The sequence below is a fragment of the Streptomyces sp. NPDC090083 genome (assembly GCF_044747445.1).
Taxonomy (GTDB): Bacteria; Actinomycetota; Actinomycetes; order Streptomycetales; family Streptomycetaceae; genus Streptomyces.
Genome location: NZ_JBIVED010000002.1, coordinates 505,750 through 562,437 on the forward strand (window position 1 = coordinate 505,750; position 56,688 = coordinate 562,437).

At 71.7% G+C, this 56,688-nt stretch carries 50 protein-coding genes, 1 tRNA gene and 1 riboswitch (2 of these 52 cut by a window edge); of the genes, 31 read left to right on the forward strand and 20 right to left on the reverse strand.

The genetic code is table 11. From position 1 onward, the window contains the following. A protein-coding gene (locus tag ACIPTO_RS08075; RefSeq protein WP_401190186.1) for a hypothetical protein crosses the window boundary here: on the reverse strand, positions 1 to 550 show its 5' portion. It extends 200 nt beyond the left edge of the window; 550 of the gene's 750 nt are visible here — the first part of the coding sequence; its start codon is at positions 548 to 550; the stop codon falls past the left edge of the window. Between the two features lie 274 nt (positions 551 to 824). Next, entirely contained in the window at positions 825 to 1,586 is a 762-nt protein-coding gene (locus ACIPTO_RS08080) for a hypothetical protein (RefSeq protein ID WP_401190187.1), read from the reverse strand. Positions 1,587 to 1,862: 276 nt separating this feature from the next. Here ACIPTO_RS08080 and ACIPTO_RS08085 point away from each other — a divergent pair, with 276 nt between their 5' ends. From ACIPTO_RS08085 to ACIPTO_RS08150, 14 genes are all read left to right on the forward strand, one after another. Then, on the forward strand, positions 1,863 to 4,190 hold the full coding sequence (locus ACIPTO_RS08085; RefSeq protein ID WP_401190188.1) for an N-6 DNA methylase: 2,328 nt from the start codon (positions 1,863 to 1,865) through the stop codon (positions 4,188 to 4,190). Between the two features lie 336 nt (positions 4,191 to 4,526). After that, positions 4,527 to 5,162, forward strand: coding sequence for a hypothetical protein (locus tag ACIPTO_RS08090; RefSeq protein ID WP_366316595.1), 636 nt, complete (start codon positions 4,527 to 4,529; stop codon positions 5,160 to 5,162). Then, positions 5,159 to 6,688 carry a protein kinase gene (locus ACIPTO_RS08095; protein ID WP_401190189.1) on the forward strand — a complete coding sequence of 510 codons (1,530 nt, stop codon included), beginning with the start codon at positions 5,159 to 5,161 and terminating at the stop codon, positions 6,686 to 6,688. Before ACIPTO_RS08090 ends, ACIPTO_RS08095 begins: the two co-directional genes overlap by 4 nt. A gap of 175 nt (positions 6,689 to 6,863) precedes the next feature. Continuing rightward, a complete protein-coding gene (locus tag ACIPTO_RS08100) occupies positions 6,864 to 7,691 on the forward strand; it encodes a glycoside hydrolase domain-containing protein (protein ID WP_366316591.1) in 828 nt (275 codons plus the stop codon). A 155-nt stretch (positions 7,692 to 7,846) separates the two neighbouring features. After that, positions 7,847 to 8,494, forward strand: a complete 648-nt coding sequence (locus ACIPTO_RS08105; protein ID WP_366316589.1) for a SurA N-terminal domain-containing protein — start codon at positions 7,847 to 7,849, stop codon at positions 8,492 to 8,494. 161 nt (positions 8,495 to 8,655) lie between these two features. Next, positions 8,656 to 9,657, forward strand: coding sequence for a nucleoside triphosphate pyrophosphohydrolase (locus ACIPTO_RS08110; RefSeq protein WP_401190190.1), 1,002 nt, complete (start codon positions 8,656 to 8,658; stop codon positions 9,655 to 9,657). 45 nt (positions 9,658 to 9,702) lie between these two features. Further along, positions 9,703 to 12,114: a hypothetical protein gene (locus ACIPTO_RS08115; RefSeq protein WP_401190191.1), complete on the forward strand. Its 2,412-nt coding sequence runs from the start codon at positions 9,703 to 9,705 to the stop codon at positions 12,112 to 12,114. Beyond that, a complete protein-coding gene (locus ACIPTO_RS08120) occupies positions 12,111 to 13,418 on the forward strand; it encodes a cytochrome P450 (protein WP_401190192.1) in 1,308 nt (435 codons plus the stop codon). The genes ACIPTO_RS08115 and ACIPTO_RS08120 overlap by 4 nt, the downstream gene beginning before the upstream one ends. A gap of 234 nt (positions 13,419 to 13,652) precedes the next feature. Beyond that, complete coding sequence (locus tag ACIPTO_RS08125; protein ID WP_401190837.1) at positions 13,653 to 14,639, forward strand: transglycosylase family protein; 987 nt, start codon at positions 13,653 to 13,655, stop codon at positions 14,637 to 14,639. Positions 14,640 to 14,832: 193 nt separating this feature from the next. After that, a riboswitch (cyclic di-AMP (ydaO/yuaA leader) is annotated at positions 14,833 to 15,001 on the forward strand. A gap of 4 nt (positions 15,002 to 15,005) precedes the next feature. Beyond that, positions 15,006 to 15,707, forward strand: a complete 702-nt coding sequence (locus ACIPTO_RS08130) for a transglycosylase family protein (RefSeq protein ID WP_401190193.1) — start codon at positions 15,006 to 15,008, stop codon at positions 15,705 to 15,707. A 332-nt stretch (positions 15,708 to 16,039) separates the two neighbouring features. Next, positions 16,040 to 17,326: a phosphopyruvate hydratase gene (eno, locus tag ACIPTO_RS08135; RefSeq protein WP_366316579.1), complete on the forward strand. Its 1,287-nt coding sequence runs from the start codon at positions 16,040 to 16,042 to the stop codon at positions 17,324 to 17,326. Positions 17,327 to 17,425: 99 nt separating this feature from the next. Next, positions 17,426 to 17,902 carry a septum formation initiator family protein gene (locus ACIPTO_RS08140; RefSeq protein ID WP_366316577.1) on the forward strand — a complete coding sequence of 159 codons (477 nt, stop codon included), beginning with the start codon at positions 17,426 to 17,428 and terminating at the stop codon, positions 17,900 to 17,902. An 87-nt stretch (positions 17,903 to 17,989) separates the two neighbouring features. Next, complete coding sequence (locus ACIPTO_RS08145) at positions 17,990 to 18,544, forward strand: DUF501 domain-containing protein (protein WP_401190194.1); 555 nt, start codon at positions 17,990 to 17,992, stop codon at positions 18,542 to 18,544. After that, on the forward strand, positions 18,541 to 19,515 hold the full coding sequence (locus ACIPTO_RS08150; RefSeq protein ID WP_401190195.1) for an exopolyphosphatase: 975 nt from the start codon (positions 18,541 to 18,543) through the stop codon (positions 19,513 to 19,515). The genes ACIPTO_RS08145 and ACIPTO_RS08150 overlap by 4 nt, the downstream gene beginning before the upstream one ends. A 101-nt stretch (positions 19,516 to 19,616) precedes the next feature. Here ACIPTO_RS08150 and ACIPTO_RS08155 read toward each other — a convergent pair whose 3' ends face one another. Beyond that, the gene (locus ACIPTO_RS08155; protein WP_401190196.1) at positions 19,617 to 20,666 is read right to left on the reverse strand and encodes a zinc-binding dehydrogenase; all 1,050 of its coding nucleotides are present in this window, start codon (positions 20,664 to 20,666) and stop codon (positions 19,617 to 19,619) included. 684 nt (positions 20,667 to 21,350) lie between these two features. On the opposite strand from ACIPTO_RS08155, the gene ACIPTO_RS08160 reads away from it, so the two are divergent. Beyond that, a complete protein-coding gene (locus ACIPTO_RS08160; protein WP_366316569.1) occupies positions 21,351 to 22,736 on the forward strand; it encodes an NAD(P)/FAD-dependent oxidoreductase in 1,386 nt (461 codons plus the stop codon). Between the two features lie 282 nt (positions 22,737 to 23,018). Then, complete coding sequence (locus ACIPTO_RS08165) at positions 23,019 to 24,311, forward strand: cyclopropane-fatty-acyl-phospholipid synthase family protein (RefSeq protein ID WP_366316567.1); 1,293 nt, start codon at positions 23,019 to 23,021, stop codon at positions 24,309 to 24,311. A 66-nt stretch (positions 24,312 to 24,377) separates the two neighbouring features. Here the strand turns inward: ACIPTO_RS08165 and ACIPTO_RS08170 are convergent, their stop codons facing one another. Next, complete coding sequence (locus ACIPTO_RS08170; protein WP_401190197.1) at positions 24,378 to 26,906, reverse strand: ABC transporter permease; 2,529 nt, start codon at positions 26,904 to 26,906, stop codon at positions 24,378 to 24,380. A gap of 121 nt (positions 26,907 to 27,027) precedes the next feature. Continuing rightward, positions 27,028 to 27,798: an ABC transporter ATP-binding protein gene (locus ACIPTO_RS08175; RefSeq protein WP_366316563.1), complete on the reverse strand. Its 771-nt coding sequence runs from the start codon at positions 27,796 to 27,798 to the stop codon at positions 27,028 to 27,030. 403 nt (positions 27,799 to 28,201) lie between these two features. On the opposite strand from ACIPTO_RS08175, the gene ACIPTO_RS08180 reads away from it, so the two are divergent. From ACIPTO_RS08180 to ACIPTO_RS08190, 3 genes are all read left to right on the forward strand, one after another. Beyond that, a tRNA-Leu gene (locus tag ACIPTO_RS08180) sits at positions 28,202 to 28,285 on the forward strand. A 199-nt stretch (positions 28,286 to 28,484) separates the two neighbouring features. Continuing rightward, positions 28,485 to 29,669 carry a 4-hydroxybenzoate 3-monooxygenase gene (locus ACIPTO_RS08185; RefSeq protein WP_401190198.1) on the forward strand — a complete coding sequence of 395 codons (1,185 nt, stop codon included), beginning with the start codon at positions 28,485 to 28,487 and terminating at the stop codon, positions 29,667 to 29,669. 171 nt (positions 29,670 to 29,840) lie between these two features. Continuing rightward, positions 29,841 to 30,728, forward strand: coding sequence for a Bax inhibitor-1/YccA family protein (locus tag ACIPTO_RS08190; RefSeq protein WP_366316559.1), 888 nt, complete (start codon positions 29,841 to 29,843; stop codon positions 30,726 to 30,728). A gap of 84 nt (positions 30,729 to 30,812) precedes the next feature. Here the strand turns inward: ACIPTO_RS08190 and ACIPTO_RS08195 are convergent, their stop codons facing one another. After that, the gene (locus tag ACIPTO_RS08195) at positions 30,813 to 31,043 is read right to left on the reverse strand and encodes a DUF4287 domain-containing protein (RefSeq protein WP_366316557.1); all 231 of its coding nucleotides are present in this window, start codon (positions 31,041 to 31,043) and stop codon (positions 30,813 to 30,815) included. 102 nt (positions 31,044 to 31,145) lie between these two features. Here ACIPTO_RS08195 and ACIPTO_RS08200 point away from each other — a divergent pair, with 102 nt between their 5' ends. Then, entirely contained in the window at positions 31,146 to 31,457 is a 312-nt protein-coding gene (locus tag ACIPTO_RS08200; protein ID WP_401190199.1) for a hypothetical protein, read from the forward strand. Positions 31,458 to 31,556: 99 nt separating this feature from the next. Here the strand turns inward: ACIPTO_RS08200 and ACIPTO_RS08205 are convergent, their stop codons facing one another. The 3 genes from ACIPTO_RS08205 to ACIPTO_RS08215 all read right to left on the reverse strand — a co-directional run bounded on the left by ACIPTO_RS08205 (position 31,557) and on the right by ACIPTO_RS08215 (position 35,073). Further along, complete coding sequence (locus ACIPTO_RS08205) at positions 31,557 to 32,360, reverse strand: hypothetical protein (RefSeq protein ID WP_366316553.1); 804 nt, start codon at positions 32,358 to 32,360, stop codon at positions 31,557 to 31,559. A gap of 274 nt (positions 32,361 to 32,634) precedes the next feature. Continuing rightward, positions 32,635 to 33,855 carry an acetyl-CoA C-acetyltransferase gene (locus ACIPTO_RS08210; RefSeq protein ID WP_401190200.1) on the reverse strand — a complete coding sequence of 407 codons (1,221 nt, stop codon included), beginning with the start codon at positions 33,853 to 33,855 and terminating at the stop codon, positions 32,635 to 32,637. A 180-nt stretch (positions 33,856 to 34,035) separates the two neighbouring features. Beyond that, positions 34,036 to 35,073, reverse strand: a complete 1,038-nt coding sequence (locus tag ACIPTO_RS08215; RefSeq protein ID WP_366316549.1) for an SGNH/GDSL hydrolase family protein — start codon at positions 35,071 to 35,073, stop codon at positions 34,036 to 34,038. Between the two features lie 230 nt (positions 35,074 to 35,303). Between ACIPTO_RS08215 and ACIPTO_RS08220 the strand changes: the two genes are divergently transcribed. Next, positions 35,304 to 36,695 (forward strand): cystathionine beta-synthase, encoded by a 1,392-nt coding sequence (locus ACIPTO_RS08220; protein WP_366316547.1) that lies wholly within the window; start codon positions 35,304 to 35,306, stop codon positions 36,693 to 36,695. Between the two features lie 364 nt (positions 36,696 to 37,059). On the opposite strand, the gene ACIPTO_RS08225 is transcribed toward ACIPTO_RS08220, so the two are convergent. From ACIPTO_RS08225 to ACIPTO_RS08250, 6 genes are all read right to left on the reverse strand, one after another. Then, entirely contained in the window at positions 37,060 to 37,488 is a 429-nt protein-coding gene (locus ACIPTO_RS08225) for a hypothetical protein (protein WP_366317114.1), read from the reverse strand. A gap of 14 nt (positions 37,489 to 37,502) precedes the next feature. Continuing rightward, positions 37,503 to 38,246, reverse strand: a complete 744-nt coding sequence (locus ACIPTO_RS08230; RefSeq protein ID WP_401190201.1) for a carbonic anhydrase — start codon at positions 38,244 to 38,246, stop codon at positions 37,503 to 37,505. A 109-nt stretch (positions 38,247 to 38,355) separates the two neighbouring features. Further along, positions 38,356 to 39,291 carry an ABC transporter substrate-binding protein gene (locus ACIPTO_RS08235; RefSeq protein ID WP_366316543.1) on the reverse strand — a complete coding sequence of 312 codons (936 nt, stop codon included), beginning with the start codon at positions 39,289 to 39,291 and terminating at the stop codon, positions 38,356 to 38,358. A gap of 134 nt (positions 39,292 to 39,425) precedes the next feature. Then, entirely contained in the window at positions 39,426 to 40,097 is a 672-nt protein-coding gene (locus ACIPTO_RS08240) for an ABC transporter permease (protein WP_366316541.1), read from the reverse strand. Next, the gene (locus tag ACIPTO_RS08245) at positions 40,097 to 40,738 is read right to left on the reverse strand and encodes an ABC transporter permease (protein WP_366316539.1); all 642 of its coding nucleotides are present in this window, start codon (positions 40,736 to 40,738) and stop codon (positions 40,097 to 40,099) included. The genes ACIPTO_RS08240 and ACIPTO_RS08245 overlap by 1 nt, the downstream gene beginning before the upstream one ends. After that, positions 40,735 to 41,769 (reverse strand): ATP-binding cassette domain-containing protein, encoded by a 1,035-nt coding sequence (locus ACIPTO_RS08250; protein WP_366316537.1) that lies wholly within the window; start codon positions 41,767 to 41,769, stop codon positions 40,735 to 40,737. Before ACIPTO_RS08250 ends, ACIPTO_RS08245 begins: the two co-directional genes overlap by 4 nt. A gap of 142 nt (positions 41,770 to 41,911) precedes the next feature. On the opposite strand from ACIPTO_RS08250, the gene ACIPTO_RS08255 reads away from it, so the two are divergent. From ACIPTO_RS08255 to ACIPTO_RS08265, 3 genes are all read left to right on the forward strand, one after another. Beyond that, positions 41,912 to 43,456 carry an aromatic amino acid ammonia-lyase gene (locus ACIPTO_RS08255; RefSeq protein WP_366316535.1) on the forward strand — a complete coding sequence of 515 codons (1,545 nt, stop codon included), beginning with the start codon at positions 41,912 to 41,914 and terminating at the stop codon, positions 43,454 to 43,456. Then, positions 43,453 to 44,361 carry a MurR/RpiR family transcriptional regulator gene (locus tag ACIPTO_RS08260; protein WP_366316533.1) on the forward strand — a complete coding sequence of 303 codons (909 nt, stop codon included), beginning with the start codon at positions 43,453 to 43,455 and terminating at the stop codon, positions 44,359 to 44,361. Before ACIPTO_RS08255 ends, ACIPTO_RS08260 begins: the two co-directional genes overlap by 4 nt. A gap of 144 nt (positions 44,362 to 44,505) precedes the next feature. Next, on the forward strand, positions 44,506 to 45,099 hold the full coding sequence (locus ACIPTO_RS08265) for a hypothetical protein (RefSeq protein ID WP_401190202.1): 594 nt from the start codon (positions 44,506 to 44,508) through the stop codon (positions 45,097 to 45,099). A 5-nt stretch (positions 45,100 to 45,104) separates the two neighbouring features. Here ACIPTO_RS08265 and ACIPTO_RS08270 read toward each other — a convergent pair whose 3' ends face one another. The 5 genes from ACIPTO_RS08270 to ACIPTO_RS08290 all read right to left on the reverse strand — a co-directional run bounded on the left by ACIPTO_RS08270 (position 45,105) and on the right by ACIPTO_RS08290 (position 48,861). After that, on the reverse strand, positions 45,105 to 45,479 hold the full coding sequence (locus ACIPTO_RS08270; protein ID WP_366316529.1) for a hypothetical protein: 375 nt from the start codon (positions 45,477 to 45,479) through the stop codon (positions 45,105 to 45,107). Positions 45,480 to 45,501: 22 nt separating this feature from the next. Beyond that, positions 45,502 to 46,002, reverse strand: coding sequence for a roadblock/LC7 domain-containing protein (locus ACIPTO_RS08275; protein WP_366316527.1), 501 nt, complete (start codon positions 46,000 to 46,002; stop codon positions 45,502 to 45,504). A gap of 34 nt (positions 46,003 to 46,036) precedes the next feature. Further along, a complete protein-coding gene (locus ACIPTO_RS08280) occupies positions 46,037 to 46,891 on the reverse strand; it encodes a transcriptional regulator (RefSeq protein WP_401190203.1) in 855 nt (284 codons plus the stop codon). Continuing rightward, complete coding sequence (locus tag ACIPTO_RS08285; protein WP_366316523.1) at positions 46,888 to 47,286, reverse strand: hypothetical protein; 399 nt, start codon at positions 47,284 to 47,286, stop codon at positions 46,888 to 46,890. The genes ACIPTO_RS08280 and ACIPTO_RS08285 overlap by 4 nt, the downstream gene beginning before the upstream one ends. A 183-nt stretch (positions 47,287 to 47,469) precedes the next feature. Continuing rightward, positions 47,470 to 48,861, reverse strand: coding sequence for a diaminopimelate decarboxylase (locus tag ACIPTO_RS08290; protein ID WP_366316521.1), 1,392 nt, complete (start codon positions 48,859 to 48,861; stop codon positions 47,470 to 47,472). A gap of 177 nt (positions 48,862 to 49,038) precedes the next feature. Between ACIPTO_RS08290 and hutU the strand changes: the two genes are divergently transcribed. The 7 genes from hutU to ACIPTO_RS08325 form a co-directional block, all read left to right on the forward strand. Beyond that, on the forward strand, positions 49,039 to 50,703 hold the full coding sequence (gene hutU / locus ACIPTO_RS08295) for a urocanate hydratase (protein WP_401190204.1): 1,665 nt from the start codon (positions 49,039 to 49,041) through the stop codon (positions 50,701 to 50,703). Positions 50,704 to 50,789: 86 nt separating this feature from the next. Next, positions 50,790 to 51,992 (forward strand): allantoate amidohydrolase, encoded by a 1,203-nt coding sequence (locus ACIPTO_RS08300; protein ID WP_401190839.1) that lies wholly within the window; start codon positions 50,790 to 50,792, stop codon positions 51,990 to 51,992. After that, the gene (locus tag ACIPTO_RS08305; RefSeq protein ID WP_366316517.1) at positions 51,989 to 53,347 is read left to right on the forward strand and encodes a formimidoylglutamate deiminase; all 1,359 of its coding nucleotides are present in this window, start codon (positions 51,989 to 51,991) and stop codon (positions 53,345 to 53,347) included. The genes ACIPTO_RS08300 and ACIPTO_RS08305 overlap by 4 nt, the downstream gene beginning before the upstream one ends. 29 nt (positions 53,348 to 53,376) lie before the next feature. After that, complete coding sequence (gene hutI / locus ACIPTO_RS08310; protein ID WP_401190205.1) at positions 53,377 to 54,582, forward strand: imidazolonepropionase; 1,206 nt, start codon at positions 53,377 to 53,379, stop codon at positions 54,580 to 54,582. A gap of 106 nt (positions 54,583 to 54,688) precedes the next feature. Beyond that, complete coding sequence (locus ACIPTO_RS08315) at positions 54,689 to 55,096, forward strand: hypothetical protein (RefSeq protein WP_401190206.1); 408 nt, start codon at positions 54,689 to 54,691, stop codon at positions 55,094 to 55,096. A 31-nt stretch (positions 55,097 to 55,127) separates the two neighbouring features. After that, positions 55,128 to 55,499, forward strand: coding sequence for a holo-ACP synthase (locus ACIPTO_RS08320; RefSeq protein ID WP_366316512.1), 372 nt, complete (start codon positions 55,128 to 55,130; stop codon positions 55,497 to 55,499). 61 nt (positions 55,500 to 55,560) lie between these two features. Next, positions 55,561 to 56,688, forward strand: partial view of an NAD(P)H-hydrate dehydratase gene (locus ACIPTO_RS08325; RefSeq protein ID WP_401190207.1) — the 5' portion only. It continues 312 nt past the right edge of the window; the window shows 1,128 of its 1,440 coding nt (coding positions 1-1,128); it begins with the start codon at positions 55,561 to 55,563; its stop codon lies off the right edge, out of view.

Sequence of the window (56,688 nt, forward strand, 5' to 3'; positions counted from 1 at the left end):
GGACACCGTCGACGGTGGTCGTCCTGCCGCGCGTGGCACCGGAGTTGTCGTCCTTGGCGCTGCCGAGCATCGAGTTCAGATCGCAGAAGCTCGCGATGTCCTTGGCGTCCTTGCCCTTCGCGGACATCTTGGTCCACTTCCCGGCCATCATGGCGACGACCGCGTCGGTGTCCGCCTTCGACTCGCCGTCGCTCTGCGCCCGCAGGAACGCCTCGTCGTACTTCATGTAGATGGTGTCGCCGCTCTTGATCATGTCGGCCTTGCCCTTGCCGCCCATGCCCATCGTGCCGGCGCAATCGCCCTTCTTGTTCAGGGCCATGTCGATCATGATCGTGCCGCCGCTCTCGTCGTCGGGCACGTTGCCCTTCAACCGCAGCGACGAGGCGCCGGTGGTGGCGGTCATGGACCGGTCGGCGATCTCGCTGCCGGTCAGCCCGGCGAACGGGCCCTTCGGCTTGCTGTCCGCCTTGTCCTCGCCGGGCAGACACCCGGAGAGTCCCGCGGCGGCCACGGTGGTGAGACAGAGAGCGGCAAGTGCGGTACGGCGCATGACGGTTCCTTGGTGATGAGGTGAGAGGTGAGAGGTACGAGCAGGTGAGGTGCGAGGTCTGAACGCGGTGGCGCGAGGCGCCGTCGGGCAGGCGGACGGAGCGCCGGTCCTGCCGACGTGGCGGTGGCGGTGGCGGTGGCGGTGCTGAGAGGCGGGCGGGCGGCGGTGGGCCGGTGGGGGAGCGGTGGCGAGGGTCGCCGGGGGTGCGGCGGGCGTGGCTTGGCGGGGCGGTTTGCGGCGGGGTGGTTCGTGACGGGTCGCGGTGACCCGAAGATCAGGCCGTCTTCGTCCAGTCCTGGCAGCCGGCCGTCGTGAAGTAGGCGTCCCGGGTGCTGATCGTGACGACGGCCGTGCCGGTCACGTCGGCGGCGGCGAGGACCGAGTGCGGCCCGTGTTCGGCGTCCCTCGCGCGCTCCCAGTGGCAGCCGTCGTCCGTGTTGCCAGTGGACGTGTAGGTGCCGGGGGCGATGTCGACGCCGACCTTGTACATGCCGCCGTCGCCGCTCATCCGGGTGGGGGTGGCGGGGGTGGCCGGGGCGGCTGGGGAGCCCTGGGCCTTCGCGTCGACGGCCTCCCAGGCCTTGCAGCCGCTGGACGTGAAGACCCTGTCGGTGGCCTCGACGGTGACGTAACCCGTGCCGCGCACATGGTCGTCGGCCCGCGGTGAGTCGGTGTCGCCCGAGGCGTTCTCGGCCCGCGCCCAGTGACACAGACCGTCGGTGTTGCCGCGGGAGCGGTAGGTACCGGGCTCGATGTCCCTGCCGACCCGGAAGTCGCCGTCCCCGTCGAGCGAGACCTTCTTCTGCGGGTGGCCCTGGGGCGGGCCTGGATCATTCGCGTCGAGGTCATTCATGCCGGGGTTCTTCGTGCCAGGGTCATGCGTGCCGGTGGCCTTGCGTCCGGCGGAGGCGGAAGCCGAAGAGCCCTCGGTGCCGCCGGCCGAACTGGCGCCCCGGGCATTGGTGTTGGCGTTCGCCGACACGACCCCGATGACGACGACCCCCACGACGGCGCTCAGCGTGAGCCTGCCTGCCATCCCCATGGTTGTCCCCTCCCCGATGCGGCGACCGCCTCCCCCGACGGCCGACGGTCGTTTGTTCGACGGGTCAATAAGACCAGAGGCTGTGAACCGAGTCAACACAATTAACGGAACTGAGTGTGTACACGGCCGTGAAGGGGTAGATCTTGTTCGCGTCGGTATGCTCGGCGTCGCAGGCGGACGGCAGGTGCGCTCGGGTGCGCTCGGGTGCGAAGAAAGCCGGCGCGAAGAAGTCGGCGCGATGAGGTCGGTACGGCGAGGGGAGTGGGGCGGGTGCAGGACAACGCGACAGAGGTGACCGCCGCCGGTATCGCGCGGCTCGCGGGCGTCGGCCGTGCCGCCGTCAGCAACTGGCGCCGCCGCCACGCCGACTTCCCCAAGCCGGTCGGCGGCACCGAGACCAGCCCCTCCTTCGCCCTCGCGGATGTCGAGTCCTGGCTGCGTGAACAGGGGAAACTCGCCGAAGTCCCGCTGCGGGAACGGGTCTTGCAGCAGCTCGTCGGCCACCCCGAGGGCCCGGTCACCGCGCTGGTGTACGCCGGCTGCGCCCTCCTGCTCATCCAGGAACGGCCCACCGTCTGGCTGGACGCGAGCGCCGGTTCCGACGAGCGGATGGCGGCGGTGCTGCCGGGCGCGTTGGAGGGGGTGATCGTGCCGCGCTTCGGTGCGGCGCGTGGGCGTGGGCGCGGTGTTCACGGCGGGCGGGAGGTCGACGCGGCTGGGGCTGTGAACTCACCGGATTCGGCGTCCGGCTCTGTGAACACTCCGGCCGACCCGACGGCACCGACACCCTCGGTAACGCCGACAGCCTCGGATCCTGTGAACACCGCACCCGCTGTGAACACGCCCCCGGCCGCGCACAGCACCGCCACCGTTCACACGCCCCCCCTCACTCCCGGCGCCCCCCTCGCTCCGCCCGTCCCCCTCACTCCGCTCACTCCTCCCCATCCCACCGTCTCCACCCCCGCCGTCCCCACCCCCACCGGCCCGCAACTCCTCCCCACCGTCCCGCTCCTCCGCGGTGTCGCCGGTCTCGCCGCCGAGCTGGGCGCACGGGAGACGTTCGAGTTCCTGCTCGGGCGGCATCTCGACGCGAACCCGCGGCAGTACACGCTCACCCCGCCCGAACTCGCCGGTCTCATGGCCGAGTTGGGGGGCCCGGCCCGTACCGTGCTCGACCCGGCGTGCGGCACCGGAACCCTGTTGGGTGCCGTCGCCCCCGGCCCCGACCAGCAGCTGTACGCCCAGGACAGCGCCCCCGACCTCGCCGCGCTCACCGCGCTCCGGCTCGCCCTGCACGCGCAGGCCGCCGTGCGCGGTACGGCAGGGGACACGCTGCGCGCCGACGCGTACCCGGAGCTGCGGGCCGACGTCGTCCTGTGCCATCCGCCGTTCAACGAGCGGAACTGGGGGCACGACGAACTCGCCTACGACCCCCGCTGGGAGTACGGCTTCCCGGCGCGCAACGAATCCGAACTGGCCTGGGTGCAGCACGCGTTGGCCCGGCTGGCGGACAGCGGCACCGCCGTGCTGCTGATGCCGCCGGCCGCGGCGTCCCGGCGTTCCGGCCGGCGGATCCGGGCCGACCTGTTGCGGCGCGGGGCGCTGAAGGCGGTCGTGGCGCTGCCGATCGGGGCCGCGCCGCCGTACAACATCCCGCTGCACCTGTGGGTGCTGCGGCGGCCGGAGCGGGTGCTCGGGCAGCCGGAGGTGCTGTTGGTGGACACCGGGCGGTTCGCCACCGAGGGGCGGGGCGGGCCGGACTGGCAGGCGGTGCGGGGCGCGGTGCTGGACGCCTGGCGGGCGTTCGACCGGGCGGGGCGGCTGGACGACGAGCCGGGGCTCGCGCGTTCCGTGCCGGTCATCGAACTCCTCGACGACGACGTCGACCTGGCACCGGCCCGCCACCTCCCGCCCGCCACCGCGGCCGACGGCGCCGACGAGCTGACGGCCGTGCGGGAGCGGCTCGGTGAGACGCTCCGGCTGACCGCCGACCTCACCCCACCGCCCGTGGACCATGTCACCGGTCCCGCACGGCCCACACGCTGGCCGCTCACCACGATCGGGGAACTCGCGCGCGGGGGCGCCCTGGTGATGCGTACCGGCGGAAACGGCGGCCACGCGCGTGTGCCCGTTCTCACCGACCACGACGTCCTCGCCGGAACGGCTCCTTCCGGCCTCCTCCCCGAGAGCGACGAGGAAGCCGTCCTCACGGAGCCGGGCGATGTCGTCGTCCCGGTGCTCGGCGGCGGTTCCATGGCGCGCGTGATCGACGACACGACCGCGGGCGCCGTCCTGGGGCGCAGCCTGGTGCTGCTGCGGCCCGATCCGGCGGCACTGGACCCGTGGTTCCTCGCCGGCTTCCTGCGCGGCACGGCCAACAACCGCCAGGCCAGCAGCTACGCCTCGACGGCGACCCGCCTCGACGTCCGCAGGCTCCAGCTGCCGCGGCTCCCCCTGGACGAACAGCGGCGCTACGGCGCCCGGTTCCGGGCCCTGGAGGACTTCGAGCGGGCGCTGCGGCAGACGGGCCGGCTCGGCGAGCAGCTCGTGCGCGGGATGTTCGACGGCCTGACGGACGGCACGGTCACCCCCGACTGAAACGAGCCCCAGGGACACCGCCCGCCCCAGGGAGACCGCCTGCCCCAAGGAGACCGCCCGCCCCGGAGGGACCGCCCGCCCCGCTTGCCCGCCTCGTCCCGGAAGGCCCCGCTCCGCGCCCGCCCGAGCGCACCCGACCGCACCTGCGATGTCGTACGAAGTGATCAGCACGACAACGGTTCGGTACAACCCGGGACCGGTTGTCCGTGTCGGCCTATACGCTCGAAGCGACAGTCGCACGACCGCTGTTGCCCGCGCGCCGGACGCACGCCGAACCGCGCCCGGGCCGACGGCGGTCGCGGCACCGTACGCCCTCCGAAGGCACCAGGAGCAGCCATGCAAGGCCACGGCCACCCGCAGCCGGCGCAGCCGCCGCCGCCCACCGGGGCGCTGGTCCTCGTGCGCGTGCTGCTCGTGGGGCTCTCGGTGTTCTCCATCGGGTTCCTGGCCTGGACGATGCTCCTGCGGCTGGCCATCGTGACCCGCAAGTCCCTGGACTGGGGACTGCTCGTGGCGGCGCTCGCGGCGGACGTGCTCAGCATCGTGCTGCTCGGCTCCGAGCCCGGCGACGACGTCCACACCGGGGGCGGCTATCTGGGCCTCACCCTGCTCCTGGGCACCCTGGTGGCGTCGATCGTGTACTACCTGGCGGCGGAGATACGCCACTACCAGCAGCTCAGGCAGGACGGCTACGGCGGGCGCCCGCCGGCGGCGTACGGCTACCCGCAGCCCGGGCGGCCTCCGGCGCCGTACATGGGGACGACGGTTCCGCAGCACACCCCGCCGCCGATGCCGCACACGCCCGTGCCGCAGCCGCACACCCCGCCCCCGATGCCCCACACGCCCGTGCCGCAGCCGCCGCACACCCCGCCGCCGGGGCAGCGCCCCACGCCCGCCCGGATCGACCAGGTGCGGGCCGAGCTCGACGAGCTGAGTGACTACCTCCGCAAGCACGACGAGGGCGGCAGGTGACCGTGACGGCAGGGCGTGTCGTCGCCGACCGGTACGAACTCTCCACGCTCATCGGGCAGGGCGGCATGGGCCAGGTCTGGACGGCCTACGACCGGCGGCTGGACCGGCGCGTGGCGGTGAAGCTGCTGCGCCCCGACAAGGTGGCGGGCCAGGAGGCCGACGAGCTGCGCCGCCGCTTCGTGCGCGAGTGCCGGGTGACCGCCCAGGTCGACCACCCCGGGCTGGTCACGGTGCACGACGCGGGCAGCGAGGGCGAGGAGCTGTTCCTCGTCATGCAGTACATCGACGGCGCCGACCTCTCCGACCACCTCGCCGAGCAGGACCCGTACCCGTGGCAGTGGGCGGTCGCGGTCGCGGCCCAGCTGTGCGCCGTGCTGAGCGCCGTGCACGCCGTGCCGATCGTCCACCGCGACCTGAAGCCGCGCAACGTGATGGTGAAGCAGGACGGCACGGTCACCGTCCTCGACCTGGGCGTCGCCTCCGTCATGGACGCCGACACCACCCGCCTCACGCACACCGGCACCCCCATCGGATCGCCCGCCTACATGGCGCCCGAACAGGCGATGGGCGGCGCGGTCGGCCCGTACACCGACCTGTACGCGCTCGGTGTGCTGCTGCACGAACTCCTCAGCGGTGAAGTGCCGTTCGCGGGCTCCACGGCGCTCGGCGTCCTGCACCGGCACCTGTACGAGCCGCCGGTCCCCGTCCGCCGTGTCCGCCCCGAGGTCCCCGAGCCGCTCGAGGCGCTCGTCCTGCGCCTGCTCGCCAAGGACGCGCAGCACCGGCCCGCCTCCGCGCAGGAGGTCTACGAGGACCTCGCACTGCTGCTGCCCGCGCGCGGGATGCCCACCGGGGCGCCGCTCGACCCCACCCGCCCGTTCCTGCGCCCGCACGCCCCCTGGCCGGACCGCGCCCGCACCCCCGCGCCGCAGCCCGCCCCGCCGGCCCCGCCCGCCGCCGAGAAGCGCGATGTCGCCGCCGCCGTCGACGAGGTCAAGCGGCTGCTCGGGGAGGGCCGGATCACGCAGGCCGTCGACATCCTGGGCGCGATCCTGCCCGCCGCCGCGGAGCAGCACGGCGCGCGCTCCCCGGTCGTCCGCACCCTGCGCAAGCAGTACGCGGCGACGCTCATGGACGACGGCCAGTACCGGCGCGCGCTGCCCGAACTGCGCCGGCTCGCCGACGAACGCGCCGCCGAGGCGGGCCCGTCCGACCCGCAGTCCCTGCGCTACCGCTACGAGGTCGCCCAGTGCCTGGAATCGCTCGGCGACCCGGCGGCGGCCCTCACGGAGTACCGCGCGCTGCTGCCGTACTACGAGAACCAGTACGTCGCCGGCGACCCCGAACTCGCCCATGAGGTCCGCCGCCGCGTGGGCCACCTGCTGCTCGCCCTCGGCGACCGCGGCGCGGCCCACGAGACCCTCGCCCGCCTCCTGATCGACGTCGAACGCAGGCAGGGCCCCGGGCACCCGCTCGCGGCGGACATCCGGCGGACGCTGCAGTGGCTGGGGCAGGTGCGGGGCTAGCCGGTCCGGCGGATCCTGTCGCGGACGCGTGGCCTGGGCACGCGCATCTGCCGCGTCGATGTCCCGCGACCTGATCCGCCGGACAGGCCCTGGTGGACACGTCAGCTAGATTTGCCCGGCACGCGCGCGTAGCGGGCGATTTCGAGCACATACACACCAGGGGTGGGGTTTTTCCATGTCCAGCCATCGGCAGTCCAGGAAGCGCAGATACATCACCTGGGGCGTCACCGGTGCCGCCGTCGTCGCGGGTGGCGGCATCGCCGCGCAGACCTCGATGGCCGCCACCGCCTGGCCCGCCCAGAAGACCTACACCGGCCGCGCCTTCGACACCTGCGCCGCACCCTCCCTCGCCGCGATGAAGGCCTGGCACACCGACGGCGCCTACGGTGCCGCCGCCGTCTACATCGGCGGCAGGAACCGCGGCTGCGCCCAGCCCAACCTCACCGCCTCCTGGGTCACCTCCCTCACCACGGTCGGCTGGAAGTTCATCCCGCTCTACGTCGGCTCGCAGCCGTCCTGCGGCTCCGGCGGCGCGGTGAAGATCAGCGCCTCCACCGCCGCGGCCGTCGGCAAGTCCGAGGCGGACGACGCGGTGACCAAGGCCAAGGCGCTCGGGATCAAGGCCGGCAGTCCGATCTACCTGGACATGGAGCCGTACGACATCACGAACAAGGCCTGCAACAACGCCGTGCTGACGTACGTGCGCGCCTTCGACAAGGAGCTGCGCGCCAAGATCTACCGCACCGGTTACTACGGCTTCAGCAGCTCCAGCGCCAAGGCCATCGCGACCGCGACCGACAAGACGGACCTGCCGGGCAACCTCTGGTACGCGCTGTGGGACAAGACGTACACCACCACCTCGGACTGGCCGTGGGGCTCCACCCAGTTCACCAACCACAGCCGCGCGCACCAGTACATGGTCAACAGCAAGGAGACGCGCGGCGGTTACACGATCACCGTGGACCGCGACGCCTGGGACGCCCCGGTCGCCATCACCGGCTGACCGCGGAGCGGCCCGCGGAGCCCGCGAGGGCGCGGCGGTGCCCGAAGTCCTGGTGAATCGTTGGTCGAATGGGTTGGCCACAGCCGACCCACTGCCTACCATCGATCACCGCAAGACTTTGTGCACCGTCGCACAATCTCCAACGGGAGGTTCCCTTGCCCCGCCGCCGTCGCACCGCGCTCGTCCTCACCGCCGTGATCGCCGCCGCGGCCCCCGCCCTGACCGCCTGCGGAAACGATGCGCACCCAGGTGCCGCGGCCGTCGTGGGCGGCCAGCGCATCACCGTCGCGCAGCTGCAGAACCGGGTCAACGAGGTGCGCACGGCCCAGCGGGCGTCCGTCCAGAACGAGGCGCAGTACGAGCGGGCCGTCGCCACCACCGGCGGCCTCACCCGCGAGACGCTCTACGGCATGGTCTTCGACCAGGTCGTCCACCGCGCCGCGCAGGACGCCGGGGTCGTCGTCACCCGCAAGGACATCCAGGACATGCGGGCCGGCCTCGCCCAGCAGGCGGGCGGCTCCAAGGCCCTGGAGGCGACCTGGCTCGCCCAGTACGGCGTCCCTCCGCAGCGCCTCGACGAGAACCTCCGCCTCCAGGTCGAGGGCCGCAAGCTCGCCGCGAAACTCGGCACCGACACCACCCAGCCCGCCTTCTGGAAGGCTCTCTCCACCGCCTCCAAGGAACTCCACGTCGACCTCAACCCGCGCTACGGCACGTGGGACGTGGAGAAGAGCAGCCGGGTGGACGCCAAGACACCGTGGGTACGCGAGGTCACGGCGAAGCAGACGCAGCAGTCGGCGTAACGGTACGGCGGCTCCCGGGCGCTGGGGCTCCGGGGCCTTGGGGCTCCGCGGTCCGGTGGGCGGCCGGGGTCGCGGGCCGGCCTGTGGACAACAGTGGGCCGGCGCACGGCGGGCCTGTGGACAACTCCGGGGCTGTCGGCGGCGTGGGTTACGTTCGGTGGGTGAACGCAACCAGCCCCGCCCCCGAGGGCACCCCGGTCCCCACCCCCGGCCGCATCGTCCTGCTCACCACCAGCCACCGCGTCGCCCCCGGCCTGCTGTCCTGGCCCGCGTGGCAGGCGCTGCGCGACGCGGACCAGGTGCTGTGCGCGGACGGCGCGCACCCGCACCTGCCGTATCTGGTCGAGGCCGGGATAACCGTCGTCGAGGCGTCCCCGACCGCCGAGGAACTGGTCGCGGCCTGCGCGGACGGCGCCACGGTGGTGGTCGTCGCCACGGGCGAGGGCGAGCCCGCCCTCACCGACGGCCTGGCCCGCCTCGCCGGTTCGGGCCGCGTCCAGATGCCGGAGCTGGAACTGCTCCCCGCCTCCTACGACCTTCCCGGCGCCCGCCTCCTCGACCTCGTCCAGGTCATGGACCGCATCCGCGCCGAGTGCCCCTGGTCGTCGCAGCAGACGCACAAGGGCCTGGCGAAGTACGGCATCGAGGAGGCGTACGAACTCGTCGAGGCGATCGAGGAGGGCGACCGCGACGAACTGCGCGAGGAGCTGGGCGACGTCCTCCTCCAGGTCGTCTTCCACGCCCGCATCGCCGAGGAGGACCCCGACACCCCCTTCTCCGTCGACGACGTGGCCGCCGGCATCGTCACCAAGCTCATCCACCGCCACCCGCACGTCTTCGGCGACGAGACGGCGTCGACCCCCGAGGAGGTGAAGGCCCATTGGCTGCGGACCAAGGCGGAGGAGAAGCGGCGCACCTCCGTCACCGAAGGCATCCCCATGGGCCAGCCCGGCCTGGCCCTCGCGTCGAAGCTGGCATCACGCGTGCGTACGGCGGGACTTGACGTGCCGCTGCCCGCGGGGGACGGCATCGGGTACGAGTTGCTGGCGCTGGCCGTACGGGCCGAGGCGGCCGGAGTCGATCCGGAGGCGGCGTTGCGGGCGGCGGGGCGGGCCTATCGGGACGCGATCCGGGGGGTGGAAGGGCGCGGCTCCGGGCTGTGACGGGAGCGTCGGCTCAGTACCGTTGGGACAGGGACGGTTTCGGGGGTGGGGGAGCGCGTGGACGACCGGGAGTTGGAGCGGCTGGCCGGTGCGGCGGCCGAGCTGTTGGTGGGGTTGCCGGGCACTCCCGACGGGGTCCGAGGGCGGGACGAGTTCGTGCGCTGGTTCGAACGGCACGGGCTGGACGGCTTCGCCGTGGAACTCGCGGCCGCGGACCCCGCGACCGAGGACAACGCGTGGAGAACGGAGCTCTGGCGCGATCGTCTGCGCGAGGCAATCCTCGCGGCGCCCGGTCCGCTCGGTCCCCTCGGTCGAACCGGTTCGCCCGGCCCGCCCGGCGCTCAGGCGGCCGATGAACTGCGCGCCATCGTCGACGAGTTGGACCGGCCGGACCCGACTCCGCTGCGCGCACCCGAGTCCGGAGACCTGCTGGACTTCCGCGAGGGCACCTTCCACGGGCAGGTCATCGGCGTCCAGACCGTGCACAACTCCTACGCAGCCCCGGCACCGGACAGCGCTCAACCGCCCGCGCTGGACTGGCTGTTGGCGAAGGACGTCGAGCCGCTCACACACGGAGTCCGGCCGACCCGGCGGGTGAGGGGACTGCCGGTGCTGCCGCCGTACGTGCGGCGGGACCAGGACGGTGCGGTCAACTCGGCCGTGGAGCAGGCCCGTTCGGAGAGCGGCCTGGTCGTGGTGCTCGGGCAGGCGTACGTCGGGAAGTCGCGTGCCGCGCTCGCCGCGATGGCCCAAGTGCTCCCGGACCACCGGGTGTTCGCTCCCGCGCGGGACGAGGACCTGCGCGAGCTGCCCGCGCTGCTGCGCGGCCGGGCGGAGCGGTGTGTCGTCTGGCTCGACGACCTCGACGGACATCTCGGGGGGCGTGGCCTGGAACCACGGCTGCTGGCCCAGCTGAGCGCGTTGGAGGCCGTCGTACTCGCGACGATGCGGGACGAGGCCTACGACAAATGCGTCGGGACGTCCGCGCAGGGGCGCCTGCTGGACCTGGCCCAGCTCGTCGAACTTCCCCGGACCTGGTCACCCGCCGAACTGGAGCGTGCCGAGCGGACAGGGGACCCCCGGCTCACCGAGGCGGTCCGCGAGAGCGGCACGGTGGGAGTCGCCACGTACCTCGCCATCGGCCACCGCCTCTGGAACGACTGGCGGCGCGCCCGGAACCCCCAGCGGCACCCGCGCGCCCACGCGCTGGTGCGGGCGGCGGTGGACCTGGCCCGGTGCGGACTGACGGGACCGCTGCCGCGCGACCTGCTGGTGACGGTCCACGACGGGTACGGCATCGCGGGTCTCGAACGGGAGTCCCTGGACGATGCCTGGGAGTGGGCGGGGCGCAGACGGTACGGGTCGCTGCGCATGCTGCGGTGCAGCGACAGGGAGCCGAGACCCTTCGAGGACGTGCTGCCGTACGCCGTGCGCGCGGCGGAGCGGAGCGACCGGGAGGCGGGCCCCTTCGGGAACGTGCTGCCGTACTTCGTGCACACCGCCGAGCAGGACGACGGGTTTCCGGCCGTCGCCGGGTGGGTGTGGGGTCAGGCGGTGGAGGCGGCGCGGGCGGACCCGTCGGCGTACGACGTGGAGAGTGTCGTCGCCGGGGCGCGGGCCGCGTATGCGAAGGAGGCCGAGGCGGGGGACGGGTCGGCCATGCACGCCCTGGGCCTGCTCGACGAGAGTCTGGGAGAAGGGGAGAAGGCCGAGTCCTGGTTCCGGCGGGCGGCGGAGGCGGGATGGACCGAGTCCGCGGGGCGCCTTGGGCGGTTGCTCGTGGAGCGGGGGGAGAGCCGGGAGGCGGAATCGTTCCTGGAGTCGGCTGCGGAAGCCGGAGACCACGAGGCGGCCACCCTGCTGGGCAAGCTGCTCCGGGACCGGGCGGCCGTGTGGTTCGAAGCGGCGAAGAAGTCGGGGAACCCGGAGGCTGCTCATTGCCTGGGGGATCTCCTTCTGGCTGACGGTGACGCCGACGGGGCGGACGACTGCTATCTGACGGCTGAGCAACAGGGGTACGCCGGGGCCGCCAGAAGCGCGGGGGTGTACCACCTGCTGGCCAACGCGCCTGAGATCGCTCGTGTTTGGCTGGAGCGGGCGGCGGCAGCAGGCGACGATGCGGCCGCAGGGCTGCTGCTCGACATGGAGGGTGAGACAGAGGGTTTGGCCAGTGCCGAAGGCTATTTCTCGGTCTCTGACACCTACCCGTTGGACAACACCCACCATGGCGTCGTGCTGGAAAAGCTGGGACGTCTGGACGAAGCTCGCAAGGACTACGAAAAGGGCTACGCGGCCGACGACCCCTACGCCGCCTACCGCCTCGCCGTCCTCCTCGAAGAACAGGGTGACGGCGAAGAGGCCGGTGTCTGGTACCGCAAGGCCGCCGTCATGGGACACCCCGCCGCCCGGAAGGCCGTGGCCGGGCGCCCCGGTGCCCCGGATACCGTCAAGGAGTGACAGACCAGCCGCACCCCCACCACCCCGCCCCCGAACTCTTCACCTGGGAGTTCGCCACCGACCCTTACCCCGCCTACGCCTGGCTCCGTGAGCACGAGCCGGTGCACAGGACGCGGCTGCCCAGCGGGGTGGAGGCCTGGCTGGTCACCCGTTACGCCGATGCCAGGCAGGCGCTCGCCGACCCCCGGCTCTCCAAGAACCCCGCGCACCACGACGAACCGGCGCACGCCAAGGGCAAGACCGGTATCCCCGGGGAGCGCAAGGCCGAGCTGATGACGCATCTGCTCAACATCGACCCGCCGGACCACACACGGCTGCGACGGCTGGTCAGCAAGGCGTTCACGCCCCGCCGGGTGGCCGAATTCGCGCCCAGGGTGCAGGAGTTGACGGACGACCTGATCGACCGGTTCGCCGCGGACGGCTCCGCCGATCTCATCCACGACTTCGCGTTCCCGCTTCCCATTTACGCCATCTGCGATCTCCTCGGCGTGCCCCGCGAGGACCAGGACGACTTCCGTGACTGGGCGGGCATGATGATCCGTCACGGCGGTGGCCCGCGCGGCGGAGTGGCCCGGTCCGTCAAGAAGATGCGCGCCTACCTCGCCGACCTCATCCACCGCAAGCGCGAGGACCTCGCCGACTTCCCCGACTCCGACTCCGCCCCCTCCGAAGACCTCCTCTCCGGTCTCATCCGTGCCTCCGACCAGGGCGAGCACCTCACCGAGAACGAGGCCGCGGCGATGGCCTTCATCCTGTTGTTCGCCGGGTTCGAGACGACGGTCAACCTCATCGGCAACGGCACCTACGCACTCCTCACCCACCCCGAGCAGCGCGCTCTCCTGGAGAAGTCCCTGGCGGCGGGGGAGCGGGGCCTCCTGGAGACCGGTGTGGAGGAACTCCTGCGCTACGACGGCCCGGTGGAGCTGGCCACCTGGCGGTTCGCCACCCGGCCGCTCACCCTCGGCGGGAAGGACATCGCGGCCGGCGACCCGGTGCTGGTCGTGCTCGCCGCCGCGGACCGCGATCCCGAGCGGTTCGCCGACCCGGACGTCCTCGATCTCGGACGGCGTGACAATCAACACCTCGGCTACGGCCACGGCATCCACTACTGCCTCGGCGCCCCGCTCGCCCGCCTGGAGGGGCAGACCGCGTTGGCCACCCTCCTCACCCGCCTCCCGGACCTCCAACTCGCGGGAGATCCAGCCGACTTGCGCTGGCGCGGCGGCCTCATCATGCGCGGACTGCGCACGCTGCCGGTGGAGTTCACCCCGGAGCGCTCCCGAACGGCCGGCCGGACCGCGTGACCCCCTCTCGGACCCGGCCCGCCGCCCCGTCGTCCGGCCCCCTCAACCCCCTGATCCCGCCCGCTAAACCCGAAAGTGACACTTCTTCAACTCTGTGATCTTCACGTGATCTCCGTGGCATTAACTTGTGACAAGTGATCGACTGTGGATACGTTCACCTACCAGCGCGGCGACCTGTTCGAGCTCGACCCCCTCCGCCGCGCGGTCCCCCGCTGTCACGCGAAAGGTCTCCGCATGCTCTCCGGGAACGGTCGTCACCGTCGCCCCCGCCAGGCTCCGGCTCTCCTCGTCGCGGCCGGGGTGACCGGCTCCGCCATCGCGATCCCGCTGCTCGGCGCCGCCTCCGCGAACGCGGCCGACGGCACCACCTGGGACAAGGTGGCCAACTGCGAGAGCGGCGGCTCCTGGAGCGAGAACAGTGGCAACGCCTACTACGGCGGCCTGCAGATGTCCCTGGACGACTGGGACAAGTACGGCGGCCTCGCGTACGCCCCGAGCCCCGACCTGGCCAGCCGCTCCCAGCAGATAGCCGTCGCCGAGAAGATCCTCGACGCCGAGGGCACCACCCCCTGGCTCACCTGTGCGCTGCTCTCCGGTCTCACCGCGGACTCGGGTTCGACGGACGTCGACACGGGTGTCGCGAGCGACTCCCCGTCGGCCGGTGCGACGGACTCCGGCGGCGACTCCGACTCCTCCGATTCCTCGGGCACTTCCGCTTCGTCCGGGTTGTCCGACTCGGGCACCACGGATTCGTCGGCCGCGGGTTCTTCGGGTTCCTCGGGTTCGTCCGACTCCTCGGCGAGCCCCTCGCCCACCGCGACGGACAAGTCGAACAACCCCGCCAAGTCCGACAAGTCCGCCAGCCCTTCGAAGAGTGGCGACCCGGTCGAGGCCTCTCCAAAACTCGACGAATCGGACAACTCGGCCCAGGCGGCGAGCAAGTCGAGCCTCGTCGACACCGGCGCGCTCGACGGCACGGGCAACGCGGCCGAGCAGCAGACCGTCGGGAAGCACCGCGGGGCGAGCGCCGAGGAGAGCGTGACGCCGCAGACGTACACCGTCCGCGCCGGCGACTCCCTCGCGTCCATCGCCGACTCCCTTGGCCTCGACGGCGGATGGCGTGCGCTGTACGCCGAGAACAGGAAGCTGATCGGCGCCGACCCGACCCGGATCGCCGCCGGTCAGACGCTGGACGTCGGGGCGGAAACGGGCGGAAAGTAGCAGGAAAACAGCGGGAGTTCACGTCACGCTTCGCGGCGAATGTCCGGTTTGGTGAAAGTGTGGGATGAGTCTCAGAAGCCCTGATCGTCTTTGAAATCCCGCGGATTCTCTGTCTACGGTCAAGGCCGCTCGTCACCACGAGCCCCGGCTGCCGCACACGCCGAGTCCTGCCAGCGGCCTCCGGGAACAGTCGTCGCGTCAAGCGCCGTAGGCAGGAGCGGGGGACCCAAGGTAAGTGCCGGGCCCGGCAGTTGATGCCGGGTGCGGCTTGGGGTGAAGTCGTGCGCCGGGAGGCGCGCGGCCGGGCAACTCACACGGCCCGAACCCGACAGCTCACCTCGCAGGCGTCGGTGAGGGGATCTCCGCATGCTGTTTTCCAGCAAGGGCAAGCACCGTCGTCCTTCCAAGGCCACCCGTGTCGCCACGCTCGCCGGTGTCACCGGTGTCGCCATCGCCGCCCCGCTGATGGCGAGCGGCAGCGCCTCCGCCGCCACCGCCTCCGAGTGGGACGCGGTCGCCCAGTGCGAGTCCGGCGGCAACTGGTCCATCAACACCGGCAACGGCTACTACGGCGGTATCCAGTTCTCCGCCTCGACGTGGGCCGCGTACGGCGGCACCGCCTACGCCTCCACCGCGAACCTGGCCACCAAGGCCCAGCAGATAGCCATCGGCGAGAAGGTCCTCGCGGCCCAGGGCAAGGGCGCCTGGCCCACCTGCGGCACCGGCCTGTCGAGCGCCACCTACTCGGGCGGCAGCTCCTCCGGCTCCAGCAGCTCGAACAGCGGCAGCTCGTCGAGCGGCAGCTCCACCAGCGAGCGCTCCAGCAGTGACACGACCGCCTCCCGCTCCGCCGAGCGCCCGGCGGCCAAGAAGACCGTCACCACCCCGACCGGCAAGAAGGTCAAGAAGGGCGACGGCGAGTACAAGGTCGTCAAGGGCGACACCCTCAGCTCCATCGCCGAGAAGCACAAGGTGAAGGGCGGCTGGCAGCAGCTGTTCAAGCTGAACAAGGACATCATCGACGACGCCGACGTCATCTTCCCGGGCCAGCAGCTCCACCTGAAGTGACCTACGCGGCTCGTAGCCGAACCACAGTCCCCTCACAGCCGTGGTGTCCATCATGAAGACCCCGTGAGGGTCACCCCCGTCCCCCACGGGCTCCCCGCCCCGGTGCGTGTTCCCCCGTACGCACCGGGGCGGGGCTTTTTCACGTCCCCGGCGGGCCGTGCCCGGCCGGCCGCCCGCCGCTTGCCGGGACTTTTTGTTCCGTTCGGAAACAATTTACTCTCGGTTCTGTCCATCAGGCGGCCGACCGGATGGCCAATCGCCCGGAGCCGGTTAGGCTCGTCTCGCAGAGCCGCTGCGGTACTGCCGTAGCCGCGTCAGATCCCAAGAAGGAGATGCTCGTGCCGTCCATCGACGTCGTCGTAGCCCGGGAAATCCTGGACTCCCGAGGCAACCCCACGGTCGAGGTCGAGGTCGGCCTCGACGACGGCAGCACGGGTCGTGCCGCCGTTCCGTCCGGCGCCTCCACGGGTGCCTTCGAAGCCATCGAGCTGCGTGACGGCGACCCCAACCGCTACGGCGGCAAGGGTGTCGAGAAGGCCGTCCTCGCCGTCATCGAGCAGATCGGCCCGGAGCTGGTCGGCTACGACGCCACCGAGCAGCGCCTGATCGACCAGGCCATGTTCGACCTGGACGCCACCGACAACAAGGGCTCGCTCGGCGCCAACGCCATCCTCGGCGTCTCCCTCGCCGTCGCGCACGCCGCGTCCGAGGCCAGCGACCTCCCCCTCTTCCGCTACCTCGGCGGTCCGAACGCGCACCTGCTGCCCGTTCCGATGATGAACATCCTGAACGGCGGCTCGCACGCCGACTCGAACGTGGACATCCAGGAGTTCATGATCGCCCCGATCGGCGCGGAGTCCTTCTCCGAGGCGCTGCGCTGGGGCGCCGAGGTCTACCACACCCTCAAGAAGGTGCTGAAGACCAAGGGCCTGTCCACCGGCCTCGGCGACGAGGGCGGCTTCGCCCCGAACCTGGAGTCCAACCGCGCCGCCCTCGACCTCATCATCGAGGCCATCAAGCAGGCCGGTTACGTCCCCGGCGAGCAGATCGCGCTCGCGCTCGACGTCGCCGCGTCCGAGTTCTACAAGGACGGCACGTACGAGTTCGAGGGCAAGTCCCGCTCGGCCGCCGAGATGACCGAGTACTACGAGGAGCTCGTCTCCGCGTACCCGCTCGTCTCCATCGAGGACCCGCTGTACGAGGACGACTGGGCCGGCTGGAAGGTCATCACCGACCGCATCGGCGAGAAGGTCCAGATCGTCGGCGACGACCTCTTCGTCACCAACCCCGAGCGCCTCGCCCGCGGCATCGAGGAGGGCACCGCCAACGCCCTGCTCGTCAAGGTGAACCAGATCGGCTCGCTGACCGAGACGCTGGACGCCGTCGAGATGGCCCAGCGCAACGGCTTCAAGTGCATGATGTCCCACCGCTCCGGCGAGACCGAGGACGTCACCATCGCCGACCTCGCCGTCGCGGTGAACTGCGGCCAGATCAAGACCGGCGCCCCGGCCCGCTCGGACCGCGTCGCCAAGTACAACCAGCTCCTGCGCATCGAGGAGATCCTCGACGACGCGGCCGAGTACGCGGGCCGCAGCGCCTTCCCGCGCTTCAAGGGCTGAACCAACCCGGGCTAAGCCTTAGCCAGTCGTCCGTACGTCCCCGCACCCGGTCCCGTACCGTGTGCGGGGACGTACGCACGTATGAAGGGGAGGCGGGACATGGCCGTGAAGGACCGGGACCGGTTCTCCACCGCGACCAGGCTCAAGCTGCTCGGCGAGCAGACGGCGGCCCGTGTCTACCGTTCCCAGACCAAGCGGCAGGCCCGCCGCTCCCGGCTCACCGGCCGGGCGGCCCTCCTCGCCCTGGTCCTGTGCTCCCTGATCGTGGCGCTGGCGTACCCGATAAGGCAGTACGTCTCCCAGCGCGCCGAGATCTCCGATCTGCAGCGGCAGCAGGACCAGGCCCGGCAGCGCGTCGAGCAGCTGCGCGACCTCAAGGCACGCTGGCAGGACGACTCGTACGCGGAGCAGCAGATCCGGCAGCGGCTGCACTACGTGATGCCCGGTGAGACCGGTTACATCGTGATCGACCCGGACGCGGCCAAGCAGTCGCGCGCCGAGCTGGGGGCGGCCGACCGTCCCTGGTACGCGAACGTGTGGGACGGCGTCGACAAGTCCGACGCGTCCGACCGGTGAGCACCGCCAGTCAGTGCCACCCGTGAGTACCACCCGTGAGCACCACCAGCGAGAACTGACCCAGAGAAAGACGTCCTGAAGACAGTCATGGAAACGCCCCCGCCGCCCACCCCGCGCACCGAGCCCACCGACGCCGACGTCGAGGCCTTCAAGCAGCAGCTCGGGCGTCCGCCGCGCGGGCTGCGCGCGATCGCGCACCGCTGCCCGTGCGGTCAGCCGGACGTGGTGGAGACGGCCCCCCGCCTCCCCGACGGCACCCCCTTCCCGACCACGTACTACCTCACGTGCCCGCGTGCCGCCTCGGCGATCGGCACCCTGGAGGCGAACGGCGTGATGAAGGAGATGACGGCCCGTCTGGAGACGGACCCCGAACTCGCCGCCGCGTACCGCGCCGCGCACGAGGACTACATCGCGCGCCGCGACGCCATCGAGGTCCTGGAGGGCTTCCCGAGCGCGGGCGGCATGCCGGACCGGGTGAAGTGCCTGCACGTGCTGGTCGGCCACTCCCTGGCCGCGGGCCCGGGCGTCAACCCGCTCGGCGACGAGGCCCTCGCGATGCTCCCCCAGTGGTGGGCCAAGGGCCCGTGCGTGAGCATGCCCGCCGAGGAGCCCGCCGACGCGAAGGAGGAGGGCGACCAGTGACCCGGGTCGCCGCCATCGACTGCGGTACGAACTCGATCCGCCTCCTCGTCGCCGACGTGAACCCCGGGACCGGTGAACTCGTCGACCTGGACCGGCGGATGACGATCGTCCGGCTCGGCCAGGGCGTGGACAAGACCGGCCGGCTGGCCCCCGAGGCGCTGGAGCGCACGTTCGCGGCCTGCCGTGACTACGCGGCGATCATCAAGGAACTCGGCGCCGAACGCCTCCGCTTCGTCGCCACGTCGGCCTCCCGCGACGCCTCCAACCGCGACGACTTCGTCCGCGGGGTGATGGACATCCTCGGCGTCGAACCCGAGGTGATCTCCGGCGACGAGGAGGCGGCACTCTCCTTCACCGGCGCGACCAGGGAACTGAGCGGCCGTGACGATCTCGCCCGGCCCTACCTGGTGGTGGACATCGGCGGCGGCTCGACGGAGTTCGTGGTCGGCGACGACGCCGTCCGCGCGGGCCGCTCCGTGAACATCGGCTGCGTCCGCATGACCGAGCGTCACCTGGTCCGCGACGGCAAGGTCACCGACCCGCCGACCCCGGAGCAGATCGCGGCGATGCGCGCGGACATCGAGGCCGCCCTCGACCTCGCCGGGGAGACGGTCCCGCTCCGCGAGGCCCGCACCCTGGTCGGCCTGGCCGGTTCGGTCACCACGGTCTCGGCCATCGCCCAGAACCTCCCCGAGTACGACACGGACGCCATCCACCACTCCCGCGTCCCCTACGACCGGGTCCGCGAGATCACGGAGTCCCTCCTCCGCTCCACCCACGCCGAACGCGCCGCGATCCCCTCCATGCACCCCGGCCGCGTCGACGTCATCGGCGCGGGTGCCCTCGTACTCCTCTCGATCATGGAGCGGGTCGGGGCGAGCGAGGTCGTGGTGAGCGAGCACGACATCCTGGACGGGATCGCGTTCAAGGCGGCGGAGGACGCCGGGGCGGGCGGCGAGCAGGGCGCCTGATGCAGCGGGAGCGCGCTCTCCTCATGCCCTGAGGCGAGGCCGACGGGATTCGGCCCCGGAATCCTCGGACCGTTCATCGCCCTGATCGCCCTCCTCCCGACCTAGGCGAGGGCGGACGAGGGCGCACCCCCGGCATCGCGGTCGGGGCCGCCGTGCCGGACGCGGACCACCAACTTGCCGGTGGCCCGGTCGTGTTCCATGTCGTCGTGTGCCCGCGCCACCTGCTCCAGGCCGTCGTACACCCGGTCCACGGGGAAGGTCAGCCCACCGGCGGCGACCGCGTCGAGGATCTCCTGGAAGACCTCTGCGGGCAGATCGCCGGCATCGCCGAAGTAGCCCGCGAGCCGTACGCCCCTCGGCAGGTACTCGTTCGGGGCGAAGTCCCGCACCGTCCACTGGTTGGAGAGGCTGCCGCCGAAGCAGCCCGTGCCGTGGACACGGACCGCGCGCAGGGTGTCGGGCAGGGTCGGGGTGCCGACCAGGTCGAGGGCGGCGTCGACCCCGTCCGGGTACAACTTCCTTACGACGGGCGCCACTTCGCCGGTGTCGAGCAGCGGGTGGTCGACACCGTGCGCAGTGAGCGCGGCGAGGCGGTCGGGGCGGCGGGTGGTGGACAGGACCGTCGCACCGGTCCGACGGGCGAGCGCGGCGGCGGCCAGGCCCACCGAGGAGGTGCCGCCCCGGATCAGCACGGTCTGCCCCGGCCGCAGATCGAGCCCGACGGTGAGCGAGCCGTACGCGGTCTGCACCATCTCCGGCAGCGCGCCCAGCACCTCCCAGGGCAGCTCGGTCTCCACGGGGATCACCTGGGCCAGCGGCACCGACGTGTACTCCGCGTACCCGCCGTCGTAGGTCCGCCCCATGTCCCCCATCATCGCGACGACCTTCTGCCCCCGCACCAGCCCGCTCCCGGCCGGCGCCGAGTCGACGGTCCCCGTGGCCTCGATCCCCGGCACCCGGGGGAAGCGGACGCCCTCGCTCACCCCCAGCCGCAGCTTGAGCTCCGACCGGTTGAGCCCGAAGGCCTCGACCCGGATACGCACCCACCCGTCCCGCTCGGGAGGGAGGGGGAGCGTGATCAGCCGCAGGTTCTCCACGGGTCCGGGGGCGGACAGGCGGACGGCGCGCATGGTGCTCGGCGAAGAGGTCATGGGGCGTGCCTTCTTCCCAGGGGGAGGGGACCCGGTCGGGGCTGCACAACATGCGACACCCCCGGCTCCATTCCCGACTCGGCCTGGAATCAGGGTTGTTGGCGTAGGTGTGGGTCAGTGGCCGCGCACGAGCCGGAACCGCGCACGGTGATTCGGTTCGCGGGGTGCCGTCCTTACGGTGATTCTCCAGCCGTCCTCGACCGCTCCTACGTTCTCGCCGCCGGGCCGGGCTCTCCGGGAGCCCGAATTATTACTGGCCGGTAGTAAACTCCTGAGCAGCCCATATAACGTATGAGCGGAAGCAGGGGCGCTCGCGGACCCCCTTCGGAACGTGTCCGTAAGAAAGTTCGTGAAGTTCTTCACAAGGAATTCTGTCCAGTTGAGCGGCGAGACTGCCCCGGTTGGCCCTTCCGGGGTGCGGGCGGGGCCGGGAGCATGCTCGGCCGGGTGATACGGGAGGGATTCGCGGGTGTTTCGGGAGGGTGTCGCGGAGGTGTGGTCCAGGGGGTCCCGCGCGACAGAGCGGCAGCTCACACGGCCTTGACAACGGGGCGAACCGACCCGTGGTTCAGTACCCCCGACGCGCCGTGGATCATGCGAGTCGCGGAGGATAACATAGCCCCTGTGCAAGCTTGTGAAGGGGCGCACGAGCGACCCCCCAGGGGCAGGTGGATACTCGATGGCATGAGCACCACGGAGCGTCCCAGGATCCTCGTAGTAGGCGGTGGGTACGTAGGCCTGTACGCAGCTCGGCGCATTCTCAAGAAGATGCGCTACGGCGAGGCGACCGTCACGGTCGTCGACCCCCGGTCGTACATGACCTACCAGCCCTTCCTCCCCGAAGCCGCCGCCGGCAGCATCTCCCCTCGGCACGTCGTCGTCCCGCTGCGACGCGTCCTGCCCAAGGCGGAGGTCCTCACCGGCCGGGTCACCACCATCGACCAGGACCGCAAGGTCGCCACGATCGCCCCCCTCGTGGGCGAGGCGTACGAGCTGCCTTTCGACTACCTCGTCATCGCGATGGGCGCGGTCTCCCGCACCTTCCCGATCCCCGGCCTCGCCGAACAGGGCATCGGCATGAAGGGCATCGAGGAGTCCATCGGCCTGCGCAACCACGTCCTGGAGCAGCTGGACAAGGCCGACTCCACCACCGACGAGGAGATCCGCCGCAAGGCGCTCACCTTCGTCTTCGTCGGCGGCGGTTTCGCCGGTGCGGAGACCATCGGTGAGGTCGAGGACATGGCCCGGGACGCGGCCAAGTACTACACCAACGTCTCCCGCGAGGACATGCGCTTCGTCCTCGTCGACGCCGCCGACAAGATCCTCCCGGAGGTCGGCCCCAAGCTCGGCCTCTACGGCAAGGAGCACCTGGAGAGCCGCGGGATCGAGATCTACCTCTCGACCTCGATGGACTCCTGCGTCGACGGCCACGTCGTGCTGAAGAACGGCCTCGAGGTCGACTCCAACACGATCGTGTGGACGGCCGGCGTCAAGCCGAACCCCGTTCTCTCCCGCTTCGGCCTCCCGCTCGGCCCGCGCGGTCACGTCGATGCGCAGCCGACCCTCCAGGTCACCGGCACCGACTACGTCTGGGCCGCCGGCGACAACGCCCAGGTGCCCGACATCGCGGCCCGCAAGGCCGGCGTCGAGAACGCCTGGTGCCCGCCGAACGCTCAGCACGCGCTGCGCCAGGCGAAGGTCCTCGGTGACAACGTGATCTCCGGCATGCGGGGCTTCCCGCAGAAGGAGTACTCGCACGCCAACAAGGGTGCGGTGGCGGGCCTCGGCCTCCACAAGGGCGTCGCGATGATCGTCATGGGCAAGATGAAGATCAAGGTCAAGGGCCGCCTCGCGTGGTACATGCACCGCGGCTACCACGGTCTGGCCATGCCGACCTGGAACCGCAAGATCCGCGTCTTCGCCGACTGGACGCTCGCGATGTTCCTCAAGCGCGAGGTCGTCTCGCTCGGCGCCATGGAGAACCCCCGCGAGGAGTTCTACGAGGCCGCCAAGCCGGCGCCGGCTCCGGCCGCCGCCGCGAAGACGGAAGAGAAGGCCAAGGCCTCCTGACCGTCTCCGGTCCGCTCCGGCGTCGCGAGCGGACGTAGGAGAGCGCGCAGCAAGAACGCGCAGGAAGTTCGCGCAAGAAGAAGACGTGCACAGCAGTGACCCGAAGGGGCCGTCCGCCATCCGTGGTGCGGGCGGCCCCTTCGGCGTGCCGCGCGCGGCACCTTCATGGTCGCTACATCTATTTTGCCTACTCGTAATGCTCAAGCAGGACTGCGATCGGGCCTGGCCGGTGTTTACGTGGTGATGGACAATTCCGGGATCCGCGTCACGGAGGTGTGCGCCATGGCTGATGCCGCGCTGCGGCTCAAATCCCTCTTCGAACAGCTACTGGGAACCCCTCTTCCGGTGCGCATCCGCGCCTGGGACGGTTCCGAGGCGGGGCCGCCCGATGCGCCGACGTTGGTCGTACGCAATCGCCGCGCCCTGCGCCGACTCCTCTGGAAACCCGGCGAACTGGGCATGGCCCGGGCCTGGGTCTCCGGCGACCTGGGCATCGAGGGCGACCTGTACGCGGCCCTCGACGCGATGTCCGAGCTGGTGTGGGAGCGCGGCGAGGACGCCCGCACCCTCGGCCAGGCCCTGCGCGACCCCGAGGTGCGCTCCGCCGTCCGCGGCCTGGTCAGGCTCGCCGGCCTCCCGCTGCCGCCCGCCCCGCCCCCGGAGGAGGTCCGCCGCGGTCGCGGCCACCTGCACACCAAGCGGACCGACAAGCGCGCCATCAGCCACCACTACGACGTCGGCAACGACTTCTACGAGATCGTCCTCGGCCCGTCGATGGTCTACTCGTGCGCCTACTGGGAGTCCCCGGACGGCACCCTGGAGGACGCCCAGCGCGACAAGCTCGAACTCATCTGCCGCAAGCTGGAGCTGACGCCGGGCCAACGCCTCCTCGACGTCGGCTGCGGCTGGGGCTCGATGGCGATCCACGCGGCCCGCGAGCACGGCGTCAGCGTCGTCGGCGTGACCCTCTCCCAGGAACAGGCGGCCTACGCCCGCAAGCGCGTCGCGGACGAGGGACTCACCGACAAGGTGGAGATCCGGGTGCAGGACTACCGGGACGTCGCCGACGGGCCCTACGACGCCATCTCCTCCATCGGCATGGCCGAACACGTGGGCAGCGACCGGTACCTGGAGTACGCCAGAGATCTCTTCGCCCTGCTCAGACCCGGTGGACGGCTGCTGAACCACCAGATCGCCCGCCGCCCCTGGCAGGACGAATCGGCGTACGACATCGACGAGTTCATCGACGCGTACGTCTTCCCCGACGGGGAACTCGCGCCGATCGGCACCACCGTGACCCAGTTGGAGCGCGCCGGTCTGGAGGTGCGCGACGTCGAGGTCATCCGCGAGCACTACGCGCTCACCCTGCGCCGCTGGGTCGCCAACCTGGAGGCCGACTGGGCGCGCGCCGCCAAGCTCGCCGGGGTGGGCCGGGCCCGCGTGTGGCGCCTGTACATGGCGGCCTCCGCGCTGGCCTTCGAGCGCAACCGCATCGGTGTGAACCAGGTCCTGGCGGTCCGGACCCCGGACGGCGGGGGTTCCGGGCTGCCGTTGCGCGCCCGTACGTGGCGCTGACCCGGCCCTCCGGACAGCAGAAGGGGCCCCGTTCCGCACCGGAACGGGGCCCCGACTCATGTGCCGCTACTCGGACTTGATGGCCGACAGCATGTTCAGCTTCGCCGCGCGGCGGGCCGGCCACAGGGCCGCCAGGACGCCGACCGTGCCCGCGAGGAGCAGGAAGAGCGCCATCCGGGCCCAGGGGATGACCAGCGCGTACGTCGACATCCGCGATCCGATCAGCTCACCGGCCGCCCAGCCGAAGAACACGCCGAGACCGATGCCGAGCACCCCGCCGAAGAGCGAGATGACCAGGGACTCCAGACGGACCATCCGCTTGATGCCCTTGCGGTCGAGGCCGATCGCGCGCAGCATCCCGATCTCCTGCGAGCGCTCGAAGACCGACATGGCCAGGGTGTTGATCACTCCGAGGACCGCGACGATCACCGCCATGGCGAGCAGGCCGTAGACCATGTTGAGGATCAGGGTGAAGACCTGCGCGATGCTGTCGGAGAGGTCCTTCTTGTCCTGGACCTTGACGGCCGGGTTGGAGCCGAGGGCCTTCTCCAGCCTGTCCTTCGTCGCACTGGACGCGCCGTCGGCCGTCTTGACCAGGATCTGCATGTCGGCCGGGTCGGTCTGGTGCGGGGCGAGGGTGGCGTTGTCGAGCATGATGCCGCGGATGAGCTCGTTGCCCTCGTAGACCGCGGAGACGGTGAGCCGCTGCGCCCTGCCGTCCTCGTAGTGCGCGGTGAAGGTCGAACCGGCCTTCCAGTGACGGGACTTGGCCGTGTCGTCGTCCACGACCACCTGGGTCCCGGCGACCTTGAAGGTGCCGCTGTCGACCTTGAGGTCGGTGAGCTCGGCGATCGCCGAGCCGTTGACGCCGGTGAGGAACTCGGACGTGCCGTCGATGCGCGAGGGGGCGTTGCGCAGCGGGCTGGTGGCGGTGATGCCGGAGGTGCTGGTGAGCGTCTTGTCGACGTTCGGGGAGAGCGAGTTGCCGTTCGCCATCGAGACGATGTAGTCGGCCCTGATCGCGGACGAGGCCATCTTGTCGATCGCCTGCTGGAGGCTGCCCGCCATCACCGTCATGCCGGTGATGAGGGTGAGGCCGATCATCAGCGCGGACGCGGTGGCGGCCGTGCGGCGCGGGTTGCGCACCGAGTTCTGGCGGGCCAGCTTGCCGGAGATCCCGAAGATCCGCAGGACCGGCGCCGAGGCCGCGATCAGCGGGCGGGACAGCAGCGGGGTCAGGATGAACACGCCGATGATGAGGAGGACGGCGCCCAGACCCATGGGTGCCTGGCCGTCCGAACCGTTCATCGACGTGGCCGCGATGACGACCGCGATGCCCGCGCCGGAGAACAGCGCGCCGATGGTGTTGCGCAGGACGAGCGACTTGGTGGTGGCCGTCGCGTGCAGGCTGCTCATCGCGGCGACCGGCGGGATCTTCGCGGCGCGGCGGCCGGGCAGCCAGGCGGCGAGCATGGTGATGAGGATGCCGACCGCGAGGGCGCTCAGGACCGTGTTCGAGGTGATGATCAGCGGGCCGTCCGGGACGGTCGCGCCGATCGTGCCCATCAGGGCGCGCAGCCCGGCGCCGATGCCGATGCCGGCGACCAGTCCGGCCACCGCGGCGACCGCGCCGACCACGAACGCTTCGAGGAGCACCGACCGCGTGACCTGGCGGCGGGAGGCGCCGACCGCGCGCAACAGGGCGAGTTCCTTGGTGCGTTGGGCGACCAGCATGGTGAAGGTGTTGGCGATGATGAACGTGCCGACGAAGAGCGCGATGCCCGCGAAGACCAGCAGTCCCTGCTTGAGCCCGCTCATCGAGGAGGCGATCGTCTCGGCCTGGTCGTCGGCGAGCTTCTTGGCGGTGGTGGTCTCGGTGAGGCCCTTCGGCAGGGCGCCGTCGAGCTGTGACTTCAGCGTGGCCTGGCTGGTTCCGGCCGCGGCCTTCACATCGATCTCGTCGTACGTCCCGGCCTTGCCGAACAGCTTCTGCGCGGTCGCGGTGTCGAAGAGGGCGAGGCTGCCGCCGGCGGTGACATTGCCGTCGTCGGTGGTGAAGATGCCGGTGATCCTCGGGGTCAGGACCGGGCCGTCGACGGAGAGGCGCACGGTGTCGCCGACCTTGTACCCGGCGCGCGCGGCGGTCTCGGAGTCGATGGCCACCTCGCCCGAACCGTGCGGCGCGGCACCGGACTTGAGGGGGTAGCGGGCGTCCTTGGTCCCCCAGTAGTTGCCGCCCTGCGACTGGAAGCCGCCGCCGATGAGCTTGCCCTTCTTGTCGGCGATGGCGGTGAAGCCGTTGACGACCCCGGTCGCGGAGGCGGCGCCCGGCACCTTGGCACTGGTGTCCAGCATGGCCTGGGTCAGCTCGGGCGTCTTGCCGACCGCGTCGCCCTCACTGTCCTGGTACTTGGCTCTGACGGCGACGTCGACCTGGTCGAAGCCCTTGGCCGAGCTGTTCTGGAAGGCGTTCGAGATGGTGTTGGTGAAGACCAGGGTCCCCGACACGAACGCGACGCCGAGCATCACGGCGAGCACGGTCATGAGGAGCCGGGCCTTGTGCGCGAGTACGTTGCGCAAGGCGGTACGGAACATGGGTCTACTCAGTCCAGGTCTACGAGGGGTGAGCCGGGCGGCGGAGCCGGGGGCGGAGGCGGTGAACGCGCGCCCCGGTGTGGCGGGTTGAGGTGCCGTCAGGTGACGCGGCCGGAGCCGGTCAGCTGGTGCGGCCCTTGGAGTCGAACCGCTTCATGCGGTCGAGCACCGAGTCCGCCGTCGGCTCGTGGACCTCGTCGACGATGCGGCCGTCCGCGAGGAAGACGACCCGGTCCGCGTACGCGGCGGCCACCGGGTCGTGGGTGACCATGACCACCGTCTGCCCCAGCTCCCGTACGGAGTTGCGGAGGAAGCCCAGCACCTCGGCGCCGGAGCGCGAGTCCAGGTTCCCGGTCGGCTCGTCGCCGAAGATGATGTCGGGGCGGGAGGCCAGCGCACGTGCCACGGCGACGCGTTGCTGCTGGCCGCCGGAGAGTTCGGAGGGCCGGTGCTTCAGCCGGTCGGCGAGGCCGATCATGGTGATCACCGAGTCCAGCCACTGCTTGTCCGGCTTGCGGCCCGCGATGTCCATCGGGAGGGTGATGTTCTCCAGGGCGGTCAGCGTCGGCAGCAGGTTGAACGCCTGGAAGATGAAGCCGATCTTGTCCCGGCGCAACTTCGTGAGCTGCTTGTCCTTGAGGGAGCCCAGCTCGGTGTCGCCGATCCGCACGGAGCCGGACGAGAAGGTGTCGAGGCCGGCCACACAGTGCATCAGGGTGGACTTGCCGGACCCCGAGGGGCCCATGATCGCGGTGAACTCGGCCTGCCGGAAGTCGATGGAGACCCGGTCGAGGGCGACCACCTGGGTCTCGCCCTGTCCGTAGACCTTGGAGAGATCCGTGGCGCGCGCGGCCACGGAGGTGGTCCGGTCGGCGATGGGGGTGGTGGTCACGGGGGGCACTCCTGTCGGGACGACGGTACTGCTGGGGACGTGTCCCATCCTCTCTGCCCGATCCCACCGTGTAGTCAGCCGCTGTTCCGGTTCCGGGGACCGCCTCCAGTCGGACAGCGCTGAGCGCAGTCATACCTGGGGATGAGGGCGGATCCGGAAACGGCCGCCGAGTCGGGTTCGCGTCAAGAACCGGTGGAGCACCCTCGTTCGGGCGGTGAAATTCCGTCATTCCGCATACGAGCCCCCAGACCGCGCGCAAGGCTATTGGCAAGTGCTGATGGCTCTTTCCACGGTCTGATGCACCCTCAGACATCAATAAAATAAGACAACATCGGTCCGCCCGCCCGCTGTTGGGGAGGCGCGTCCCGATAGGCTCGTGACCTCAATGCGGAGCCCACGGCCTGCCCGGATGGTGGAATGCAGACACGGCGAGCTTAAACCTCGCTGCCCCTTCGCGGGCGTGCCGGTTCAAGTCCGGCTCCGGGCACCTCCCACCCTTTTCGCACACTTCCCCAACCGTTGACAGGTGACCCACGCGGTCGGAGACTTGGGGCGTACCAGCAAGGTGAAGGAAATTTCACCATGCGAACACGCGCCGGAGGCGTGCACCGCGCCATCGCGACACCGCGCCGCGAACACGCGCAGCGCCCACGCGCGACCGCCGCCCGCTCGAAAGGGAACGCCCGATGCGTACCACCGTCGGCATCATCGGAGCCGGCCCCGCCGGGCTCCTGCTCGCCCGGCTGCTGCACAACGCCGGCATCGACTCGGTCGTGCTGGAGAGCCGCGACCGGGAGTACGTGGAGCACCGGCAGCGGGCCGGGATCCTGGAGCAGGGCACGGTCGACGTGCTGCGCGCGGCCGGTGCCGGGGAGCGCCTGGACCGGGAGGGGCTGCGGCACGACGGGATCGAGCTGCGGTTCGACCGGAAGCGGCACCGGGTGGACTTCCCGGCCCTCACCGGCGGCCGCAGCGTCACCGTCTACGCCCAGACCGAGGTCTGCAAGGACCTGATCGCCCTTCAACTCGCCGACGGCGGGCCGCTGTTGTTCGAGGCGGAGGCGCTGGAGGTGCAGGGGGCGGAGAGCGACGGCCCGCGCGTCCGCTTCCGGCACCAGGGGCGTGAGGACGTCCTCGACTGCGACTACGTCGTCGGGTGCGACGGCTTCTGGGGCATCGCGCGCACCGCGATCCCCGCCGGCCTGACCCGCGTCTTCGAGCGGTCGTACCCCTACGCCTGGCTCGGCATCCTCGCCGATGTCGCGCCCTCCCACGACGAACTGGTCTACGCCCGCCACGACCGCGGCTTCGCCCTCCTCTCCATGCGCTCGCCGTCCGTCTCCCGCCTCTACCTCCAGGTGGCCGAGGGCACGGACGCGGAGAGCTGGAGCGACGACGACATCTGGGACGAGCTGGAGCGGCGGTTCGAGACCGGGGACGGATGGCGGCTGGAGCGCGGTCCCGTCACCCAGAAGTCCGTCACCCCGATGCGGTCGTACGTCCACGAGCCCATGCGGCACGGACGGCTCTTCCTCGCGGGGGACGCGGCGCACATCGTGCCGCCGACCGGGGCCAAGGGCCTCAACCTCGCCGTCGGCGACGTCGTCACCTTCGCGCGGGCACTGACGTACAAGAAGGAGACGGGCCGCGACGACCGGCTCGACGGGTACTCCGCCACCTGCCTGCGGCGGGTCTGGCAGGCCGAGCGGTTCTCCTACGACATGACGAGCCTCCTGCACCGCGCGCCGGACGCGACGCCCTTCGAGGGGCGGCTCCAGCTGGCCCGGCTGGAGCGGATCGCGGAGTCCGGGGCGGCCGAGACGGATCTTGCCGAGGCGTACACCGGGTTCCCGTTCGACGACCAGGGATAAGAGGCCTCCAAGGGGGGCGTCACGGCTTGGTACCAGTGTGCGCTGGGCGTGCGCTCCACCGCGTACCGTGGCAGGACGAGGGGAAGATCCTCCCCAAGAGGTAGGGTCAATCCTTTGCCTACCTATTACTCTTGAGCCCAAGGCCGCGCGAGGCGGCCATGGAGGAGTGAAATGAGGAGCAGAAACCCGGTCTTCTCGCGACGGGGGTTCAGCCGCGACAACGGCTACGCGGGCTTCAACACCGCGCCGCAGGCCGGGGGCCCCGCCGTGGGCACGCAGGCGAACCCCTACGCGGGCGGCAACCCGTACGCGCAGAACCCGTACGCCCAGCAGGACCTGCAGCAGGGCGCACCGCCCCAGGCCCCGGCCACCACCGGCCGGATGACCATGGACGACGTCGTCCTGCGCACCGGCACCACCCTCGGCACCCTGATCGTCACGGCGGCGCTCGCCTGGGCGCTGCTCCCGGTCGACGACGCGAACATCAGCCGTTCGTACGGCATCGGCATCGGTGCCGCGCTGGTCGCGATGGTCCTGGCGTTCGTCCAGTCCTTCAAGCGCAAGCCCGTCCCGGCGCTGATCCTGTCGTACGCCGCACTGGAAGGCGTCTTCCTCGGCGTCGTCTCCAGCGTCGTCGACAACCGCATCGCGAGCGGCGCGGCCATGCAGGCCGTGATCGGCACGATGGCGGTCTTCGCCGGCGTCCTCATCGCGTACCGCGCGGGCTGGATCCGCGTGAACCGCCGGTTCTACGGCTTCGTGATGGCCGCCGCGCTCGGCTTCATGCTGCTGATGGTCGTGAACCTGCTGTTCGCGGTGTTCGGCGGCGGTGACGGCCTCGGCTTCCGCAGCGGCCCGCTCGGCATCTTCTTCGGCGTCGTCGGCATCATCCTCGGCGCCTGCTTCCTCGCTCTGGACTTCAAGCAGGTCGAGGACGGGATCGCCTACGGCGCGCCCAAGGAAGAGGCGTGGCTGGCGGCCTTCGGGCTCACGCTGACGCTGGTCTGGATCTACATGGAGTTCCTGCGGCTCATCTCGATCCTCAACAGCAACAACTAGCGGTCCTCACGATCGCGGAAGGGCCCCGGGTGTGTTCCCGGGGCCCTTCGCCATGTCCGTGATGGGTTCGTCCGTGGTGCGCGCCTAGAGCAGTTTGCGCGCGGCCCTCCTCAGGTCGTACTCGTGAATGATCGCCTTGGCGTGGCCGTACGCGAGGTCGTGCTCGGCGCGGAGCCAGCTGACCTTCTCCTCGAAACGGAAGAGGGCGGGGCCTTCGTCGACGGTGCGCAACCAGTCGGACACTTCACGACCGGTGCAGTGGGGAATGCGGGCGAGCATGTTCTGGTGGGTCTCCTGGGAGAACACTTGGGACATCGGCGCCTCCGGACGCATGGGGTGTAAGCCGGTCCTTCAGGTCACCGTGCCTGAGCGTTCGCCCGTTGGCAACAGTCCCGGTACGGCGCGTAGTCTCGCGGCGTGGTGGATACGACGCGGTTGACTCAAGCGGTGGATCACTTCGCGGACCGGCTCAGGGCCGCGCCGCAGAGTCGTTTGCAACGGGGTGCCGCGGCGGAGGCGCTGGCCCTGGCCAGGGAGATGTCCCGCCGGGCGCAGCTGGCGGAGGAGCCGGGAGCGGAGCCTCGGGAGATGCCCGACGCGGGGATGTTCGCCGCCGCCGATCAGATCACCGTGGCCGTGCACGACCTGGCGGTTGTCCTGGTGAATGACGCCGAGGTCGATGAGGCGCTCGGGTTGGTCGCGGAGGCGCAGAAGAGGGCCGGCGTCTGAGGTTCTCCGGCGCGCTCCTTCAGGGGCGCGGGGAACCGCGCGACCGGCCCCACCGGCCCGCACCCGGCAACCGGCAACGGACCGGCGCACCCCTGACCGTCAAAGGGACGCTATGACCCGGTCCGCCAGGATGTAGACGTTGTCCTCGCCGCACGCGAACGTGAGGGTGTACGCGCCCGATACGCCGGAGCCGCCCAGGAGGAACGGGGTCTCGCCGGACTGGAGGGCCGCGGCGAGGCGTTCGGCGGTCTCCCGGTGACCGGGGGTCATGCAGAGGGTGGTGCCGTCGACGAAGACGTAGACGTCGAGGGTGCCCAGCGGGCCGGGCCGGACGTCGGCCAGTTCGACGGCGGACTCGGCCAGCTCCTCCAGCGTGGCCACCGTACGTTCGTGGTCGTTGACCACGGGTGACTGGGCCGGTACGAAGTCCGGGTGGGACGGGTGGCGGCGCCGGGCCGCGGCCAGCTCGGGGGATTCTCCTCCGGCGGGGGCACCGCCGAACTCGTCGGCGTCGGCGGCCAGCTCGGTCATCGGCTCCAGCGGTTCGAGGCCCGCGAAGTCGCTCTGGCGGGGCATGAACAGCTCGCTGTCGGGCAGACCCAGCAGAGTGGGCACCTCGGTGTCGCGGGCTTCCTGGGCGGCCCAGAAGGCTCGCGCCTCGGCCAGTTCCCGCTCCCGCTCCTCGGCCAGCGCCTCGGCCACGGCGGCGCGTATCTCGTCCGCGTCGGTGTGGCTGCGGGCGGCGGGCACGAGCGCGCGCACGGCGGCGGCTCTGCCCTCGGCGAGTTCGGTGTGCAGGTCCGCCACCTGTCGACGGAGCACCAAGAGGGTGCGCAGGACGGCGACGCCCACGGCGCCAACGGCGGCCGTGGTGAGCAGCAAAGCGATCGGCATGGCGCTCACTGACGTACTCCCGGTTCAAAGTCGACCCCCGACTTCCTACATCAGCTTGAAGGGCGGACTAACCAGCTGTCAGTGCGTAACGTCACGAAACGGGCAGGACTTTGGGCCCGATGTTTGGTGGTGAAACGGTCCTGACCTGCGGAAATCCCTCTTCGAAGGGAGATAGGTCACATCCTGGGGGAGATTGGATCACAAATCGGCCCAGAACCCGGGCGGTTGCGGGGTTCCGGGCCGAAGGGTGACGCAAAGTTCCCGCGCGGCTACGGGGAGTTGACTAGCTGAGGCGCTCGATGACCATCGCCATGCCCTGGCCGCCGCCGACGCACATCGTCTCCAGACCGAATTGCTTGTCGTGGAACTGGAGGGAGTTGATCAGCGTGCCGGTGATGCGGGCGCCGGTCATGCCGAAGGGGTGGCCGACGGCGATCGCGCCGCCGTTCACGTTCAGCTTCTCCAGCGGGATGCTCAGGTCGCGGTAGGACGGGATCACCTGGGCGGCGAACGCCTCGTTGATCTCGAACAGGTCGATGTCGTCGACGGTGAGACCGGCGCGGCCCAGCGCCTGCTTGGACGCCTCGACCGGGCCGAGGCCCATGATCTCGGGGGAGAGGCCGGAGACGCCGGTCGACACGATCCGCGCCAGCGGGGTCAGGCCCAGCTCGCGGGCCTTGGTGTCGCTCATGATGACGACCGCGGCGGCGCCGTCGTTCAGCGGGCAGCAGTTGCCGGCGGTGACCAGGCCGTCGGGGCGGAACACCGGCTTGAGGCCGGAGACGCCCTCCAGGGTGACGCCCGCGCGCGGCCCGTCGTCCTTGCTGACGACCGTGCCGTCGGGCAGCGTGACCGGGGTGATCTCGCGCTCCCAGAAGCCGTTCTTGATGGCTTCCTCGGCGAGGTTCTGCGAGCGGACGCCGAACTCGTCCATGTCCTGGCGGGTGACGCCCTTGATCCGGGCCAGGTTCTCCGCGGTCTGGCCCATCGCGATGTACGGGTCGGGGAGCAGGCCGTCCTCGCGCGGGTCGTGCCAGGTGGAGCCCTCGGACGCGGCGGTGGCCGCGGTGCGGGCCTGCGCCTCGGCGAAGATCGGGTTGGTGGTGTCCGGGAGGCCGTCCGAGCTGCCCTTGGCGTACCGGGAGACCATCTCGACGCCGGCCGAGATGAAGACGTCGCCCTCGCCGGCCTTGATGGCGTGCAGGGCCATGCGGCTGGTCTGCAGGGACGAGGAACAGTAACGGGTGATCGTGCAGCCGGGCAGGTGGTCCATGCCCATCTGCACGGCGACGATCCGGCCGAGGTTGTAGCCCTGCTCGCCGCCGGGGAGGCCGCAGCCGAGCATCAGGTCCTCGATGAGCTTCGGGTCCAGCTCGGGGATCTTCGCGAGGGCGGCCTGGATGATCGTGGCGGTGAGGTCGTCGGGGCGCAGGTCCTTGAGGGAGCCCTTGACGGCGCGGCCGATGGGGGAGCGGGCGGTCGAGACGATGACGGCTTCGGGCATCACGGCTCCATTGGCGTTCGTACGGGGACTTGGCACGGCTTTCTTGGAAGTTACCCGCACGTATGGCGCAGGTCACGGGAACCACGGTGTGACCCTGACCGCAATTGTCTAAGCGCTTGCTTGGGCCCCCGGACCCCCATCGGCCGGAACGGGCTCGTCCTCACCCGCCCCCGCGCGCCCTCACACGCCGGACGGGCTGGACGGAGCCGTGTCCGGCTCCGGCACCCTCCGCCTCTTCCGGCGCTTCAGCAGGGCCCATGGACCCCGGGGACCCGTCGGCATCGCTGCCGTGACCTCCGTGCCCGGTTCCGAGGCCGCCTCCGCGGCGGCCCGTGCCACCGGCAGGAAGCCCTCGCGGCGGGACGCGTCCGGACGGTCCTCGTCGGCCGGCCAGAGGCCCAGCGCGGCGCAGACGGTCGGGAGGACCGCCATGGCCGCCGTGGCGTACCCCTCCGCCGAGGGGTGGAAGTTGTCCGGGCCGAACAGCTCGCGCGGGTTCGCCGCGAACTCGGGGCCCAGCAGGTCGCCCAGCGACACCGTGCGCCCGCCCTGCTCGACCGTGCCGATCGTCTGGGCCGCCGCCAGCTGTCTGGACGCCCGGCGGGCCAGCCAGCGCAGGGGCTGCTGGACCTGCTCCACCGTCCCGAGGTCGGGACAGGTGCCGACGACGACCTCGGCACCGGCCGTGCGCAGCCGCCGTACCGTCGCCGACAGATGGCGTACCGAGCGGGTCGGGTGCATGCGGTGGGTGACGTCGTTCGCGCCGATCATGATCACGCAGACGTCCGGCACCCGGGTGGAGTCCGCGAGGGCCAGCGCCACCTGGCGGTCCAGGTCGTCGGACTGGGCGCCGGGAAGCGCCACGTTGTGCAGCTCGACCGGGCGCTCCGCGACCGCCGCGAGACCCGAGGCGAGCAGCGCGCCCGGGGTCTGCGCCGCCCGGTGCACGCCCTGTCCCGCCGCCGTGGAGTCGCCGAGCATGGTCAGGCGCAGGGGAGGTTCACCCGGAGTGTCGTAGGAACGGCCGTACCGGCCGTCGGCGCTGGGCACATGGTTGCTGCCCGGGCCATGGCCGTTGCCCACATGCCGCTTCACGAACCGGACCTCCGCCAGCACCAGCCCGACGGCCGCCGCGCCCACCAGCCCGACCCCGCCACCGCCGTACGCTGCACCGGCCGCGATCCGCCGGGCCACCCGCGCCCTCGACATCCTCGTCATACCTCGCCGCCACCTCCTCTGAGCCGTCATCCACTCCTTGCCCCGAACAGCACGTCGCCCAATCTCAACAGCCGGTGAACGTGGATTCCGGGCCGTAGGGCCTGCCCGGCGGATCACGCCGCGGACGCGGGGTCCGGCCCCCGGGATCTGCTGCGACCCGACCCGCCGGACAGGCCCTAGGCTGGCGGAACCAGTCACGACCACTTCTTTTGCAGCAACCGGAGACAACGGTGCAATTCCACGACTCGATGATCAGCCTCGTCGGCAACACCCCGCTGCTGAGGCTCAACAGCGTGACCGCGGGCATCCAGGCGACCGTTCTGGCCAAGGTGGAGTACTTCAACCCCGGCGGTTCCGTGAAGGACCGCATCGCGCTGCGCATGATCGAGGCGGCCGAGAAGAGCGGGGAGCTTCAGCCCGGCGGCACCATCGTCGAGCCGACCAGCGGCAACACCGGTGTCGGCCTCGCCATCGTCGCCCAGCAGAAGGGGTACCACTGCATCTTCGTGTGCCCCGACAAGGTGTCCACCGACAAGATCAACGTGCTGCGCGCCTACGGCGCCGAGGTGGTCGTGTGCCCCACCGCCGTGGACCCCGAGCACCCGGACTCGTACTACAACGTCTCCGACCGGCTGGTCCGTGAGACGCCGGGTGCCTGGAAGCCGGACCAGTACTCCAACCCGAACAACCCGCTCTCCCACTACCACTCGACCGGCCCCGAGCTGTGGGAGCAGACCGAGGGCAGGATCACCCACTTCGTCGCGGGTGTCGGCACCGGCGGGACCATCTCCGGCACCGGGCGCTACCTCAAGGACGCCAGCGACGGCCGGGTCCAGGTCGTCGGCGCCGACCCCGAGGGCTCCGTGTACTCCGGCGGCTCCGGGCGGCCGTACCTCGTCGAGGGCGTCGGTGAGGACTTCTGGCCGACCGCCTACGACCGGACCGTCGCGGACGAGATCGTCCCCGTGTCCGACAAGGACTCCTTCCAGATGACCCGCCGGCTGGCCAAGGAGGAGGGCCTGCTCGTCGGCGGCTCCTGCGGCATGGCCGTCGTGGCCGCGCTGCGCGTCGCCGAGCGGCTCGGCCCGGACGACGTCGTGGTCGTCCTCCTGCCCGACAGCGGCCGCGGGTACCTCTCGAAGATCTTCAACGACGAGTGGATGGCCGACTACGGCTTCCTGGAGGACGAGGGCCCCAGCGCCCGCGTCGCCGACGTCCTGAACGACAAGGTGCACGGCGCCATCCCGTCCCTCGTGCACATGCACCCGGACGAGAGCGTCGGCGAGGCCATCGAGGTGCTGCGCGAGTACGGCGTCTCGCAGATGCCGATCGTGAAGCCGGGCGCCGGTCACCCCGACGTCATGGCGGCCGAGGTCGTCGGCTCGGTCGTCGAACGGGAGCTGCTGGACGCCCTGTTCACCCAGCGCGCCTCCCTGAGCGACCCGCTGGAGAAGCACATGTCGGCCCCGCTGCCGCAGGTCGGCTCCGGCGAACCGGTGGGCGACCTGATGTCCGTCCTGGGCTCCGCCGACGCGGCCATCGTCCTGGTCGAGGGCAAGCCCACCGGTGTCATCAGCCGGCAGGACCTGCTGTCCTTCCTCGCCAAGGGCGGCAAGCAGTAGCGAACGTCCGGTGAACGGGCCGTGTCGACGGCGACTTTGCGGTCGTCCACCGAAACTGCGGACTTCGCGGAAGTGGTACGAGGGCGTCACGTCCACGCAGCACACGCTTAACACGCGTCGTGCAGATTAGTGGGTGTCGGCAGGGCGGGAGCGGCTCCCCGCCTCGCCGGCACAGAAACGGCGTCACGGACATCCGGAGCGGCTCCCGGACCTCCACCGACGCCCAGGACGCGCAAGCCCGGCCCTGACCCGGCCCGCGTCCCTCGCGGGGACCGCCGTCGTCCCGCCCTCCCGGCAACGGGGGGTGCGGCGGTCCCCGCGCATAGCCTTTCCCGGCTCCTGGCCCCCCGGCCCCCGGGTCTTCTCAGTCCTCCCAGTCGCCGTCCTGGGACGACTTGCGCCGCCGTCCCCCGAAGAGCCCCGGATTGGACCGCGCGGCCTGGACGGCGTTCACGCCGACGATCCCGACCCAGGCCACCAGCAGGCCTGGCAGGTGGGCGATGCCCCCGCCGATCGCGGAGAGCGGGATCGCCAGGACCATCGAGACGATGCCGAAGCCGAAGCGCTCACCCCAGGAGTCGGTGCCCTGGGGCGAACGGGAGCCGCGGGCGACCACCATCTGCTGCTCGGCCAGCTGCCGGCGCACCCGGCGCTCCACGGCGCCGTCGATGCGCTGGTCGACCTTCTCCAGGAAGGAGTCGACCAGTGCCGACTCGTACTCGTCGCCGAGTTCCCTGCGTGCCTGCAGGGTGGCGTTGAGTTCCTTCTTGAGTTCGACGTCGTGCGCGTCCATTCCCGTCATGCGACTCAGGCTAGGGAGCCGTCGCCCCCGCTGCACTGGGGATAGCCCCCCTGTTGTCCGTCGGGTTCACCGGGAGCGCGCAGCAGGGAGACGAGGCCCGTGCCGAGGTCCAGGCGGGCGGCGACGACGTGCGCGGAGGCGAAGGCGGGGTCGGCGCGGATCGCGTCCCGCACCCAGGCCGTCTGGGCGGTCATCGTGTGCTCGGCCCAGTCGCCGGGCAGCGCGCGGGTGCGGCGCGCGGCCGGAGCGATCTCGTCGACCAGGAGTGCGAGATGGCCGGGGACGGGGGCGCCGGTCTCCAGGTGTGCGAGGGTCGCCGCGACCGCGCCGCAGCGCTCGTGGCCGAGCACCAGCACCAGGGGGACGCGCAGTTCCTCGACGCCGTACTGGATGGAGGCGAGGACGGCCTCGTCCAGGACCTCGCCCGCTGTCCTGGTGCACAGCAGGTCGCCGAGGTCCTGGTCGAAGACCAGCTCGGGCGGCAGCCGGGAGTCGACGCAGCCGACGACCACCGCGAACGGGTGCGGTGCCGGGTGCGGTGCCGGGTGCGGTGCGGCGGCCGGTCGGCGGCTCCGGCCGGGGTGGCGGGAACGGTCGGTGGCGAAGCGGCGGTTGCCGTCCAGGAGTTCGGCGAGCGCGTCGTGGGCGGTGGTCGGGCGAGGGAGCGGATCGGCGGCGGCGGTCGCGGGAGCGGTGGCCGGCGCGCCGGCTGCGGTGGCCGTCAGAAGGGCGCTGCGGTGGGAGGCCATGCGGTTCCTCGGGTGGTGAGCGGTTCATCACCCTACGCATGCAGGCAATCACTCAGAGTGTTCGTTTAATGACACTTGGCTGATTCCGCGTCAGATCATCGACCGCTCATTACTTGGTGATGCCGTGCTGTTCGGCATACGTGTTCGCCACGTCCTCCGGGTCCTTCTTGTCCTTGTCCACCTGGCGGTTCAGCTCGGTGAGCTGGGCGGTGGTGAGGATGTTGCCCAGCCGGGCGAGCGCCTTGCGGACGGTGGGGTCGGCCACCCGGTCGGCGATGAGCGGCACGATGTGCTGACTGGGGATCAGCGTCCTGGGGTCGGTCAGGACGACCCAGTCGTTGGCCTTGATGTCGGTGTCGGTGGTGAACAGGTTCGCCACGTCCACATCGCCCTTCTTCAGCGCGCCCTTGACCAACGGCCCGTCCGAATCGAGGGACTTGAACTCCTTGAACTCCACGCCGTAGACCGACTTCAGTCCTACGACACCCACCTGGCGGGTCTTCACCTCGGCGGAGGCGCCCAGGGTCAGCTTGCCGTTGTGCCGGGCGAGGTCGGCCAGCGAGGTCAGCCCGTACTTCCGGGCGGTCGCGCGGGTGACGGCGAAGCAGTCCGCGTCCTCGGCGATGCCGTAGGGGAGGACCTGGAGGCCGGAGGGGAGGGCGAGGGTGAGGGCGTTCTGCATCGCGCCCGCCTCCGCGACCTTCGACTTCGGCTGGAGGTAGGTGAGCAGGGAGCCCTGGTACTCGGGGAGGAGGTCGATGTCGCCGCTCTTGAGGGCGGGGAAGACGATCTCGCGGGTGCCGAGGTTGGGGCGGACCTTGACCTTCACGCCGGCCGCTTCGAGGGCGGCGGCGTAGAGGTAGCCGAGGACCTGGTTCTCGGTGAAGTTGGCGGTGCCGATGGTCACGCCGTTCTTGCTGGAGGCGTTGCCACCGCCCGCCGAGCCCCCGCCGTCGAGCGAGGTGACACCGCTGGAGCAGGCGGACAGGACGGGCACGGCGACGGCCGTTCCGGCGAGGGCGCCGAGGAGGGTGCGACGGTTCATTTTCGGGTTCCTTCGGGTTCGGCGCGCCTCGAAGGGGCGCGGGGCCCTGCTGATGTGCGGCTACCGCCGCGTGGGCGCGACCAGCCACGACGAGGCCGCAGACGAGGGGCGACGGCACGGTACGGACGGCACGGTCAGCGAAGCGCCGCCGTGCGGTGGCGGAAGAGGAAGCGCTGGAGGGCGGACAGGCCGAGGTCCAGCACGATGGCGACGACGGCCACCAGCACGGCACCGCCCAGCACCTGCACGAGATCCCGCTGGGCGAGCCCGTCGAAGACGTACCGGCCCAGCCCGCCGAACGACACGTACGCGGCGATCGTGGCGGTGGCCACCACCTGGATGAGCGCGAGCCGCAGGCCGGTCATGATCAGCGGGAGCGCGAGGGGCAACTCGACCTGGAACAGCACCTGGTGGCCGCGCATGCCCTGGCCGCGTGCCGCGTCCTTCACATCGGGGTCCACCGCGGTCATGCCGGCGTAGGTGTTGGTGACGATGGACGGCACCGCGAGGGCGACCAGCGCGATGTACACCGGCCACATCGACAGACCGCTGGCGAGGAAGACGAGGACGACCAGGCCGACGGTCGGCAGGGCGCGGCCGAAGGAGGCGAGGTTGATCGCGACGAAGGCCCCCTTGCCGGTGTGGCCGATCAGCAGACCGAGCGGGAGGCCGATCGCGGCCGCGATGAGGGTCGCGAGCAGCGAGTACTGGAGGTGTTCGGCGAGGCGGTGCGCGATGCCGTCCGTGCCGGCCCACTGGGAGCCGCTGGTCAGCCACTCGGCGAGGTTCTTGAAGAGTTCGTACATCAGGCTCGCCGCCTCTTCCAGGGGGTCAGCACGTACTGGAGGGCGACCAGCAGGGCGTCCGCCACCACGGCCAGGAGCAGGGTCAGGACGACGCCGACGACGACCGGTGTCGGGAAGTCGCGCTGGAAGCCGTCGGTGAAGAGCTGGCCGAGGCCGCCGTCGCCGATGTAGGTCGCGACCGAGACGAGCGAGATCGACATGACGGTGGCGATCCGGACCCCGGCCATGATCACCGGGAGCGCGAGGGGGAGTTCGACGGTGAGGAGCGTGCGCAGGGGGCGCGTGCCCATCGCCTTCGCGGCCTCCTTCGTCTTCGCGGGGACCGAGTCGAGGCCCTCGACGGTGTTCCGCAGCAGCACGACCAGCGTGTAGACCGTCAGGCCGATGACCGTGGTCGTACGGGTGAGACCGCTGATCGGGAGCAGCAGCACGAAGATCGCGATCGACGGGATCGTGAAGAGGACGTTCGACAGGCCGAGCAGGAAGCCCCGGAGCGGGCGGACCCGGTGCGCCACGACGGCGAGCGGGAGCGAGATCAGCAGGCCGAGGAGGACGGCGGTCAGCGCGGCCTGGAGGTGCGAGAACGTGAGGCTGGTCAGGTCGTCGGTGTGGTCGCCTATCCACGACCAGTCGATCGTCATGCCGCGATCCTCGCGTCGGCGTGCGCCCGGCCCGCGTGTGTGTGGATGTCGTCGCGGGACGAGACGCCGGTGAGGACGCCGGCCGCGTCGACGCGGACGATCAGGCCGTTCGGGGAGGCGACGGACTCGTTGAGCGCCGCGAGCAGCGAGTCGTCGTCCGTCAGGGGCCGTACGGGAATCTCGGCGTCCTTCGCGGCCCAGTGGAGGGGCTTGCGCGCCTCGTCGAGGACGAGGGTCCAGGTGCCGCCCTCGGGGGCCGGGCCCTGCGGGACCTCGGAGAGGGTGGTCAGGGAGAGCAGTTTGAGGCCGCGTTCGGCGCCGAGGAAGTCGGCCACGAAGTCGTCGGCCGGGCGGGCGAGGAGTTCGGCGGGGGCCGCGCACTGGACGAGGTGACCGCCGGTGCGGAAGATCGCGATCTTGTCGCCGAGCCGTACGGCCTCGTCGATGTCGTGCGTGACGAAGACGATGGTCTTGTTCAACTCCTTCTGCAGGCGCAGCAGTTCGTCCTGGAGCTGGGTGCGGACCACCGGGTCGACGGCGCCGAAGGGCTCGTCCATCAGGAGCACGGGCGGGTCGGCGGCGAGTGCGCGGGCCACGCCGACGCGCTGCTGCTGGCCGCCGGAGAGCTGGTGGGGGTAGCGCTTCCCGGCGTCGGCGGCGAGGCCGACGGTCTCCAGGAGTTCGGCGGCGCGGGCGCGGGCCTTCTTCCTGCCGTGCCCGAGCAGGAGCGGCACGGTGGCGATGTTGTCGAGGACCGTGCGGTGCGGGAAGAGCCCCGACTGCTGGATGACGTATCCGATGGAGCGGCGCAGTTCGGCCGCGTCCTGCCGGGTGACGTCCTTGCCGCCGACCTTGATGACGCCCGAGGTCGGGTCGATCATCCGGTTGATCATCCGAAGAGTGGTCGTCTTGCCGCAACCGGAGGAACCGACCAGTACGGTGACCCCGCCTTCCGGCATCTCCAGGGAGAGGTCGTGAACTGCTGTCGTGCCGTTGGGGAAGCGTTTGTGGACCGCGTCGAACTGGATCATGAGTTGTCCCTTGCCCGGCTGTATAACGTCATGCAGAGTTCTCGGTGTTTGAATAGTTTGTCAATGTCTCCGCGTTAATCCGAGGTAACGGATGACCGGCAGGCAAGATCGAGTGTCCGGTTTGAGGGGAGTTTGGGGCTATATGTCGTCTCGGATCGTGGACACCACTGATGCGATGGTGTCCGGGGGCTCCGACCTCGTCGTCCTCGACGGAGTCGGCTTCGGCGTCACCGACGTGGTGCGCCTCGCCGACGGGAACGCCCGGCCGGTCCCCGGGACCGACGCGATGAAGCGCGCGACCGAGTCCTGGGACGCGGCCCGCCAGATCGCCGCCACCGGCCGCGTCTACGGCCGCTCGACCGGCGTCGGCGCCAACCGGAACGAGGACGTGCCCACCGAGGCCGCGGCGGAGCACGGCCTGCGCCTGCTGCGCAGCCACGCCGGCGCCATCGGCGACGAACTCCCCGCCCGGGAGGTCCGGGCGATGCTCGCGGTCCGCGCGAACCAGCTGCTCGCGGGGGGCGCCGGGCTGCGGCCCACGGTCGTCACCGCGCTGTGCGAGGCGCTGGAGAGCGGCGTGTACCCGGTCGTCAACGAGTTCGGGTCGGTGGGCACGGGGGACATCGCGGCGCTGGCCCAGGTGGGACTGGCGCTCGTGGGCGAGCATCCCTGGCGGGGAGTCTCCACCTCACGCGCCGCTCCCCTGGAGGGAGTTCCCGAACCCCAGCCCCTCGACAACAACGACGCGCTCGCGCTCATCAGCAGCAACGCCCTCACCCTCGGCCAATCCGCGCTCGCGCTGCACGAGTTGAGAGGGCTGATCGGCGCCACGCAGGTCGTCGGAGCGCTCTCGCTGCTCGCCGTGGACGGGTCGCACGAGCCGTACGCCGCACCGGTGCACGCCGCCCGGCCGCATCGCGGGTCGACCGAAGTCGCCCGGCGGATGCGGGAGTTGATCGGTGCCGCCGACCGGCCCACCCCTCCGCTCGGGCGCATCCAGGACCCGTACGCCTTCCGGTGCCTGCCGCAGATCCACGGGCCCGCGCACGACGCGGCGGACGCGCTGGAGGCGGTGCTCGCCATCGAGATCAACGCCGCCGCCGAGAACCCCTTCATCTCCGCCGAGGACATGACCGCCTACCACCACGGCGGCTTCTACCAGGCCCAACTCGTCCTCGCCCTGGACCACTTCAGGCTCGCCCTCACCCAGGTCGCCCGGCTGTCCACGTCCCGGCTCTCCTCGCTGAACGAGCCCGCGTTCACCCGCCTCAAGCCGTTCCTCGCCGACAACGAGGCGGCCTCCTCGGGCGTGATGATCCTGGAGTACGCCGCCGCTGCCGCCCTCGGTGATCTGCGGTCCTTCTCCGCTCCCGCCTCGCTCGGGCACGCTGTACTCTCCCGGGGCGTCGAGGAACAGGCCAGCTTCGCCTCGCTCGCCGCACGTCAGACACTGCGCGCCTGCCGCGCGTACCGTCTCGTCGTGGGCTGCGAACTCGTCGCCGCCGTCCGGGCGTTGCGCCAGCGCGGGCTGCGGCCCGATCCGGAACTCCCGGTCGGCCGCGCGCTGGAGCTGGCCGAGTCGGTGCTCGACGACGAGACGGCGGACCGGCCGCTCACGGACGATGTGACGACGGCGGCGGGACTGCTGGACCGGTTCACCGAGATCTGGAGGGGGAGCACGGCATGAGCGTGGGCAGGAGTGGGGACGGGACCGCGGAGGTGAGCGCGGACCCGTCCGCGGACAGGAGTGTGGGTGTGACCGACAGCCCGGCCGCACGGCTGCAGACGCTCTTCGAGGGGCACCGGCTCACGCCGACCCAGCGGCGCATCGCGCACAGCATGGTGCGCCGCGCCGCCGACGTGCCGTTCCTCTCCAGCGTCGAACTCGCCGAACTCGCCGGCGTCAGCCAGCCCTCCGTGACCCGCTTCGCGGTCGCCCTCGGCTTCGACGGCTACCCGGCGCTGCGCAGACACCTCCGCGAGGTCGCGCCCGCCGAGTCGGCCCCGGACACCGCGTCGTACAACGAGTACCAGCAGGCCGTCGAGGCCGAGATCGAGAACCTCAGGCATCTCGCCGAGATACTGGCCGACCCCCGGCCGGTCGCCAAGGCGGGCCGCCTGCTCGCCGCCTCCCGCCCGCTGCCCGTCCTCGGCCTGCGCGCGGCGGCCTCCCAGGCCTACGGCTTCTCGTACTTCGCCGCGAAGGTCCATCCGGACGTACGGCTGCTCAACGAGGGCGGCACGATGATCCACGACCGGATCGACGCCGCCGTCCGGGCCGGCGCCACCGCCCTGCTGTGCTTCGCGCTGCCCCGGCATCCGCGCGAGGTCGTGGACACGCTGGCGTACGCACGGGAGGCGGGCCTGACCGTCGTCACCGTCGCCGACTCCGCGTTCGCCCCCGTCGCCAAGGTCTCCGACCTGCTGATCCCGGCCGCCGTCGGCACCGGCCTCGCCTTCGACACGGCGTGCGCGCCGATGCTGCTCGGCCGGGTCCTGCTGGAGGCGATGTGCGACGACCTGCCGGACGCGCAGGCGAGGCTGGAGGAGTTCGACGCGCGGGCGGCGGCGCGGGGGCTGTTCGTGGAGTGACCCGGGCGGCGGCGACCGGCGGAAGGAGGCGGCGCGTGGAGCGGCCCGGCCCGTTCCGGCCGGTGCCTTCTCAGACTCGTCTCACGTTCGCTCACTAGTCTCCCCGCCGGACGGAACTGTGCCGGGACGACCAGGAGGCGGGACGTGGCACGCGGAGACCGGAGAGTCCAGGGGCTGGCCCGAGTGGCCGTCGTCGTACGGGCCGGGGCCGCCCCGATGTGGTGGTTCGGGGTGCTGGCGGCGGGCGTCGGAGTGCTGCCGCCCGGCATCACCGGGCGGCGGATCGGGGTGATGGCCGGGGCCGCGCTGTTCATCGTCGCGGCGGCCGCGGTGTCGTACACGCGCCGCGGGCGCTACACCGCGCTGGCCCGCGGTGCCGCCCGGGCCGGGAAGCACGATGTGCTCCAGGACCGCGCGGTCAGCACACGGAACTGGCGCCGCGCGCACCGCTGGTGGCTCGTCCTCGCCTTCGCGCTCGCCCTGGCCGCTTCCTTCGCCGTACCGGCCGCGGGCGGCATGCTGCTCGCCGGTGCCGGTACCGGGCTGCGTCTGAAGGCCGCCTGGCTCGGCCGCCGCGAGCGCGCCGACGACGCGCTGCTCTGGATCCGCGTCGACTGGCTCGACAAGCGCCACGGTGCCCCGGCGGGCAAGCCGGTCAAGGGCTACCGCTCCACCGGCATCGCCGCCGGCGACGCGACCCCGGGCGGGGCGCGCCGCCGCAGCGACGTCTTCGCGTAGGGCGCCTACACCTCCAGGTCCGCCTCGATCCGCTTCAGCTGGTGGCGGGCCATCGCGAGGTTGGCCCGGGTGGCGTCCAGGACCAGGTAGAGGAAGAGGCCGTTTCCGCCGCGCCCCTTGAGCAGGCGGATCAGGTGGTACTGGCTCGACAGGGTGATCAGGATGTCCTCGATCTCGCCCTTCAGGCCGAGGTGTTCCATGGTGCGCAGCTTGGAGCGGACGACGTCGGTGTTCCCGGCCGCGGCGACCCCGAGGTCGAAGGTCTTGCTGCCGCCCATCGTGCCGAGCGCCATACCGCTGGTGTAGTCGACGAGCGCGACGCCGGTCGCGCCCTCGATGGAGGTCAGCGCCTCTTTGAGCGAGGTTTCGGTGTTGGCCATGACAGTGCTCCCTTGGGTCCGTTCAACTTTCCGTGGTGGTACGCGCGTTGGTGGTGCGTGGTGCGCGCGCTGTTCTCGGTCGTGCGGTGGTGGTTCTCGGCGGCGCCTGCGCGGGCGCCCCCGCCTCGGACCGCTCCTCGGCCTCGGCCGCCGCCTCGGCGTCGACCAGCTCGCCGATCCGGGCCCCCGCCCGGCGGCCCTCCAGCAGCAGCCGGCCGAGGTGCACGCGGTCCTGGGCGAGCACGGTCAGCACCGCGCCGCGGCCCGCCGCGTAGGTCGCGACATAGCCGTAGACCCCGCGCACGAGCAGCTCGCGGAAGTCGCCCTGGCCGGTCGCGTCCGCCATCCGTTCGGCCACGCCGAGCGCCGTCACGGTGAGCGCGGCCACCCGCTCCGGCTCGACGCCCGGGGTGTCCTGGGCCAGGACGAGACCGTCCACGCCCGCCGCCAGCGCCCCGGTCAGCTGGGGCACCCGGGTTCTCAGCCGGCGCAGCTCGTCGAGGATCTCGGCCTCGGAGGCCATCGGCTCTCTCCTCTCGGCGCGTGCTCGCTGCCACTCAAAGGGCCTCCAGCGCATCCCTGAGCCTCTTCAGCAATGTGATGTCGGGATCGACGACGTCCAGCACGGGGGTGACTCCGGGGCCCGGCGCGGTCACGGCGGGGGGCGCGGCGAGGGGTGCGGGCGGCCGGGGGGAGACGAGGCCCGCCGACACCAGCCGCCGTACGTCCAGCAGCGTGGGGTACGCCCGGCGGCCCAGCTCCCGCGCGATGTCCGTCGCCGTACGCACGCCGTCCACCCGGTCCAGTACCGCGGCCTGGCGTGGGGTGACCGGTGCGGGCGCGACGGGGTCGGCCCGCACCAGCGGCGCGCCGTCCGTCGCCGCGTCCGGCCAGACGCGGTGCAGGAGATCCCGGCGGCGCAGCGTCTCCCGCTCCAGTGCGGCCACCGGAACCGGCCGCACACCCCCGAGCGGATGCGTGACGCCGTACCGGAAACGGCCCGGTGTGCTGCTCGGCGCGAGCACGAAGTACGCCGCGTCGTACAGCGCCCCCAGATGGCACAGCTCCAGCGCGCCCGGGCTCAGCAGGCCGCCGTCCAGCAGCAGCCGGGTCGTGGCGTGCCGGTCGTCGGTCGCTCGCGCCGCTGCCTCCCACGCCTCGGTGCCCAGCGTGCCGTGCGCGGTCAGGAGCAGGTCGAGACCGGGCGCGGACGGGCTCTCCGCGTGGACGACCCGGCCGTCCACGAGATGCAGGCTGCCGCGCTCGCGGACCAGGACACCGGTGGCCTCCTCGGCGGCGAGCCGGGTCAGCATCGGTGAGACGCCGCCCCAGCCCCGGTCCCCGGCGGCGGCCTTGTCCCGCACCGGCAGCCGGGGCGGCGGGGTGGTGGGCGTGGCCTTGACCGCGGTCATCCCAGCACCAGCCGTCCGGCCATCTCGCCGAGCCGGATGCGGGCCAGCGCGAGGTTGCCCTCCGCGCGGGCCAGCCACAGGTGCAGGAAGACGCTGCTGTCGAACGACGTCCGCACGAACCGCAGCACGTGGTAGCTGTCCCGGTTGCTGACGATCAGGTCCTCCAGCGGCGGCTCGTCGGCCTCCTCCCCGTCCGTTCCCGTGGACGCGAACGCCCGGTGCTCAGCCGCGAGCCGTGCCAGTTCGGCGGCCTCGGCGGCGCTGGCCTCCTGGTCGCCGCCCGGGGACTCCCCGACCACGCCCAGGGCCAGCCCGCTCGTCCAGTCGACCAGCGCGGCGCCCCGGGCACCGGGCAGTCGCATGGCCTCAAGTAAGCACTCGTCGATTCCGGGCACCCTGGCTCCCCTCCCGCCTGCGGTTCGGCTGAGTGACGACGAAGCTACGCACCGTGTGGCCGCGTGGTGAGGGATCTGGCATTTTCCGGTGGAACATGCTCCCGAGTGACTAAGGTGGGTCAACTGACGCCGTTTTCGCACGAGTTGCCTGAACCAGTTGAACCCTGCGCGCACCGGTGCGCGTCAACGGCTCCCGGGAGCTCCCAGGGTGGTGAGCGCGGCGGCGTGCGCCCCTCCGGATTCGGCCACGATCTCCGCCACGGTCTGCGGCTTCCGCACGGTCGCGAACGCCACGCCTCCGGAGCCGTCCCGCACGAAGCCGTAGATGCCGGGCCGGGCAAGGGAGTTGTACGCGTAGTGCGCCGCGAAGTAGTACGCCCCGGTGTCCAGCGCCGCCGCGAAGTCCCCCTGCTCCAGCAGCGGCAGCGCCTGTCCCTCGGCCAGCAGGTCACCCGCGAAACAGGCGGGCCCGGCCACGTCCTGCACCACCTCGGGGCCCGGCTTGGGGCGGCCCTTCGCGTCGTAGGCGGCGATCCGCAGCGGCCAGGACTGCGGCGCGTACACCGTCCGGGTCGCCACCTGCACGCCCGCGTGCGTGATCGCGATGGGCCGGCCGCCCGCGCTCTTCGCGTACTCGACCCGCGCCACCACCGTGCCCTGCTTGGCCAGCATCGACCGCCCGAACTCGGTCACCAGCCCGTACCGCCCGTCGAACAGCCCCGGCACCGCCTCCCGCAGCAGCCGCGCGTACTGCGCGTAGGTCGGGGTCGTCGCGTCCGAACCGAAGTTCACCCCGAGGCCGCCGCCGATGTCGATCGTGTCGATCTGCGGCCGTCCGATCCGCGCGTTGATCTCCTCCGCCAGCTGGTAGGTTTCCGCGACGCCCCGCGCCAGCAGCGCCAGCGGGATGCCCTGCGACCCGGTGTGCGCGTGCAGCCGGGTCAGCCACGGCCGCTCGGTGTAGGCGCGCACCACCCACTCGCGCGCCCCCTCGTCCCGCAGTGCCACCCCGAACTTCGAGGTGGCCGTCGCCGTGGAGAGCGCGGCGATCGACCCGCCGCCGATCTGCGGGTTGACCCGGATCCCGAGCGGCGACCGGCTGCTCGCCGACCGCATGAGCCCGTCGACGCGCTCCAGTTCCTGCGGATTGTCGGCGTTCACGGCGATCCCGAGCGCCAGCGCCTCCCGCAGCTCCGCCGGGGTCTTCGCGGGCGCGTCCAGCACCGTCCGCTCCGGCCGTACGCCCGCCGCCCGCGCCAGGGCCAGCTCGCCGGGGCTCGCCACCTCGGCGCCGATGCCCTCCTCGTGCAGCAGCCGCAGCACCGGCACCAGCGGGCTCGCCTTCACGGCGAACGCGTGCAGCACCGGGGTCCCGGGCGCCGTGACCGCGTCGAACGCCGCCCGCAGCTCCGCCGCCGACTCCCGGATGCCGGTGACGTCCAGCAGGGCGGCGATGGGCGCGCCGGGTCCCAGGAGTCCCTGTTCCACGGCGGCCAGGACCGCTTCGTCCCGGCGGGCGGTGCGTTCGCCGCCGGGTCCGGCGGCGCCCGTGTGACCCTGGATTCCGTTGCTCACTGCATCCCCCGTCGTGTCCTCGCCCGTGGCGGTCCAACCGGCTCGTGGATCCGGCCGAACACCGGAAGCCTGCCCAGAGAGACGCCCCGATGTATTGACTAGTTCTATTCACGAAGACAGGATGTGAATAGAAGTAGGAGAAAAATCCGCTGAACACAGTCCGCTAGGAGGCAGACCATGTCAGGACCCCGCCCCGTACGAGCACCGCGCGGTACGGAACTGAGCGCCCTGGGATGGCAGCAGGAGGCCGCCCTGCGGATGCTGCAGAACAACCTGGACCCCGAGGTCGCCGAACACCCCGACAAGCTCGTCGTCTACGGCGGCACCGGCAAGGCCGCCCGCGACTGGCGCTCCTTCGACGCCATGGTCCGCACCCTGCGCACCCTCAAGCAGGACGAGACGATGCTCGTCCAGTCCGGCCGCCCGGTCGGCGTGATGCAGACCCACGAGTGGGCCCCGCGCGTCCTCATCGCCAACTCCAACCTCGTCGGCGACTGGGCCAACTGGGAGGAGTTCCGCCGCCTGGAGGCCCTCGGCCTCACCATGTACGGCCAGATGACCGCCGGTTCCTGGATCTACATCGGCACCCAGGGCATCCTCCAGGGCACCTACGAGACCTTCGCCGCCGTCGCCGCGAAGAAGTTCGACGGCACCCTCGCCGGGACCATCACCCTCACCGCCGGCCTCGGCGGCATGGGCGGCGCGCAGCCCCTCGCCGTGACGATGAACGACGGCGTCGCGATCTGCGTCGACGTCGACCCGCGCGCCATCGAACGCCGCATCGAGCACCGCTACCTCGACGTCCGCGCCGAATCCCTCGCGCACGCCCTCCAGCTCGCCGTCGAGGCCCGCGACGCCCGCCGTCCGCTCTCCATCGGCCTGCTGGGCAACGCGGCCGAGCTGCTCCCGCGGATGCTCGCCGAGGGCGCCCCCATCGACATCGTGACCGACCAGACCTCGGCCCACGACCCGCTGGCCTACCTCCCCGTGGGCATCGCCTTCGAGGACATGGCCGACGAGGCCGCGAAGGACCCGGCGGGCTTCACCACCCGCGCCCGTGAGTCCATGGCGAAGCACGTCGAGGCGATGGTCGGCTTCATGGACGCCGGCGCCGAGGTCTTCGACTACGGCAACTCCATCCGCGGCGAGGCCCAACTCGCCGGCTACGAGCGCGCGTTCGCCTTCCCCGGCTTCGTCCCCGCCTACATCCGCCCCCTCTTCTCCGAGGGCAAGGGCCCCTTCCGCTGGGCCGCCCTGTCCGGCGAGGCCTCCGACATCCACAAGACGGACAAGGCGATCCTCGACCTCTTCCCGGAGAACGAGTCCCTCCACCGCTGGATCAAGCTGGCCGGCGAGCGCGTCCACTTCCAGGGCCTCCCGGCCCGCATCTGCTGGCTCGGCTACGGCGAGCGCGACAAGGCCGGCGAGCGCTTCAACGACATGGTCGCGAGCGGTGAACTGGCCGCCCCGCTGGCCATCGGCCGCGACCACCTCGACTGCGGCTCCGTCGCCTCCCCGTACCGCGAGACCGAGGCCATGCTCGACGGCTCCGACGCGATCGCCGACTGGCCGCTGCTCAACGCCATGGTCAACGTCGCCTCCGGCGCGTCCTGGGTCTCCCTCCACCACGGCGGCGGCGTCGGCATGGGCCGCTCCATCCACGCCGGTCAGGTCTCCGTGGCCGACGGCACGAAGCTCGCCGGCGAGAAGATCCGCCGGGTGCTGACCAACGACCCCGGCATGGGCGTCATCCGGCACGTGGACGCCGGGTACGACATCGCGGAGCGCGTCGCCGACGAGCGGGGTGTGCGGGTCCCGATGCGCGAGGGTGACGACGCGTGACCCTGACGGGAGACGAACGGGGCGACTCCTCGGTGCGGACGGCGCACCGGGCGTCCGCCGCGCCGACCGGCGATTCCTTCCACACGATGTGGCGCGAACTGCTCCCCGTCGGCCGGCACCCCGACTCCGGCGGCTACCGCCGGTTCGCCTGGACGGACGCCGACGCCGCATGCCGGGCCTGGTTCGAGGAACAGGCCCGGTCCCGCGGGCTGGCCTACGAACTCGACCGCAACGGCAACCAGTGGGCCTGGCTCGGCGACCCCGAGGCCGGGGACGCCGTCGTCACCGGGTCGCACCTCGACTCGGTGCCCGACGGCGGGGCCTTCGACGGACCCCTCGGGGTCGTGTCGTCCTTCGCCGCGCTCGACGAACTGCGCCGCAGGGGAGCGGAGTTCGCCAAGCCGCTCGCCATCGTGAACTTCGGCGACGAGGAGGGCGCCCGCTTCGGGCTCGCCTGCGTCGGGTCGCGGCTCACCGCCGGGCAGCTCACCGTCGAGCAGGCCCACCGGCTGACCGACGGCGACGGGGTCACCCTCCCGCAGGCCATGGCGGCGGCCGGCTACGACGCCGACGCCATCGGCCCCGACCCCGAACGCCTCGCCCGCATCGGCGCGTTCGTCGAACTGCACGTCGAACAGGGCCGCGCGCTGGACCTGTCCGGCGACCGGGTCGGCATCGCCAGCGCCATCTGGCCGCACGGGCGCTGGCGGTTCGACTTCCGGGGCGAGGCCAACCACGCCGGCACGACCCGGCTGGCCGACCGCCGCGACCCGATGCTGTCGTACGCCGAGACCGTGCTCGCCGCCCGTCGCGAGGCTCGGCTCGCCGGTGCCGTCGCCACGTTCGGGAAGATCGCCGTCGAGCCGAACGGCGTCAACGCCATCCCCTCCCTCGTGCGCGGCTGGCTCGACTCCCGCGCCGCCGACCAGGACACCCTGGACACGGTGGTCACCGGCGTCGAGAAGGCGGCCCGCGAGTACGCCGAGGCGCACGGCGTCGACCTCGACGTCGTCCGGGAGTCCTTCACGCCCGTCGTCGAGTTCGACCACGCCCTGCGCGACGAACTGGCCCGCGTCCTGGGCCAGGACACCGACCTCACGGTCCCCGTCCTGGGCACCGGCGCCGGACACGACGCCGGGATCCTCTCCGGAAGCATCCCGACCGCCATGCTGTTCGTGCGCAACCCCACGGGCGTCTCGCACTCCCCGGCCGAGTCCGCCACCGAGGACGACTGCGTGGCCGGGGTGACCGCACTCGCCGACGTACTGGAAGGGCTGACCCGCAGGTGACATCCCCCGGCACACCCCGCACGCGGACGTACTGGCTGGAACACGCCTGGCTCGACACCAACGTCGAGCCGGGCGTCGTCCTGGAGGTGGGCGACGGGCGCATCACCGCCCTGCGTACGGGAGTCGACACCCCGCCGCCCGGCGCGGAGATCCTCCGCGGCCTCACCCTCCCCGGGCTCGCCAACGCCCACAGCCACGCCTTCCACCGCGCCCTGCGCGGCACGGTCCAGGTCGGCTCCGGCACCTTCTGGACCTGGCGGGAGTTCATGTACTCCTTCGCCGACCAGCTGACCCCGGAGACCTACCACGACCTCGCCCGCGCGGTGTACGCCGAGATGGCGCTCGCCGGGATCACGGCCGTCGGGGAGTTCCACTACGTGCACCACGGGCACGGCGGCACCCCGTACGCCGACCCCAACGCCATGGGCGAGGCCCTCGTCGCCGCCGCCTCCGAAGCGGGCATCCGCATCACCCTCCTCGACACCGCCTACCTCTCCTCCGGCTTCGGAGAGCCCCCCAACCGGCACCAGCTCCGCTTCTCCGACGGCAGCGCGGACGCCTGGGCCGAACGCTCTTCACTTCTCAAGGAACGGGATCACGCACGGATCGGTGCCGCCATCCACTCCGTACGGGCCGTGCCCGCACGGGAGTTGGCGACCGTGGCCCGCTGGGCCGAGGAGCGCCGGGCCCCGCTCCACGTCCACCTGTCCGAGCAGACCGCCGAGAACGACGCCTGCCGCGCCGCCCACGACCGCACCCCCACCCGGCTCCTCGCCGACCACGGAGTGCTCGGCCCGCGCACCACCGGCGTCCACAACACCCACCTCACGGACGAGGACATCGCCCTGCTCGGCTCGACCGGCACCGGCACCTGCATGTGCCCGACCACGGAACGGGACCTCGCCGACGGCATCGGCCCCGCCGTCGCCCTCCAGCGGGCCGGCTCACCCCTCTCCCTCGGCTCCGACAGCCATGCCGTCATCGACCTCCTCGAAGAGGCCCGCGCGATGGAGCTGAACGAGCGCCTGCGCACCCGCACCCGGGGTCACTGGACGGCGGCGGCCCTGCTCCGCGCGGCCTCGGCCGACGGCCACGCGGCACTCGGCTGGACGGACGCGGGCACGCTGGAGGCAGGCGCGCTCGCCGACTTCACGACGATCGCGCTCGACTCGGTCAGGACGGCGGGGCCGGTGCCCAGGCTCGGCGCCGAGACGGCCGTATTCGCGGCGACGGCAGCGGACGTACGGCATACGGTCGTGGGCGGCCGGCACGTCGTACGCGACGGCGCCCACACGCTCGTACCGAATGTGCCGCAGGCGCTGGCGCGGGCCGTCGAAGCCCTGCGCTCCCACTGACCGCCGACCCCCGCACCCACGAGGACACGATGAGCAGCACCGTCATCACCAACATCGCCACGCTGGTCACCAACGACCCCTCCCTCGGTGACAGTTCCCCCCTCGGGCTGATCCAGGACGCGGCCGTCGTCATCGACGGCGACCGTGTCGTGTGGACCGGTGAATCCAGCAAAGCACCCGCCACTGACAACCGGGTCGACGCCGGTGGGCGGGCGGTCCTGCCGGGCTTCGTGGACTCCCACTCGCACCTCGTCTTCGCGGGCGACCGCACGCAGGAGTTCAACGCCCGGATGTCCGGGCGGGCGTACAGCGCGGGCGGCATCCGCACCACCGTCGCGGCGACGCGCGCCGCGAGCGACGGGGAACTGGAGGCCAACCTCACCCGTTACCTGGACGAGGCGCTCCGCCAGGGCACCACGACCTTCGAGACCAAGTCCGGCTACGGCCTGACCGTCGCCGACGAGTCCCGCGCCCTGCGCATCGCCGCCGCGCACACGGACGAGGTGACCTACCTCGGCGCCCACATCGTCGCCCCGGACTTCGCCGACGACCCGGCCGGATACGTGTCCCTGGTCACCGGCGAGATGCTCGACGCCTGCGCCCCGCACGCCCGGTGGATCGACGTGTTCTGCGAGAAGGGCGCGTTCGACGGCGACCAGGCCCGCGCGATCCTCACCGCGGGCCGGGCGAAGGGCCTCCACCCCCGCATCCACGCCAACCAGCTCTCGTACGGCCCCGGCGTCCAGCTCGCCGTGGAACTCGACGCGGCCAGCGCCGACCACTGCACCCACCTCACCGACGCCGACGTGGACGCCCTGGCCAACGGCGGCACGGTCGCCACGCTCCTGCCCGGCGCCGAGTTCTCCACGCGCGCCCAGTGGCCGGACGCCCGCCGCCTGCTGGACGCGGGCGCCACCGTCGCGCTGTCCACCGACTGCAACCCCGGCTCGTCCTTCACCTCCTCCGTCCCCTTCTGCATCGCCCTCGCGGTACGGGACATGGGCATGACCCCGGACGAAGCGGTGTGGTCGGCCACGGCCGGCGGGGCCGCGGCCCTGCGCCGCGACGACGTCGGCCGCCTCGTCCCGGGCGCCCGCGCCGACCTGACCCTCCTGGACGCCCCGAGCCACGTCCACCTCGCCTACCGCCCGGGCGTCCCCCTGGTCGCGGGCGTCTGGCGGCGCGGCGTCCGGGTCGTCGGGCCCGCCCCTGAAAGTGCTCTGAAAGCACCCTGAAGTCGCTCTGAAGGCGCGGTGAAACCGGGCGGGCGCAAGCTCTGGATCACAACGAAGGCGAGCGGCACCGACCCGGGGCCGCGCCGGATCCTAGGAGAGCGTCACCATGGGCATCAACCTCACCGTCCAGGACAAGAACACCCTGCGCACCGCCGCGTACGGCGCCGTCTCGCTGATGGCCGCCGCCGGGGCCGCCGGTTCGCCGCACAAGGTCGCCACCCGGGGCAGCATCGCGCTGGCCTCGGCGACCGGCCCGATCGGGTACGTGCTCGCCGAGAAGTCGCGGATCAAGGGGCTCGACGGCCGGTCCGTCGCCGCACTCGCCGACCACGTCCTGCCGGCCCTGACCGAAGCCATGAGCGTGCTCAGGAAGCAGGACCCGGCCGAGGCCGACAACTTCCGCGGCACCGTCCTCGTCGCCCTCGAAGCGGGCACCCGGACCGACCGGAACGCCGACAGCCCCGTCATGGCCGACATGACCCGCAAGATCACCGAGGCGCTCGACGCCGCCTGAACTCCGCGGGCGCGGCCGTAGGGTGCTCGGCATGAGCATCATCGGGGTTGGTATCGACGTGGCCGAGATCGACCGGTTCGCGGCGTCCCTCGCACGTACGCCGGGAATGGCCCAACGCCTCTTCCTGGACAGCGAGTTGCTGCTGCCGAGCGGGGAGCGGCGGGGGAACGCCTCCCTCGCCGCCCGCTTCGCCGCGAAGGAGGCCCTCGCCAAGGCGCTCGGCGCCCCCGCCGGACTGCACTGGACGGACGCCGAGGTGTACGTCGAGGAGAGCGGGCAGCCCCGGCTGCGGGTCACCGGCACGGTCGCGGCCCGCGCGGCCGAACTGGGCGTCCGCTCCTGGCACGTCTCCCTCAGCCACGACGCCGGGGTCGCCTCGGCCGTGGTCATCGCGGAGGGGTGACAGGGGCCGACCTCCGACGCCCGGATGCGGGGCCCGGCTCATCCGGGGCAGACTCGACCGCATGCGGACTGCGTACAGCGTGGAGACGGTAAGGACGGCCGAACAGGCCCTCATGGCACGGCTCCCGGACGGCACGCTCATGCAGCGTGCCGCCGCCGGACTCGCCGCCGCCTGCGCCCAGTTGCTGGGCCGGGTCTACGGCAGCCGGGTCGTCCTGCTGGTGGGGAGCGGCGACAACGGCGGTGACGCCCTGTACGCCGGCGCGCGGCTGGCCCGGCGCGGGGCGGCCGTCGCCGCCGTGCTCCTGGCGCCCGGCCGCACCCACGCGGGCGGGCTCGCCGCGCTGCTGCGCGCGGGCGGCCGTACCGTCGCCGCCGCCGACGCGGAGGACACCGTCCTGCGCGCCGATCTCGTCCTCGACGGCATCGTCGGCATCGGCGGCACGGGCGGACTGCGGCCCGACGCGGCCCGGCTCGCGACGCTCACGGCGGACTCGGGGGCGCTCGTCGTCGCCGTCGACCTGCCCAGCGGCGTCGAGGCGGACAGCGGCGAGGTGCGCGGCGCGGCCGTACGCGCCGACGTCACCGTCACCTTCGGCGCGCACAAGCCAGGGCTGCTGATCGATCCCGCGCGCGAGTACGCCGGTTCCGTACGGCTCGTCGACATCGGGCTCGACGCGGAACTCCCCGCCGAACCCGAGCTGGAGGCCCTCCAACACGCCGACGTGGTACGGCTGTTGCCCGTACCGAGCGCCGAGAGCGACAAGTACCGGCGGGGTGTGGTCGGCATCGCCGCCGGGTCCGGCCGGTATCCGGGGGCGGCCGTGCTCGCCGTCGCGGGCGCGCTGCGGGGCGGGGCGGGGGCCGTACGGTACGTCGGTCCCGCCGCGGACGCGGTCATCGCGCGCTTCCCCGAGGTGCTGGTGTCGGACGGGGGGCCGCTCAAGGCGGGGCGGGTGCAGGCGTGGGTCGTCGGGCCGGGCGGCGGCGACGACGCGGCCACCGTCGCGGACGTCGTGACCGCCGAGGTGCCGGTGCTCATCGACGCGGACGGGCTGCGGCTGGCCGATCCGGATGCCGTACGGGCGCGCAGGGCGCCGACGTTGATGACTCCGCACGCGGGGGAGGCGGCGGCGCTTCTCGGGGTGGACCGGGGGGTGGTCGAGGGGGCTCGGCTGGAGTCCGTGCGG

Coding starts and splice junctions, on each gene's coding strand:
- ACIPTO_RS08080 (WP_401190187.1), bottom strand. CDS start 1,586: ATGGCAGGCAGGCTCACGCTGAGCGCCGTCGTGGGGGTCGTCGTCATC.
- ACIPTO_RS08090 (WP_366316595.1), top strand. CDS start 4,527: ATGCAAGGCCACGGCCACCCGCAGCCGGCGCAGCCGCCGCCGCCCACC.
- ACIPTO_RS08100 (WP_366316591.1), top strand. CDS start 6,864: ATGTCCAGCCATCGGCAGTCCAGGAAGCGCAGATACATCACCTGGGGC.
- ACIPTO_RS08125 (WP_401190837.1), top strand. CDS start 13,653: ATGCTCTCCGGGAACGGTCGTCACCGTCGCCCCCGCCAGGCTCCGGCT.
- ACIPTO_RS08130 (WP_401190193.1), top strand. CDS start 15,006: ATGCTGTTTTCCAGCAAGGGCAAGCACCGTCGTCCTTCCAAGGCCACC.
- eno (WP_366316579.1), top strand. CDS start 16,040: ATGCTCGTGCCGTCCATCGACGTCGTCGTAGCCCGGGAAATCCTGGAC.
- ACIPTO_RS08140 (WP_366316577.1), top strand. CDS start 17,426: ATGGCCGTGAAGGACCGGGACCGGTTCTCCACCGCGACCAGGCTCAAG.
- ACIPTO_RS08145 (WP_401190194.1), top strand. CDS start 17,990: ATGGAAACGCCCCCGCCGCCCACCCCGCGCACCGAGCCCACCGACGCC.
- ACIPTO_RS08155 (WP_401190196.1), bottom strand. CDS start 20,666: ATGACCTCTTCGCCGAGCACCATGCGCGCCGTCCGCCTGTCCGCCCCC.
- ACIPTO_RS08160 (WP_366316569.1), top strand. CDS start 21,351: ATGAGCACCACGGAGCGTCCCAGGATCCTCGTAGTAGGCGGTGGGTAC.
- ACIPTO_RS08165 (WP_366316567.1), top strand. CDS start 23,019: ATGGCTGATGCCGCGCTGCGGCTCAAATCCCTCTTCGAACAGCTACTG.
- ACIPTO_RS08170 (WP_401190197.1), bottom strand. CDS start 26,906: ATGTTCCGTACCGCCTTGCGCAACGTACTCGCGCACAAGGCCCGGCTC.
- ACIPTO_RS08185 (WP_401190198.1), top strand. CDS start 28,485: ATGCGTACCACCGTCGGCATCATCGGAGCCGGCCCCGCCGGGCTCCTG.
- ACIPTO_RS08190 (WP_366316559.1), top strand. CDS start 29,841: ATGAGGAGCAGAAACCCGGTCTTCTCGCGACGGGGGTTCAGCCGCGAC.
- ACIPTO_RS08195 (WP_366316557.1), bottom strand. CDS start 31,043: ATGTCCCAAGTGTTCTCCCAGGAGACCCACCAGAACATGCTCGCCCGC.
- ACIPTO_RS08210 (WP_401190200.1), bottom strand. CDS start 33,855: ATGCCCGAAGCCGTCATCGTCTCGACCGCCCGCTCCCCCATCGGCCGC.
- ACIPTO_RS08215 (WP_366316549.1), bottom strand. CDS start 35,073: ATGACGAGGATGTCGAGGGCGCGGGTGGCCCGGCGGATCGCGGCCGGT.
- ACIPTO_RS08225 (WP_366317114.1), bottom strand. CDS start 37,488: ATGGACGCGCACGACGTCGAACTCAAGAAGGAACTCAACGCCACCCTG.
- ACIPTO_RS08230 (WP_401190201.1), bottom strand. CDS start 38,246: ATGGCCTCCCACCGCAGCGCCCTTCTGACGGCCACCGCAGCCGGCGCG.
- ACIPTO_RS08235 (WP_366316543.1), bottom strand. CDS start 39,291: ATGAACCGTCGCACCCTCCTCGGCGCCCTCGCCGGAACGGCCGTCGCC.
- ACIPTO_RS08240 (WP_366316541.1), bottom strand. CDS start 40,097: ATGTACGAACTCTTCAAGAACCTCGCCGAGTGGCTGACCAGCGGCTCC.
- ACIPTO_RS08245 (WP_366316539.1), bottom strand. CDS start 40,738: ATGACGATCGACTGGTCGTGGATAGGCGACCACACCGACGACCTGACC.
- ACIPTO_RS08250 (WP_366316537.1), bottom strand. CDS start 41,769: ATGATCCAGTTCGACGCGGTCCACAAACGCTTCCCCAACGGCACGACA.
- ACIPTO_RS08255 (WP_366316535.1), top strand. CDS start 41,912: ATGTCGTCTCGGATCGTGGACACCACTGATGCGATGGTGTCCGGGGGC.
- ACIPTO_RS08260 (WP_366316533.1), top strand. CDS start 43,453: ATGAGCGTGGGCAGGAGTGGGGACGGGACCGCGGAGGTGAGCGCGGAC.
- ACIPTO_RS08270 (WP_366316529.1), bottom strand. CDS start 45,479: ATGGCCAACACCGAAACCTCGCTCAAAGAGGCGCTGACCTCCATCGAG.
- ACIPTO_RS08275 (WP_366316527.1), bottom strand. CDS start 46,002: ATGGCCTCCGAGGCCGAGATCCTCGACGAGCTGCGCCGGCTGAGAACC.
- ACIPTO_RS08280 (WP_401190203.1), bottom strand. CDS start 46,891: ATGACCGCGGTCAAGGCCACGCCCACCACCCCGCCGCCCCGGCTGCCG.
- hutU (WP_401190204.1), top strand. CDS start 49,039: ATGTCAGGACCCCGCCCCGTACGAGCACCGCGCGGTACGGAACTGAGC.
- ACIPTO_RS08300 (WP_401190839.1), top strand. CDS start 50,790: ATGTGGCGCGAACTGCTCCCCGTCGGCCGGCACCCCGACTCCGGCGGC.
- hutI (WP_401190205.1), top strand. CDS start 53,377: ATGAGCAGCACCGTCATCACCAACATCGCCACGCTGGTCACCAACGAC.
- ACIPTO_RS08315 (WP_401190206.1), top strand. CDS start 54,689: ATGGGCATCAACCTCACCGTCCAGGACAAGAACACCCTGCGCACCGCC.
- ACIPTO_RS08320 (WP_366316512.1), top strand. CDS start 55,128: ATGAGCATCATCGGGGTTGGTATCGACGTGGCCGAGATCGACCGGTTC.